Raw genomic sequence first — 55,815 nt, 5'->3', positions numbered from 1 at the left:
TGCTACGGAGGTGGGACGGCCAGGTCAGCCGAAGACCAGGAGGCTCAGCTTGGAGAGGCCGTAGTCGAGGCCGGCCACGAAGCCCATCACGACCACCACGAACACGACGACGACGGTCGTGTACTGGGTGAGCTCGCTGCGGGTGGGCCAGACGACCTTGCGCAGTTCGGCGATGATCTGGCGGTAGAACAGGCCGATTCGGGCGAACGGGCCCATCTTGCCGCGCTTGCCGGACTTCTTGTCACCGGCGCGGGCGGCGCGCTTGCGCTCGCGGCGCGAGAGCGACTTCTCCTCGCCCTCGGCGGGCGTGGTGTCGGCAGCGCCGTCGGCCCCCTCGGGGTTGCCGCTCTCAGGCGTTGCGGTGGAGCCCGTGGTCTCCGTCACTCGTCCTCACCTGAATCCGGGTCCGGCCGAGCGGCTCGCGCCCGATGGGGCACGAACGGCCGGCTACAAGCGGTGCTGATTCGGCGCCCTCTCCGCATCAAGCCCGCTCGCTCTGTGGAGCGAACGGGCTGAAAACGGATCAAGCAGCAGGGCAAGAGGGACTTGAACCCCCAACCGCCGGTTTTGGAGACCGGTGCTCTACCAATTGAGCTATTGCCCTACGGGGTCTCGCGACTCCGTAGCGACCAACCTACCGCATCTCCCCCGACTGTCTGCACAGCTGGTGAAGCTCCGGTTCTTTTTCGGCGGGCCGTCGAGCAGTGAGCATACGTGGTCGAGGGGTGTTTGGTCGAACCTCTTCTTCCGGGAGCACCGGTTGTCCGGCATATGTCCGGCATGCCCGCATGATCACCGGCGGATCGACGGGCGCCGCCATGTGGACGGTCCGGTACGGATGGTGAAACCGCGATGCCCGGTCCGTCCCGGTTCTGCGACGATGCAGGCATGAGCGCTTCCACCCCGCAGCCCGACCGTTCCATCCGCCCCGCCGACCGCCGGGTCTCCGCCCGGGTCGGCGCGATCGCCGAGTCCGCGACCCTCGCCGTGGACGCCAAGGCCAAGGCCCTCAAGGCGGCCGGCCGTCCGGTGATCGGCTTCGGAGCCGGCGAGCCCGACTTCCCCACCCCGGACTACATCGTCGAGGCGGCCGTCGAGGCCTGCCGCGACCCGAAGAACCACCGCTACACCCCGGCGGGTGGCCTGCCCGAGCTGAAGTCCGCGATCGCCGCCAAGACGCTGCGCGACTCCGGCTACGAGGTGGACGCCTCCCAGGTGCTGGTCACCAACGGCGGCAAGCAGGCGATCTACGAGGCGTTCGCCGCGATCCTGGACCCGGGCGACGAGGTCATCGTCCCGGCCCCGTACTGGACCACCTACCCGGAGTCGGTCCAGCTCGCTGGCGGCGTCCCGGTGGAGGTCGTGACCGACGAGACCACCGGTTACAAGGTCTCGGTCGAGCAGCTGGAGGCCGCCCGCACCGAGAACACCAAGGTGGTGCTCTTCGTCTCGCCGTCCAACCCGACCGGCGCGGTGTACACCGAGGCCGAGGCCGAGGCGATCGGCCGCTGGGCGCTGGAGCACGGCCTCTGGGTGCTCACCGACGAGATCTACGAGCACCTGGTGTACGGCGACGCCTCCTTCACCTCGCTGCCGGCCCTGCTGCCCGAGCTGGCCGACAAGTGCGTCGTGGTCAACGGCGTCGCCAAGACCTACGCGATGACCGGCTGGCGGGTGGGCTGGGTGATCGGCCCCAAGGACGTCATCAAGGCCGCGACCAACCTGCAGTCGCACGCCACCTCGAACGTCTCCAACGTCGCCCAGCGCGCCGCGATCGCCGCCGTCAGCGGCGACCTGGCCGCGGTGCACGAGATGCGCACCGCCTTCGACCGCCGCCGCAAGACCATCGTGCGGATGCTCAACGAGATCGAGGGCGTGTACTGCCCCGAGCCGGAGGGCGCGTTCTACGTGTACCCGTCCGTCAAGGGCCTGCTGGGCAAGGAGATCCGCGGCCGGCGCCCGGAGAGCTCCGGCGAGCTGGCGTCGCTGATCCTGGACGAGGCCGAGGTCGCGGCCGTCCCGGGCGAGGCCTTCGGCACCCCCGGCTACCTGCGGTTCTCCTACGCGCTCGGCGACGCCGACCTGGCCGAGGGCATCGGCCGGCTGCAGAAGCTGCTCGGCGAGGCCCGCGACTGACACCCGTCGGCGCCCGCTGACACCCGCTGACACCCGCGCTTCACGTCGGGTACCGCCCTCTTTCACCCCTTCGGGGGACGGAAGGAGGGCGGTTCCCGTTTGGGGGTCCGATGCGGCAGTATCGGCGAATGGAACGCCTGTTGAATCCGCGAGACGTCAGGGACCTCCCGAAGGCCCACCTGCACCTGCACTTCACCGGCTCGATGCGGCCCGCCACCCTGCTGGAGCTGGCCGACAAGCACGGCGTCCGACTGCCGGAGGCGCTCAGCTCCGGCGAGCCGCCGCGACTGCGGGCCACCGACGAACGCGGCTGGTTCCGCTTCCAGCGCCTGTACGACACCGCCCGCTCGGTGCTGCGGGACGAGGAGGACATCCGCCGGCTGGTCCTGGAGACCGCCCAGGACGAGCGGCGGGACGGCTCCCGCTGGCTGGAGATCCAGGTCGACCCGACCTCGTACGCGCCCCGGCTGGGCGGGCTGATCCCCGCGCTGGAGCTGATCCTGGACGCCGTGGAGCACGCCGCCACGGCCACCGGGGTGGGCATCCGGGTGCTGGTCGCGGCGAACCGGATGAAGTCCCCGATGGACGCCCGGACGCTGGCCCGGCTCGCCGTCCGGTACGCCGACCAGGGCGTGGTCGGCTTCGGCCTCTCCAACGACGAGCGGCGCGGCCTCGCCCGGGACTTCGACCGGGCCTTCGAGATCGCCCGCAAGGGCGGGCTGCTGGCCGCCCCGCACGGCGGCGAGCTGGCCGGGCCCGAATCCGTCCGGGACTGCCTGGACGACCTGGGCGCCGGCCGGATCGGCCACGGCGTCCGCGCCGCCGAGGACCCCCGGCTGATGGAACGGCTGGCGGACCGCCAGATCACCTGCGAGGTCTGCCCGTCCTCGAACGTCTCGCTCGGCGTCTACGAGCGACCCGAGGACGTCCCGCTGCGGCGGCTGTTCGACGCCGGCGTGCCGCTGGCCCTGGGCGCGGACGACCCGCTGCTGTTCGGCAGCCGGCTGGCCGCCCAGTACGACCTGGCCCGCGACGTCCTCGGCTTCGGCGACGCCGAACTCGCCGAGCTGGCGCGGCAGTCCGTCCGCGGCTCGCGCGCGCCGGAGGCCGTCCGCAAGGAGCTGCTGGCGGACATCGACACCTGGCTGGTCAGCGGCACCTGAGGCGTGCCCTGTGGACCGGGCCTAGAGCTTGACGCCGATCATCACCGGCTCGTTCACCAGCTCGACCCCGAAGGCCTCGCGGACGCCGTCCCGGATCTCCCGGGCCAGCGCCAGCAGGTCCTCGGCGGTGGCCGCGCCGCGGTTGGTGAGCGCCAGGGTGTGCTTGGTGGAGAGCGTCGCCGGGCCGCTGCCGTAGCCCTTGCCGAAGCCGGCCCGGTCGATCAGCCAGGCGGCCGAGGTCTTGGTGCAGCCCTCCGGCGCCGGGTAGGCGGGGGCGTTCTCGGTGCCCGGGCGGGTCCGGAAGGACTCGTACTGGGCGGCGGTGAGCACCGGGTTGGTGAAGAAGGAGCCGGCCGACCAGGTGTCGTGGTCCGCCGGGTCCAGCACCATGCCCTTGCCGGAGCGCAGCCCCAGCACCGCGTCGTGCGCCCGCTCCAGCGGCACCCGCGCGCCCTGCTCGACGCCGAAGTGCCTGGCCACCTCGGCGTACTTGACCGGAGTGGAGAGCCCCGCGTGGTCGGCCAGGGCGAACCGCACCCGCAGCACCACGTAGCGGTCCGGCTCGGCCTTGAAACGGCTGTGCCGGTAGGAGAACGCGCACTCGGCGTTGGGGAGCGTGACCACCTCGCCGGCCGTGCGGTCGTAGGCGACCACCTCGGTGATCGACTGGGCGACCTCCTGGCCGTACGCGCCGACGTTCTGCACCGGGGTGGCACCGGCCGAGCCGGGGATGCCGGCCAGGAACTCGACGCCCGCCAGGCCGTGCTCGCGCACCGCGCGGGCGACCGCCTCCGACCAGACCTCGCCGGCCGCCAGCTCCAGCACGGTGCCGTCCAGGGCGAAGCCGGTGGTCGCGATCCGCAGCACGGTGCCGGGGAAGCCGGCGTCGCCGATCACCAGGTTGGAGCCGCCGCCGAGGACCAGCAGCGGCTCGCCGGCCTCGTCGGCCGCGCGGACGGCGGCGATCACCTCGTCGTCGGTGTGGGCGGTCACCAGGCGGCGGGCCGGGCCGCCGAGCCGGAGCGTGGTCAGCGGGGCGAGGGGGGCGTCGTTTTCTACCAGCACGCCCACCAGCGTACGGGTGCGGGGACGGCCGCCCGGCCGCCCCCGCACCCGGATCGGCCGGTCAGGCCTTCGAGGCCTCGGCGTGGACGGGCGCCGCGTCCTCGGCCCGCTCGGCACCGGCCTGCTCCGGCTCCACGGCCGCCGGCTCGTCGGCGACGACCGCGGGCTTCACCCGGCGCGGGAGGAAGAACGCGCAGACCGCCGCGACCGCCACCACCCCGGCGCCGACGTACAGCGCGGGCACCAGCCCGTCGATGAAGGACTGCTCCGACGTGTACCCGCCCTGCGCCGAGAACACCGCCGAGAGGACGGCCACGCCGAGCGCGCCGCCGACCTCGCGCAGCGCGTTGTTGGCGCCGGAGGCGATGCCCTGCTCCTCCGGCCGGACGCTGTCCATCACCAGGGCGGCGGTCGGGGCGAAGTACAGCGACATGCCGATGCCGCAGATCACCACGGCGGGGATCTCGGCGGCGTAGTCGTAGCCGGTGCTGCCGCCGGTGATCGCCGCGTACATCGCCAGGCCGGCGCCCTGCAGCAGCAGCCCGGTGACCACGATGGGGCGGCCGCCGAAGCGGTCGGCCAGGATGCCCGCGATCGGGGCGACGATCAGCGGCATGCCCGTCCACGGGAGCATCCGGATGCCGGCCTCCTGCGGGCTGTAGCCGCCCACGCTCTGCAGGTGCTGGCTGATCAGGAAGATCGAGCCGAACATCCCGAGGAACATCAGCAGGCCGGAGGCGTTGACGGCGGAGAAGGCCCGGCTGCGGAACAGCCGCATCGGGAGCATCGGGTGCTCGGCCCAGCGCTGCTCGTACAGCACGAAGGCGGTGAGCAGCGCGACGCCGCCGATCAGGGAGCCGAGCACCAGCGGGCTGGTCCAGCCGTTCGGGTTGCCGCGGATCAGGCCGAGGACGACGCCGAACAGGCCAAGGCTGACCAGGATCGTGCCGACCACGTCCAGCGCCGGGTTGGCGCCCCGGCTCTCGCGGAGCTTGAGGGCGGCGAGCGGGATCAGGACGAGGCCGACCGGGACGTTCACCCAGAAGATCCACTGCCAGGAGAAGTGCTCGGTGAGCGTCCCGCCGACCAGCGGTCCGGTGGCGACGGCCAGGCCGTTGACGCCCGCCCAGATGCCGAAGGCCAGACCCCGCCTGGCCGCCGGCACCGCGGCGGTGAGCAGGGTGAGGGTGAGCGGCATGGAGACCGCGGCGCCGGCGCCCTGGACGGCGCGGGCGGCGATCAGCGCGCCGATGCCCGGCGAGAGGGCGGCGGCGGCGGAGCCGACGGTGAAGAGCGTGAGCCCGACCAGGAAGATCCGGCGGCGGCCGAACCGGTCGCCGAGCGCGGCGCCGAACATCAGCAGGACGGCGAAGGACAGGGTGTAGGCGCTGACCGTCCACTCCAGGTCGGACAGCCCGCCGCCGAGGTCCTCGCGGATGGACGGCAGCGCGGTGGTGACGACCAGGTTGTCCAGGCTGGCCATGAAGCCCGCGACGCTGGTGATCACCAGGGTCCAGACACCGAGCCGTCCCAGGCCCTGTTCTTCCGTTCTCTCCGTCATGACTTCCCCCCAGGGGTCTTAGATAGTTATTGATCACTAACTTTCGAGGCCCGAAAAAAGGCCGCACGGACTCCACCGTGCGGCCCGCTACTCCCCGCCCTCGCCGTGCTCTCCGTGCTCTCCGAAGCCCAGGCCGCTCCAGATCCGGTGGTCCCGGGGGTACCCCAGTGCCACCAGCGTGTTGATCAGCATCCCGTACGCGAAGAACTCCGCGGCGCCCTGCACGTCACCGCCGATCCGGCCCCTGACCCGCTCGAACAGCTCCTCCCAGAGCCTCCGGGCGGTCTCCCCGATCTCGTCCTCGCCGGTCGTCCGGGCCGCGAACACCGAGACGTAGAGCTGCATCTGCATCATGAGCTGCTCGCTGTCCGCGACCAGGCCCAGGTACGCCTCGGACATCGCTTCGGCGGCCGCCGGCCCGGTCAGCCCGACCGAGGCCTCGTCGAAGACCTTCCAGGTCTCCTCGATGCAGCGCTCGGCGGCGGCCGTGAAGATCGCCTGCTTGCCGGGGAACAGCCGGAACAGGTACGGCTGCGAGACACCCACCCGGCGGGCGATCGCCTCGGTGGACGTCCCCCGGTAGCCGCTCCTGGCGAATTCGATCACCGCGGCACGAACGACGCTCTCGCGCCGCTCCTCGGCGCTCATCCGCATGCTCGTCCTCGCCATAGGAGTCAAGTTAGTGGCCAATCACTATCTTCGCAAGGCCGACGGGCACGGCGGGAATCCCGTCGGACGGGCCCCGCCGCGGCCGGACACACCTGGGGCCGAGGTGCCTTCAGGCGAGCCGGACGACCGCCCTGGACATCCCGAGCACCTTCTGCCCGCCGGTGGTGGCCAGCAGGTCGACCTGCACCTTGCGGTCGTCCAGCAGCTTGGCGACCTTGGCCGACACCTCGACCACCGCACCGACGCCGTCGTTCGGCACCGGGACGGGGCGGGTGAATCGGACGCCGTACTCGACCACCGCGGCCGGGTCGCCGACCCAGTCGGTGACCACCCGAATGGCCGCGGCCATGGTGAACATTCCGTGCGCGATGACGTCCGGCAGGCCGACCTCCACGGCGAACTTTTCGTTCCAGTGGATCGGGTTGAAGTCGCCGGAGGCGCCCGCGTACCGCACCAGGGTGTCGCGGGTCACCGGGAAGGACTGCGCCGGCAGCTGGGTGCCGACCTCGACCTCGTCGTAGCTGATCGCCATCGTGTTCACTTCCCCGTCTCGTCGGCGGCCCGGGCCACCAGCGTCATGACCGACGTCACCACGTGCTCGCCGATCGCGTCCGACACCTCGCCACGCACGGTGAGCACGTCATTGCCCGCCAGCGACTTGATGTTGTCGATGGTGACCGCGACCGTCAGCCGGTCACCGGCCAGCACCGGGCGGGAGTAGGAGAACTTCTGGTCCCCGTGCACCACGCGGCTGTAGTCCAGGCCCAGCTCCGGGTCCTCGACCACCTGGGAGGCCGCCTGGTAGGTGATCACGAACGGGAAGGTCGTCGGGGCGATCACATCGGGGTGGCCCAGCGCCTTCGCCACCGCCGGATCGGTGAACGCCGGATTGGTGTCCCCGATCGCGATCGCGAACTCGCGGATCTTCTCCCGGCCGACCTCGTACGGCTCGGTGGGCGGGTAGGTCCGCCCGATGAAGGAGGGGTCGAGTGCCATGGGGCAACTCCTCGGAAGCACGGTGGATCCGGCGGCCGTTGCCGCCGGCGGGGCGCGCATGGGTGCATACGCGAAAAACTCCGGGCCGCACCCCCTGAGGGATGCGGCCCGGAGCTCAAGACCTGTGTCACACAGGCCCGATGCCCTGCGAGAGGGTCAGCGGGTCTCGCGGTGCGCGGTGTGCGAGTTGCAGCGGGGGCAGTGCTTCTTCATCTCAAGACGGTCCGGGTCGTTACGCCGGTTCTTCTTGGTGATGTAGTTCCGCTCCTTGCACTCCACGCAGGCCAGCGTGATCTTCGGGCGGACGTCGGTGGCAGCCACGGGAGTGCCTTCCTGGGACAACGAATAAGAACACAACAAGAGTAGCCGACCGGGAGTGCGATCTCCCGACCGACTACGCGGGGTAGCGGTGACCGGACTTGAACCGGTGACACAGCGATTATGAGCCGCTTGCTCTACCAACTGAGCTACACCGCCACAGTGATCCGCAGCACAACCGAAGCCGACTGCTTTTCACCAGAGCCCCCATGCGGAATCGAACCGCAGACCTTCTCCTTACCATGGAGACGCTCTACCGACTGAGCTATAGGGGCGAACGAGGAAGAGATTACACGTTCCGCGCCCAGAGGTGAAATCCGTATCCCGACGCGAAGACCGCAGGTCGGCGAGGTGAACGGACGGACGATCCAAGGCCCCGCGTTCGATCGGCCCACCAGCCGCACGGCCCGACCCGATACGACTATTGCCCGCCTCCGAGCGCCCCGCCCCCACGCGCCATAGGCTCGACCCTCATTGACGGGGACGGCCCGGGGCGTCAGGACGACCCGGGATCAGGACGGTCCGGCCGACCGGACGGGCCAGCGCGGGAAGGAGCCTGCGATGGACAGCGCAGCCGCCGACGGACCGCACTCCGGCTCCGGCCCGACAGCCAACCCGCTCGGGCACGGACCGGTCCTCCTGCTCACCGGCGCCCGGCTGGCCGACGGGCGGGTGGTGGACGTCCGGATCAGCGGCGACCGGATCCAGGCCGTCGGCACCGTCGGCAGCCTCGGCCCGCTGCCCGCCCTGCCCGGCGCGCCCACCATCACCACCGGCGCCAGGATCGACCTCAAGGGCTACCTGCTGCTGCCGGCCCCCGCGGAGGCGCACGCCCACTACGACACCGCCTTCTCCGCCGCCCTGTCCGCCCCGCCGCCGGAGAGCCCCTCCGACCTCACCCGGCGGGTCACCGAGGCCGCGCTCGCCTCGCTCGGCTACGGCGCCACCGCCCAGCGCACCCACGTCCGGATCGGCGACGTGCACGGGCTGCGCCGGCTGGAGGCGGTGCTCACCGCCCGGCAGGCGCTGCGCGGCCTGGCCGAACTCCAGGCGGTGGCGATGCCCCGGCTGCTCACCGGCCGGGCCGGCGCCGACGGCCGGGCACAACTGCGCGAGGCGCTCAAGCTGGGCGCCACCGCGGCCGGCGGCTGCCCGGAGCTGGACCCGGATCCGGCCGGGTACGTCCAGGTGCTGCTGGAGGCCGCCCGGGAGGCGGACTGCTCGGTGGACCTGCACACCACGGCCGGCGATCCGGCCCAACTCTCCCGGCTGGTCGGCGCGTTGGCCCCGCTGCGGCCGCGGGTGACGCTCGGGCCGTGCGGGGCGCTGGCCCGGGGCGCGTCCACGGTGCTGGCGACCGGCGGGGTGCGGGTGGTCTGCCTGCCGCAGAACGGCGGCTGCACCGGGCTGGAAGGCCGGTCGCCGGGGCTGCGGCCGGGCCTGCTGCGGGAGTTGACGGAGGCCCGGGTGCCGTTGGCGGCCGGCAGCGGCGCCCTGCGGGACCAGTCCAACCCGGTCGGCCGGGCGGATCCGCTGGAGTCGGCATACCTGCTGGCAGCCGGCGGGGAGCTGGGCCTGGAGGCGGCGTACGACGCGGTGGCGAACCAGGCCCGGGCGGTGCTCGGGCTGCCGCCGGTCCGGGTGGACGCCGGGTTCCCGGCGGAGCTGCTGGCGGTGCGCGGGGACAGCCTGGCGGGGGCGCTCGCGGGCGGCCACAGCCGGCTGGTGGTGCACAGCGGCCGGGTGGTCAGCCGGACGAGCGCGGTGCGGGAGTTCGCGGACACCGTGGCGCTGGCGCTGCCCCGGCAGTCCGGGAGCGCCGGCGGGGGCTGAACAGCCTCCCCCTCCCAGAAAGTTCAAGGGGCGCGCGACGGATGTCGCGCGCCCCTCCCCCACCTGCTGGCCGCCGTTCGACGGCGGCTGGAGCGGTCCCGGGCCTCCCCCACATTGGAGCCGGTCCCGCTCGGTCAGCACTGACGCTACGCCCACGGACCACCGCTCCGGGCCTGCCTTGACGCTCCCCTGTCGGCCTCCGGCCCGCTCTTGACGGGTCGTTGACGCGGCGGCTGCCGGGGCGGCGTTCAGGGCTCGTACCGGTACCCGATCCCCGGTTCGGTGATCAGGTGCCGCGGGCGGCCCGGGTCGCGCTCCAACTTGCGCCGCAGCCCGGCCAGGTAGACCCGCAGGTAGTTGCCGCGCGCCTCCTGGGCCGGTCCCCACACCTCGCGCAGGATCTGCCGCCCGGGCACCAGCCGGCCCGGGTTGGCCACCAGCAGGGCGAGGATCCGCCACTCGGTCGGGGTGAGCCGCACCGGGCCCCGCGGGCCGGTCACCGTGGTGGCCGTCAGGTCGACGGTGTGGTCGCCTATCACCGGCCGCCCCAGCGGGGCACCGCCCAGCGGCCGGCGCAGCACGGCGCGCAGCCGGGCCAGCAGTTCCTCCATCAGGAACGGCTTGGTGAGGTAGTCGTCGGCGCCCGCGTCGAGGGCGCCCACCTTGTCGGCGGCACCGGACCGGCCGGAGAGCACGATGATCGGCATCGCGCTGCGGGTGCGCAGGCCGCGCAGCACGTCCATGCCGTCCAGGTCCGGCAGGCCGAGGTCGAGCAGCACGGCGTCCGGGGCGGAGTGCGCGGCGCGGTCCAGCGCCTCGCCGCCGCTGGCGGCCGTCCGCACGGCGTACTGCCGGGCGCTGAGGTTGATCCGCAGCGTGCGCAGCAGGGCCGGTTCGTCGTCGACGATCAGGATCTCGCTCATGCGGCCACCTCGCTCCGCTCGGCGGTCACTTCGCGGGACACGCGCCTTTCGGCGGTTCGTTCAGTTCGTCCACTCATGCACGGGCTCCTCCCGAGTGGCGGCGGGCAGGGTGAGCAGCATGGTGGTGCCGCCCCCGGGGGTGTCCTCGACCTCCAGGCTGCCGCCCATGGCCTCGGCCAGACCGCGGGAGAGCGCGAGGCCGAGGCCGACACCGGTGGTGTTGTCGGTGTCGCCGAGGCGCTGGAAGGGCAGGAAGACCCGGTCGCGCTCCTCGGGGGCGATGCCGGGGCCGCGGTCGATCACCCGGATCTCGACCTGGTCGGCGTGGTGGCTGGCGGTGACCAGGACGGGCGCGCCGGGTGCGTTGTAGCGCAGCGCGTTGGTGATCACGTTGGCGAGCACCCGCTCCAGCAGCGGCGGGTCGGCGAGCACCGGCGGCGCGGTGTCCAGGTCGAGCGGCTGGATCGGGGCGTACGGGTCGGGGAGGCTGTCGAGCGCCCGGGGCAGGATCTCGTCGAGGTGGGTCTCGGCGAGGTGCAGGGTGAGCGCGCCGGCCTGGAGGCGGCTCATGTCGAGCAGGTTGTCGACCAGGCGGGTGAGCTTGACCAGCGACTCGTCGGCGGTGGCGAGCAGTTCGGCCTGGTCCTCGGGCGAGAACTCGACGTCGGGGCTGCGCAGCGAGCCGACCGAGGCGAGCGCGGCGGCGAGCGGGGTGCGCAGGTCGTGGCTGACGGCGGCGAGCAGGGCGGTGCGCATCCGGTCGGCGGCCTTGATCGGCTCGACCTCGGCGGCGACCACGGCGAGCCGGTCGCGTTCCAGCGCGACGGCGACGTGCGCGGCGAAGGCGGTGAGGACGCGCTGGTCGGCGGCCGGCAGCCGGCGGCCGGTGAGGACCAGGACGGCGTCCGCGCCGACCGGCACCTCGGTGGTCTCGCTCTGCCCGTCAGGGTCGTCCTGGTGCTCGGCCTCGGAGTGGGCGAGCACCTCGTCGTCGATCCGGGAGAGCAGGGCGACGGCCTGCATGCCGAAGGCCGTCCGGGACTTCTCCATCAGGGCGGACAGGGCGTCGGCGCCGCGCAGCACGCTGCCGGCCAGGGTGGAGAGGGTCTCGGCCTCGGCGGTGGCCCGGGCGGCGCGACTGGTGAGCCGGCTGGCGTGGTCGACGATGGTGGCGACGGCGAGCGCGACGGTGGCGAAGACGACCAGGGCGACGATGTTGTTGGTCTCGCCGATGGTCAGGGCGTGTATCGGCGGGATGAAGTAGTAGTTGAGCAGCAGCGAGGCGGTGACCGAGGCCAGCAGGGCGGAGGTGGCGCCGCCGAGCAGGGCGACGATGACCACGCCGAGCTGGAAGATCAGCGCGTCGGTGGTGAGGTTGATGCTCTCGTGCGCCTGGGACAGGACGGCGGTCAGCAGCCAGGGCACCACGAGGCCGGCCGCGTAGCCGGCGATGGTGCGGCGCTTGGAGTGGCGGCGGCCGAGCGAGGGCAGCCGGCCGCGGCCGGTGAACTCGTGGGTGACCATGTGGACGTCGATGTCCTCGGAGTCGTCCACGGTGGTCTCGCCGATGCCGGGGCCGGTGAGGAAGCGGTTGATCCGGCCGCGGCGGCTGGTGCCGAGCACCAGCTGGGTGGCGTCGTGGGCGCGGGCGAAGGTGAGCAGCGCGGTGGGGATGTCGTCGCCGACCACCACGTGGTAGCTGCCGCCGAGGGTCTCGACCAGCTGGCGCTGCTGGGCGAGCGCGCCGGAGGAGGCGCCGGCCAGGCCGTCGCTGCGGGTGACGTGGACGGCCAGCAGGTCGCCGCCGGCGGTGCGGTCGGCGATCCGGGCGGCGCGGCGGATCAGGGTCTCGCCCTCGGGGCCGCCGGTGAGGGCGACCACGACGCGTTCGCGGGTCTCCCAGACGCGGTCGATGTTGTGGCTGGCCCGGTAGTCGCGCAGGCCCTCGTCGACCCGCCCGGCCACCCAGAGCAGGGCGAGTTCGCGCAGGGCGGTGAGGTTGCCGACCCGGAAGTAGTTGGAGAGCGCGGCGTCCACCTTCTCCGCCCTGTAGACGTTGCCGTGGGCCATCCGGCGGCGCAGCGCCTGCGGGGCCATGTCGACGAGTTCGATCTGGTCGGCCCGGCGGACCACCTCGTCCGGGACGGTCTCGCGCTGCGGGATGCCGGTGATCTTCTGGACGACGTCGTTCAGCGATTCCAGGTGCTGGATGTTGACGGTGGTGATGACGTCGATCCCGGCGGCCAGCAGTTCCTCGACGTCCTGCCAGCGCTTGGCGTGGCGGCCGCCGGGGATGTTGGTGTGCGCCAGTTCGTCGACCAGCACGACGGACGGACGGCGGGTGAGCACCGCGTCGAGGTCCATCTCGTCGAACTCGGCGTCGCGGTAGGAGCGTTGGACACGCGGCAGGACCTCCAGGCCGTCCAGCATGCCCTCGGTGTGGCGGCGGCCGTGGCACTCGATGTACCCGACCGCGACGTCGGCCCCGCGCTCCTGTCTGCGCCGGGCCTCGTCCAGCATCCGGTAGGTCTTGCCGACCCCCGGGGCGGAACCGAGGTACACCCTCAGCCGGCCCTTGCGGACGCCGGTGCCGGGGGTGAGGTCGCGGGCCATGGGCACTGCTCTTTCGTTCCTGCGAGGGCTGCCGCCAGGGCGTCCTCGGGCCGGGGTCGGGACGTACGGCGGCCGACCCGGGCGCGGGGGTGGTGCCCCGGCCCGGGTCGGCCTGTTTCACGGATCCAGCCGTTGACCTGTCACTTCTGCTCCGCCGGTCATTCCTGTTCCGCCGGTCACTTCTGTTCCGCGAGTGCCCGGTTCAGCAGGAGGACGTTGACGCCCTCCTGCCCGAGGAAGCCGAGCGAGCGGCCTTCGGTGTACTTCTCGACCAGCTTGTGCACCGCGTCCGCCGACAGGTTCCGGGTCTTGGCGACCCGGTTCACCTGCTCCTCGGCGTAGGCGACCGAGATGTACGGGTCGAGGCCGGAGCCGGAGGCGGTCAGCGCGTCGGCCGGGACGCTCTCCGGGGCGACGCCGTCGAACTCGGCGGCGGCGGCGCGGCGGTCGTTGACGGCCTTCAGCAGGTCGTCACTGTTCGGGCCGAGGTTGGAGGCGCCGGACGAGGACGAGTCGTAGCCGGTCCCGGCCGCGGAGGGGCGGGGCTGGAACCACTTCGGGTCCGGCTGCGCCTCCTCCTTCGGGTCGTCGGGGTTCTTCTTCGGGAGGTTGAAGTTCTGGCCGATCAGGCTGGAACCGACCTCCTTGCCGTCGGACTTCACGAGCGAGCCGTTGGCCTTCTCGGTGAAGGCGACCTGGCTGATCCCGGTGACCAGCAGCGGGTAGGCGATCCCGAGGATCGCGGTGAGCACCAGCAGCGCCCGCAGTGCGGTGAAGTGGGTGCGGACGGTCGTCGGCAGGGGCTTGGACATCGGATTCTCCTCTCTCAGCTCAGGCCGGGGATGAACTGGACGATCAGGTCGATCAGCTTGATGCCGACGAACGGCACCACCAGACCGCCGAAGCCGTAGACCCCGATGTTGCGGCGCAGCAGGGAGCTGGCGTCGGACGGGCGGTAGCGCACGCCGCGCAGGGCGAGCGGGATCAGGCCGATGATGACGAGGGCGTTGAAGATGATCGCCGAGGTGATCGCGGACTGCGGGCTGTGCAGGCCCATGATGTTGAGGTGGCTCAGGCCCGGGTAGACCCCGGCGAACATCGCGGGGATGATCGCGAAGTACTTGGCCACGTCGTTGGCGATCGAGAAGGTGGTCAGCGCGCCACGGGTGATCAGCAGCTGCTTGCCGATCTCGACGATCTCGATCAGCTTGGTCGGGTTGGAGTCCAGGTCGACCATGTTGCCGGCCTCCTTGGCCGCCATGGTCCCGGTGTTCATGGCCACGCCGACGTCGGCCTGGGCGAGCGCGGGGGCGTCGTTGGTGCCGTCGCCGGTCATCGCGACCAGCTTGCCGCCCTCCTGCTCCTTCTTGATCAGCGCCATCTTGTCCTCGGGGGTGGCCTCGGCGAGGAAGTCGTCCACGCCCGCCTCCTCCGCGATCGCCTTGGCGGTCAGCGGGTTGTCGCCCGTGATCATGATGGTCTTGATGCCCATCCGGCGGAGCTCGTCGAAGCGCTCCCGCATGCCCTCCTTGACCACGTCCTTGAGGTGGATCACCCCGAGGACGCGGGCCGGCTTGGCGCCGACCTTGGTGGCCACCACCAGCGGGGTGCCGCCGGCCGCGGAGATCCCGTCGACCAGGGCGGAGACCTCGTTGCCGACCGAACCGCCGTTCTCGGTCACCCAGTTGGTGACCGCGCCGGCCGCGCCCTTGCGGACCTGGTGGACCGCCTCGGCCTCGTCCAGGTCGACGCCGGACATCCGGGTCTGGGCGGTGAACGGGACCCAGGTGGCGTGCGTCAGCTCGCCCTGGGCGCGGGCCCGCAGGCCGTACTCGGTCTTGGCGAGGACCACGATCGAGCGGCCCTCCGGGGTCTCGTCCGCGAGGGAGGACAGCTGCGCGGCGCTGGCCAGTTCCTCGGTGGACACGCCCGGGGCGGGCAGGAACTCGGCGGCCTGGCGGTTGCCCAGGGTGATGGTGCCGGTCTTGTCCAGCAGCAGGGTGTTGACGTCGCCGGCCGCCTCGACGGCCCGGCCGGACATCGCCAGCACGTTGCGCTGCACCAGCCGGTCCATGCCGGCGATGCCGATCGCGGAGAGCAGCGCGCCGATGGTGGTCGGGATGAGCGCCACGATCAGGGCGACCAGGACGATCATCGACTGCGGCGCGCCCGCGTAGGTGGCCATCGGCTGCAGGGTCACCACGGCGACCAGGAAGACGATGGTCAGCGAGGCGAGCAGGATGTTCAGCGCGATCTCGTTCGGCGTCTTCTGCCGGGCGGCGCCCTCGACCAGGGCGATCATCCGGTCGATGAACGACTTGCCGGGCTCCGAGGCGATCTTCACCACGATCCGGTCGGACAGCACCTTGGTGCCGCCGGTCACCGCCGAGCGGTCACCACCGGACTCGCGGATGACCGGCGCGGACTCGCCGGTGATCGCCGACTCGTCGACGCTCGCGACGCCCTCGACGACGTCACCGTCGCCGGGGATGATCTGCCCGGCCTCGACCACCACGTGGTCGCCGAGCCGCAGCGCGGTGCCCGGCACCTCCTCCTCGGCCTGCGTGGCGGGCCAGTCGGTGAGCCGGCGGGCGACGCTCTCGGTCTTGGTCTTGCGCAGGGTGTCGGCCTGGGCCTTGCCGCGGCCCTCGGCGACGGCCTCGGCCAGGTTGGCGAAGATCGTGGTGAGCCAGAGCCAGACGGTGATGGCCCAGGCGAACACGGACGGGCTGGCGATCGCGGAGACGGTGGTGACCACCGAGCCGACCTCGACCACGAACATGACCGGGTTCTTGACCATCACCCGGGGGTCGAGCTTCTTCACCGCGTCCGGCAGGGACGCGACGATCAGCTTCGGGTCGAGCAGGCCGCTGGCCACTCTGTGCTGCGCGGCGGGCTCAGCCTTGTCGGCCGGTGCGGGGTTGAGCGTAGGGGTGGACATCAGGAGAGACCTTCCGCGATCGGCCCGAGAGCCAGGGCCGGGAAGTAGGTGAGGCCGACGACGATCAGGATGACGCCCGACAGCAGGCCCACGAACAGCGGCTTGTGGGTGGGCAGGGTGCCCGGGGTGGCCGGGACCGGCTGCTGCTGGGCGAGCGAACCGGACAGCGCCAGGACGAAGACGATCGGCAGGAGGCGGCCGAAGATCATCGCCAGGCCGAGCGCCGTGTCGTACCAGTCGGTGTTGACGGTGATGCCGCCGAAGGCCGAGCCGTTGTTGTTGGCGGCCGAGGTGAAGGCGTACAGCACCTCGGAGAAGCCGTGGGCGCCCGAGTTGAGCATCCCGGCCCGCTCCCCCGGCAGGGCCATCGCCAGGCCCGTGCCGACCAGCACCAGGGTCGGCGTGGTGAGGATGTACAGCGAGGCGAACTTCATCTCCCGGCCGCCGAGCTTCTTGCCCAGGTACTCGGGGGTGCGGCCGACCATCAGACCGGCGACGAACACCGCGACGATCGCCAGCACGAGCATGCCGTACAGGCCGGAGCCCACACCGCCGGGCGCGATCTCGCCCAGCATCATGTTGAAGACCGTCAGCCCGCCGCCGAACGGCGTGTACGAGTCGTGGAAGGAGTTCACCGCGCCGGTCGAGGTCAGCGTGGTCGAGGCGGCGAACAGGCCGGAGGCGGCGATGCCGAAGCGCTGCTCCTTGCCCTCCATCGCGGAGCCCGCGGCCTGGAGGGCGGTGCCCTGGTGCTGCGACTCGGCGAAGGTGAGCAGGGCGACCGAGGCGACCCAGAACAGGCCCATCACGGCGAGGATCGCGTAGCCCTGGCGGTTGTCCCCCACCATCCGACCGAAGGCCCGCGGCAGCGCGAACGGGATCAGCAGGATCAGGAAGATCTCGACCAGGTTGGAGAAGCCGGTCGGGTTCTCGAACGGGTGCGCGGAGTTGGCGTTGAAGAAGCCGCCGCCGTTGGTGCCGAGCAGCTTGATGACCTCCTGGGAGGCCACCGGGCCGCCCGGGATCTTCTGCACCTCGCCGCTGAGCGTGGCCACCTCGTGGAAGCCGTGGAAGTTCTGGATCACGCCGGAGGCGGCCAGGACCAGGGCGAAGACGATCGAGATCGGCAGCAGCAGGCGCAGGTTGATCCGGGTGAGGTCCACCCAGAAGTTGCCGACCCGGTCGGTCCGGTTGCGGGTGAAGCCCCGGATCAGCGCGCCGACGACGGCGATGCCGACGGCCGCGGAGACGAAGTTCTGCACCGCCAGGCCTGCCATCTGCGCCAGGTGGCCCATCGCGGACTCACCGGCGTAGGACTGCCAGTTGGTGTTGGCGACGAACGAGATCGCGGTGTTCCAGGCCTGGTGGCCCTCCATCTGCGGAACGCCCAGGTTCAGCAGCAGGTAGCCCTGGAGGCGGATCAGGCCGTAGAGGAAGAGGACGGAGACGGCCGAGAAGGCCAGCACCGAGCGGAGGTACACCGGCCAGCGCTGATCGGCGTCGCCGTCGACGCCGATCACCTTGTAGATGCCGCGCTCGACTCTGAGGTGCTTGGTGGTGGTGAGGAGCTTGGCGATGTAGTCGCCAAGGGGGCGGTAGCACAGGGCCAGTGCCCCGACCAGGGCCAGGGCCTGCAGCCAGCCCGCGAGAGTGGATCCCATGTCAGAACTTCTCCGGGAAGATCAGCGCCACGACGAGATAGCCGACGAGCGCGACGGCCACGATCAGACCTGCGATGTTCTCCGCGCTCACAGCTTCTCCACCCCCCGCGCGATCAGGGCGATGACGGCGAACACGGCGACCGTGACACCGACGTAGATGAGATCGGACATGGGCTCCACCAGAGCGGTTCGGGAGACTGCCGCGGGCGGGCCGGGGGCTTCGCGCGGCGCCGGCGGACGACCGGCAGATGCAGCAAAGCAGCCGTCAGAGGCGCGTTATGGCTCCCTGACGCCCTCCATACGGGTGACTGCGGGACGTTGACGCGACCTTGACGCCCGCTTCACCGGGCCGTGACCGTCGTCATCAGGCCGTGATCGGCCCGGCGCCGGAACGCCGGAAGCCCCGGGATTCCGGGGCTTCCGTACGGGTGGGGGTGCGGGTTGGTACGGGCTTCGTGCGGGCGGGGCCGACGGAGGCCCGGGGGGCCGGCTACTGCTCCGGTCAGACCTTCTCCGGCGCCGGGAGCCGCTCGTACCCGCTCCCCGGGGCCGGCTCGCCCCGGCGCACCGCGCCGGGCGCCCGGCGCGACGGACCGCCCGCGCGCCCGGAGGAGGTCAGCTGCCACGGCACGCTGATCACCATCACGCCCGCCGTGAACAGCAGCCGGCTCTTCAGCCACAGCGCCGACTGGTTGTGCAGCAGGTGCTCCCACCAGTGGCCGACCACGTACTCCGGGATGAACACGGCGACCGCCTCCCGGGGGCTGTCCCGGCGGTGCTCCCGCACGTACGCCAGCACCGGCTTGGTGATCTCCCGGTACGGCGAGTCCAGCACCTTCAGCGGCACCCGGACGCCGGCCTCCGTCCACTGCCGCTCCAACTCGCCGGTCGCCTCCGGCTCCACCGCCACGGTCAGCGCCTCCAGCGAGTCCGGCCGGAACGCCTCCGCGTAGCCGAGCGCCCGCAGCGTCGGCTTGTGCAGCTTGGACACCAGCACGATCCCGTGCACCCGGGCGGGCCGCGCCGACTCGGCCTCCGGGTCGTCCACCGCCAGCTCGGCGGCGACGCCGTCGTAGTGCCGGCGGATGCCGCGCATCATCAGCCACAGCACCAGCGCGGCGACCACGGCCAGCCAGGCGCCCTGGGTGAACTTGGTGAGCAGCACGATCACCAGCACCAGCGCGGTGACGACCGCGCCGAAGGCGTTGATCACCCGGGAGCGCAGCGCCGAGCGGCGCACCGCCGGGTCGGTCTCGGTGGCCAGCGCCCGGTTCCAGTGCCGGACCATGCCGATCTGGGACAGCGTGAAGGAGGTGAAGACGCCCAGGATGTACAGGTGGATCAGGCTGGTGACGTTCGCGTCGTACAGCCAGAGCAGCCCGCCGGCCACCACCGCGAGCGCGATGATGCCGTTGGAGAAGGCCAGCCGGTCCCCGCGGGTGTGCATCTGCCGGGGCAGGTAGCGGTGCTCGGCCAGGATCGAGGCCAGCAGCGGGAAGCCGTTGAAGGCGGTGTTGGCGGCCAGGATCAGCACCAACGCGGTGACCGCCTGGATCGCGTAGAACAGCACGCTGTGGTCGCCGCCGAAGATCGCCGCCGCGAGCTGGGCGATCACGGTCTGCTGGGGCGTGCTCGCGCAGTCGCCGGGGAAGCCGGACAGCCGGCAGGCGCCGCCCTCGGTGATGTGCACCTTGGCGATCAGCGCGAGGGCGGTGATGCCGGCGAACATCACCACGGCCGTGGTGCCCATCACGGCCATGGTGCGCGCGGCGTTCCTCGCCTTCGGCGCCCGGAAGGCCGGGACTCCGTTGGAGATCGCCTCCACCCCGGTCAGCGCCGTACAGCCGGAGGCGAACGCCCGCAGGCCCAGCATCAGCAGGCCGAGGCCGGCCACCGTGTCCTTGCCGTCCTCCGGGAGGATCCCGTACGAGGCGCTGGACGCCACCGGCGCGTCGCCGAGCGCGACCCGGACCAGCCCGGTGACCACCATCAGCAGGATGCCGCCGATGAACAGGTACGTCGGCGCGGCGAAGGCCTTGCCGGACTCCCGGACGCCGCGCAGGTTCACCGCCATCAGCAGCAGCACGAAGCCCAGCGCCAGCCAGACCCGGTGACCGGCCAGCGAGGGCAGCGCCGAGATGATGTTGTCCACCCCGGAGGCCACCGACACCGCGACCGTCATCACGTAGTCGACCAGCAGCGAGGCGGCCACCACCAGACCGGAGTTGGCGCCGAGGTTGCGGGACACCACCTCGTACGAGCCGCCGCCGCTCGGGTAGGCGTGCACCACCTGGCGGTAGGACATCACCACGACCGCCATCAGCGCGACCACGCCGGCCGCGACCCACGGGGTCAGGTAGAGGAAGGCGGCGCCACCGACGGTGAGCACCAGCAGGATCTCCTGGGTCGCGTAGGCGACCGAGGAGAGCGGGTCGGAGGCGAAGATCGGCAGCGCCAGCCGCTTGGGCAGCAGCGTCTCGCCGAGCTCCTCGCTGCGCATGGCCCGGCCGATGACGAGGCGCTTGAGCGCCTGGGGCACGTTGAACACGTTGGCGAGCGTAAGTTCGGTCGGACACGACGGAATCCGTTGCGGCGCCGGCCCGGCACGTCCCGCCCTCATGGACTTCCCGCAGGTCAGGGCCACTGCGGGCGGGCACGTGCCGGGCGTATCGAGGGCGTCAGGGCCGCCCCGTTAAGACCGCGTCAAGATACCGGGTTGTTATCGGGCGTCCAGGCTGTGGACGCCCAGCACCTCAGCGGTGGCGGCCCGGGTCACATCCGCATCCGCAGCCGGCAGACCACCGCGTCGGTGTGCCGGCGCAGCGCGCGGTCGATCACGGCGCCGCGCCGGTTCTGCAGCGCCCGCTGCCACCAGCGGGCCGGCTCCACCTCCGGGATCAGCACCGTCAGCCGGTCGTAGGCGTGCTCCTCGCCGAGCCGGTTCACGAACGCGGCGATCGGCTGGCCCAGCCGGCGGCGGTCCTCCGGGATCTCCACCAGCGGCACGCCCGGCTGCCACAGCTCCCAGTCCCGCCGCAGCGCCTCCGCCTCGGCCTGCTCGTGCACCACCGTCACCGCCAGCACCTCGTCCCCGAGCGACAGCGCCGCCGACAGGCCGTCCCGGGTGAGCCGGGTGATGGCCGTCACCGGCACGACCACCAGGCTGCGCTGGCGGGTCACCGCGCCCGGCACCCGGCCCAGCTCCAGCCGCTCCCCGATCAGTCCGTAGCTGCGGTGCACCGCCTCGAACAGCACCACCAGCAGCGGCAGCGCCACCACGATGCCCCAGGCGCCCTCGGTGAACTTGGTGCCGGTCACCACCACCGTCGCGACCCCGGTGAGCAGCGCGCCGAACCCGTTCAGCACGGCCTTCCGCACCCAGCCGGCCGGCCGGTGCACGGACCAGTGCCGGACCATGCCGACCTGACAGATCGTGAACCCGACGAACACGCCGATCGAGAACAGCGGCACCAGGCTGTTCACGTCCCCGCCCGAGCCGACCAGCAGCGCCGCCGACACCAGGGCGAGGAACAGCACCCCGTGCCGGTGCACCTGGCGGTCGGCCCGCAGCGCGAACACGTGCGGCAGGTGGTTGTCCCGGGCGAGCAGGTGCAGCAGCACCGGCAGCCCGCCGAAGGAGGTGTTCGCGGCCAGCCCGAGCAGCACCACGGTGGCGAACTGGACGACGTAGAAGGCGGCGCCGTGGCCGAGCGAGGCGTCGGCGAGCTGGGCCAGCACCGTGACGCCCTCCACCGGCTGGAGGTGGAAACGGCCGATCAGCACGGCCAGCCCGATCAGCATCACGCCGAGCAGGGCGCCGAGCACCACCTCGGTGTGCTGCGCCCGCTTCACCCGCGGGGTCCGGAACGACGGGACGGCGTTCGCCACCGCCTCCACCCCGGTCAGCGCCGAGCACCCGGCCGCGAACGCCTTGAGCAGCAGCAGCGCGCCGACGGTCGTGGCGTTCTCGGCCAGCGTCGAGGCGTGGCCCGCGGCGGCCGCGGTGCTCGCCGGGCCGTCCCGGAACAGGCCGACCACGATGATCGCCAGGATCGACACCACGAAGACGGCCGTCGGCGCCATGAACCAGCGCGCCGACTCGGCGATCCCGCGCAGGTTCACCGCCGTCACCAGGGCCAGCACGCCCAGGCACAGCCAGACCCGGTCGTCGTACAGGCTCGGCACCGCCGAGGTCAGCGCCGCCACCCCCGCGGTCACCGAGACCGCCACGTTCAGGATGTAGTCGATCACCAGCGAGGCGGCCGCGGTCAGCGCCGTCCGTCGGCCCAGGTGCTCCTTCGCCACCGCGTACGAGCCGCCGCCGTCCGGGAACGCCGCGATCACCTGCCGGTACGACGCCACCAGCACGCCCAGCAGCACCGCGATCGCCACCGTCACCGGCAGTGTGAAGCCCAGCCCGTACGCCCCGGCCGCGGCCAGCACCAGCACGATCGACTCCGGCCCGTACGCGACCGAGGCCATGGCGTCCAACGACAGCGCCGCCAGACCGCCCAGCGCACTCAGCCGGTGCCGCTCGTCGCCCGCGCCGGTGTCCGGCGGTTCGGGTTCGGCCGTGACGGCCTGGGTGGTGATGGCGCTGGGCATCGGACGGAACCTCCGCGATCGGTTGTTCCTCCGATCCTGCGGGCCGCACCCCCGCCCTCCCCCCGACCCCTACGCGTTCCTGACGCCGTCCCAGGAACCATTGACGGGCCCTTGACGCACCGCGGGAGAGCTCATGGCGGGGGGGTGGCGGGGATGGGTGGGCCGCTGTCCCGGCGGGCGCCGGTTGGGAAGACGACCAGCTCTTGCGAAGAACCCCCGGCGCGCCCTACGCACACCCGGGACACCACCACAATCACGCTGAACGGCCCCACCCACCCCCGCACCCACTCTGCTGCCTGCTGACCGTAATTGCAAGCAATGCGCAATAAGTGTCCTCGCCGCCGGCACGGCAGCGCCGCGGCGCCCACGCGACGATCACGCGGCGGGAAAACGACAACGGCCCCCGATCCGCGTCTCCGCAGATCGGGGGCCGTTCTCTGTCCTGTGGCTGGTGCAGGGTTCGAACCTGCGTAGCTTACGCGGCAGATTTACAGGCCGCTGACCAGGGGCGCTCTGACCTGGGAACTCTCGCTCGTGGGCCCTACCTGGTCCGCCCCTGGTCCGGATCATGGTCCGAACGGCCCTCACTTGGACCACCTTGAGAGCGCAGCGAAGGCCGGGGGCGGGCAGCGATTTCGCTGCCCGCCCCCGGCCTTTCGTGTTTCACGCCACACCCCGACGCGCCCCCATCGAGCACCGCCAGTGCTCGCACCCCGCGCCTCGATGACGACCGCGTGAGCGATCCACCCCCTCGCGGCCGCGCTCCGCACCGGCAACTTGCGGCGCAGGAGACCGGCGCCCTCGAAGCCGGACGCGTCGATGAGGGCACATCCCCCCCAACAGGCCCCGGCCCGCCCGGCGGGCAGAACAGGCGACACGCCGAAGGGCGTCTGGGCCCCGGACGGATTCGTCCGGGGCCCAGTCGCGCACGTACTCTGGAAGAAGTGCGAAACCCCTTCGCCGACTGGCGCGTGAGCGCGTGTCAGCGATCCCGGCCGCAAGGTGCGGGCGGATTCACGGCGCCCGCTCAGGCGGACGTCGCGATCCCGACCGCAGGGCGCGGCCGGGATGGTTCGAAGGGGTGGAGCATGACCGCGTCTCATCAGCAGCAGCCGGCCGACGAGGATCCGGGCGGCGCAGAGCCGAAGAACGCGGGGAGGCTCCACAGGGATGGGGTGCGCCGACTGCTTGCCATCTGGCGAGGGGTGAAGATGGCGTACGACATCTGGCAGCTGTTCCAGGACTTCTGGAGCTAACTGCTTAGCACGATGGCCCAGCCGCTCCAACGGCCAGGCCATCGCCAGTGCGACTGTAGAGCCACACCGTAGGTACAGAGGGTCCGTCTCGGAACCCCTGGTGTTAGCGCACCAGGCGAGGCGGGCCCTCTTCCATGCATTCGATGATGCTCACGCACCTCAATGCACTAAGTCTCTAATGACGATACCAGGATGTCTTCTTCATGGTAGGCATTGTCTTGTCACAGCGGGTGGCTCCCGGAAGCGCATCGCCTGTCCCAACTAGTCCGACTGACCAGTCTTGATGCTGCTGGAGCGAGTCAACGGCTAGTCGTCGCGTATGTCGAACCACAGGCATACGCAGAGCTTCGCCAGCTGTCTCGGTAGTTGCAGGTCAGGCGAGGGCATCTGAGACGAGTTGCATCGAGTCCACGACCACCACAGCGCCGGCGGTGGCCAGCTTGGCGTCCTTCCCCGGCTTGTTGGCGTAGCCGATCGTCGGGACTCCGGCGGCCTTCCCGGCCTCGACATCACGGGCCGCGTCGCCGATGAAAATGCAGTGCTCCGGTCTGGTGCCTGCGCCTTCCATCGCTTCGAGCAGGAGGCGCGGGTTCGGCTTCATGGACGAGGGGTCGCCCGGGGCGCGCCCGAAGACGCCGGTCACATAGTCGCTGAGGCCGTGCTCGGCGAGGTAGGCCTCGATGGCCGCGCCCGCGTTGTTGCTGACCACGGAGACCAGCCGACCGGAGCGGACGGCAGCACGCAGGAGAGATTCTCCGCCCGGGGTCGGGCGGGCGACTCGGATGGCTTCAGTCTCCAACGCGACCAGCGCCGCATCCGTGCTCGCCGTGAGATCGGGCCGGGCGTCCGCGACCAGCCGGAACAGGGCGAGCGGATCGTTCTCCTCGGCCGCCCCGGCCGGGGCCTGCTCGCCACCGGCGAGCAGGCCCTCGCGGAGTCGGCGCGCAACCTCCGAGGCGGGGAGGCCGGCGAAGACCGAGCAGACCGGGCCATCGAAATCGAGAAGCACGTGCTTCACCGGCCGCAGCACGTCGGCGAGTTGCTGAGGCGTGGCGGTCATGGCTGCCGCTCGTAGGCGATCGTGCTCCACACGCTGTCGAACCACATCTGGGCCTGCTGGACGTACTGCGATCCGAGCGAGGCGTCGTCCGGCCCGGCGGCATGGTGGAACAGGGTGGTGTCCTTGCCGGTGACGTCGTAGAAGGTGTGGGCGGTGTCGTCGATCGCCACGGTGCGCTCGCGGAGCGGATAGAAGCCGAAGAACGCCTCCGACCGGTTCAGGATGTACAGCTTGAACAGGCTGGATGCCCGATGGACCTTGACCTCGACGCTCGCATTCTGGACGAGGCCCAGCTCTGCCAGCATCTCCACCGAGTGAGCGATGCCGCCGGCGTTCGTCAGGGCGATGTTGCGGGCGCGCTGCCGGAGGGCTGTCTCATCCTGGAGCCCGTCGACCAGGACCGGCACGGCCATCGGCGCTGTGGTGTCCGGCAGCAGCAGGCGGACCGTGATGGACTCCGGCGCCAGCCGGCCGGAGCGGACCTTGTCGAGCGGTTCCTGCAGCGCGTTGTGCAGCGTCTCGCTGGAGAAGCCCGCGAAGTCGAGGGTCACCTGCTGCTGCTCGAAGGCCGCTTCCAGGTGCGGCCGCAGCCCGACTGGCCGAGAGGTCCTCTCGCGGACGAATGAGCCGCTCCCCTGGCGGGTCACGATCAGCCCCTCGGTGCGGAGCAGGTCGAGCGCCTTGTCCACCGTGCCGCGCGCCACGCCGAAGTGCTTCGCCAGCTCAGGGCCGGAGGGCAGCTTGTCGCCGGTCTCGAAGCCTGGCTTCTTCGTGAGGATCGAGGCCCGCAGAGAGCTGCCGACCTGCTGATACGGGGGGCGGGAGTCGTCCGGGTCTAGGGCCATCTCCCCATGCTAGGGCAGGTGCCCAAGAGGGGCGAGAAACCCAACTCTCTTGACCTGCCTAAGCAGGTTGTCTATGTTGTGAGTGTCGCACCAAGTGAGACAGAGGCGACACAGAGGGGCCTTCTTTGGGCTGCTCTGAGCTGCACAAACGCACCCGTGAATGGACGGCGCCCGCCGTACCCGGGGTGAAGGGGCCCGGGATAGATCGGGCCGAGGCAACCGGCGCCTTGGCAGTCCGGATGGCTAGAGACCGAAAGGTCAACGCCGTCCATGCCTGGGAGCACATCCCGAAAGGACGGCCCGTCGGGTCCTGCTCTGCCGGATCCGACCTGTGAACGAGTGACTTTGGCCCGGCCCTTCCGCTCGCGGTTGGGCCGTGGCCATGGCTACTCGTACGCCACGAGTAGCTGGGCCCACATGAGTTGGGCTGGCGCGCGTTCCTTGGCCGGAGCGCGCCAGCCCCAGGCCCGCCCTCTACCAGAGACGAGGCAGACCCATGAAGTCGATTGTTGCAGGGCAGATGGCCCTGACGCCGGACGAGTTCGCCGAGTTGGCGCTCGGCGTGGACTCGGATTTCACCCGGCTGTTCACCGGGGTGCCCGGTGAGAGCGAGACCGAGCGGAACGCCCGGATGGACGCCGCAGACGACGTCCTGGCGGACCTGCGCCGGGAAGACCCGGAGCTGGCCGCCTACGCCGAACGACTGCTGAGCATGGCGCCGGTGCCGCTGCGACGCCCGGCGGTCATCCGCCGCACGGCGAGCGTCGAGCGGGTGGCCGCGTGATGGCGAGGCTCGCGCTCACGGCGCGTTCACCGCGCGCCGGGTGGTGGTCGCTGTGAAGGCGCCGATCAGCCAGGACCAGATCAGCTCGGCCGAGAAGGCGTTGGCCGTGGGGACGTGGACGATCACGCTCGGCGCGGTCCTCTACAGCATGCTCACGGTGACCCCGCTCATGTCCCGACACACCCCGCAGGACTGGCGGTGGACGGCCCCGATCCTGCCGCTGGTCGTGGACGCGGCGGTGGTGATCGTGGTCCGCATGGACAGCACGCTCGCCCGACTCAACGGCGACGGCGGCCGGTGGCCAGCCGTGCTGCGCTGGATGACCGGCGTCATGACGGTGCTGCTCAACGTGGGTCAGTCCGCCCTGGACCAGGACAAGGTCGGAGTGGCGGTCCACTCGGTGGCCCCGCTGCTGCTGATCGTCACGGCGGAGACTTCGCTCGCCTACCGGCGCACGATTGCCGCCGCGCTGATGGACCGTGAGGCCCGTGAGCGCGATGAGCGGGCCGAGCGCGACCGCATCGCCGAGGAGAAGCGCCGCCAGGCCCGCGAGGACCGGGTGGCGGAGTACGAGCGGGCCAACCAGCGCGAGCGTGAGCGCCGTGAGCACGAGCAGCAGATGGTCCGCGAGCAGCGTGAGCACGACGACCGCATGGCCCGCGAGGAACGCGAGGACAAGGCCCGCCGGGAGGACTCCGAGCGGCGTGAGCGTGAGCGCCGTGAGCGCGAGGCGAGTGAGCGTGAGCGCGGTGAGCGCGAGCGTGAGCAGGACGCCGCGCAGGGGGCCGAACGGCTGCGGCAGGAACTCCTGGCCGCGCCCGCGGTGACCGAGCGCCTGCCCGAGAACGAAGCCCGGCTGACCGTCCAGACCGCCGTGACGCTCGGCATCCCGCAGCGCCGGGCGGTCGAGCTGACCGGCTGGTCGGCCGGATGGATCGCCGCCCGCTACCAGGAACTGCGCTCCGCCCGCCCGGAGCTTCCCGCCCTGCATGCCGTGCCCGCCGGCGCCGCCTGACCCCACCCCCTTGGCCTGCTCCGCTGACCTTCAGCAAGGAGACCCCTGTCATGTCCGTGACCGAAATCCAGGTGGTCAGCTTCGGCTACCTGCATGGCGCCCCGCCCGAGGCGACCCTCGTGCTCGACCTGCGCCGGCACTTCCGCGACCCGCACGTCGACCCCGCCCTGCGCCACCAGACCGCTCACGACATGCCCGTCCGCCAGGCCGTCATGGCCACCCCGGGCATCCGCGAGCTGATCGTCAGCGCCGCGCTGCTGGCCGACGCCTACGACGCCGGGCCGACCACAGCGCCGCTGACCATCGCAGTCGGCTGCGCGGGTGGACGGCACCGCGCCCCCACGGTCGCCATGACCCTCGCCCAGCGCCTCGCCAAGACCGGCGCCCCCGTCCGCCTCACCCACCGCGACCTCGACAAGCCCGTCATCAACCGCTGAAGGAGCCCGTGATGCCGCTCTTCCGCCGTAGCCAGCAGCCGCAGTCCGGCCAGCAGCGCCGAGCCACCGCCGTCCGTGAGGCCGACCGCGCGGGCCACGCCCAGATGGACGCCAAGATCAGGCGCCGCACCGCGATCGAGACCAACCCGCCCGCCCGCGCCTGGTGGCGCTCCTCCTGACCCCAGCCCCCTGTGGTGCACACCCCCGCACCCCTCCCGCACACCTCAGGTATGCGGGGTGCGCACCACCCCTGACCAGGGAGAATCCCATGGGCTACATGCTCTGCCTGATCGTCCTGCTGGTGGACCTCGCGATCATGGTCGTGGGCCTCTGCGAGCTGATCCGCCGGGGCGGGTGGAACCGATGACCATCCCCCCGCCCCCGTCCCAGCCGCCCACCGCCGGCATGACTCCCGACACCGACCCGGTGGTCGCCGAGTGGTGGCGCAAGTCGGGCCCCCGCATCCCCCAGCCGTCCCAGCCCCTACCCAACACGACCGTCTACACCCCGGTCCCGATCGGCACCGGCCCCGCTGCCGAGGCCGCATCGGTGGCGGCCGCCGCAGAGGCCTTCTGGGCCCCGGTCGGCAAGATCCTCGCCGAGCAGGCCACGACGATCGCCTCGCAGGTCGGAGACCAGATCGGCCAGCTCCTCACCGAGACCGAGGCCCAGCGCGCCGCCCGCCAGCAGGTCGAGTACGAGACCCTGCTCGCCGCCCAGCGCGCCCGGATGGACTCGGCACTCGGCAAGGTCGGAGAGACCGCCCAGGAAAAGGCCCGGCGCCACCGCGTCGAGGACATCCTCACTCCCACCGGTCCCAGCCACCGGGACAACCTCGTCGGCTTCGCCGACCTGCTGGCCGAGCGAATCACCGAGACCCCCCAGGACCGGGCCGCCCGCCTGGAGGCCGCACGCGAGCTCGACCGGCAGCGCGCCCGCACCCGGGAGGACGCCGCCCGGGCCGCCGCAGGGGAGACCCCCGCCCAGCGCGACCTGCGCCACCGTCAACAGCGGCTCGCCGAACAGCGCGAGGCCAAGCAACGGGCCCGGCGCGAGCGCCGCCGGGCCGCCCGCGCCAAGGTCGGCTCTTCCGACCGCACCCGCCGGTTCCGCCGCTGGTGCATCCTCACCGGGATCTCGGCCGTCGGCGGCTACTCCACCGGCCTGGTGTCGCTGATCGCCCCGGGCGGGCCCTACGTCGGCCTGCTGCTGGCCGCCGCCGGCTGGGCCCTCGACCTCCACCTGCGCGACCGCGGACGCCTGCGGGTCTCCGAAGTCCGGGGCCCCGGGCCCCTCCTGATCCTGATCGCCCTGCGCGTCCCGGTTGCCTCCGGCATCGCCGTCGCCTCCGGCATCGCCCCCCTCTTCGCCGCCCTCCCCCTCTTCTAGCCCGTCAGGAGACAGACACCATGAGCAGCCTCATCGCCCTCGGCACGGGCGGCGCCGCCACCGTCACCACCATGTACCTGTACGTCGGCGTCCGCGGGAAGGGCAAGATCACCGTGGAGCCCGACCACGTCCCCTACTGGGCGTTCGGCGTGGGTTTGCTGGCGGCCAACGCCGGCACCGCCTTCCAGCAGTTGAGCGGCATCGGCCAGCAGCTCAGCGACGGCTTCCAGGGCAACGCCGCGATCGGAGAGTGGCAGACCGGCGCCACCGCCGCCGTGCTGACCCTCGCCGTCTTCGGCCTCAAGCCGCGGGCGTGGAAGGACGCGCTGTGCGGCGCCGTCGCCCCGTCGCTGTACGCCGCCGCCGGAGGCTTCTGGGCCATCCCCGCCAGCGTCCTCGGCGGCCTCATCCACTCGTTCGTGAGCTGAGAGAGGATGGCGATGGAGAAGATCTTCCCCACCGACAAGCTCCTCCCCACCCTCCTGTGGCCGGTCACCGGCCTGACCACCGGCACGCCCGTCCTGATCCGCAAGCTGACGGCCCCCCAGCGCGAGCGCCGCGCCGAGGCCGCCACCCTCAAGGCCGAACACGACAAGCTCGCCGCCGAGGCTGCGAAGTTCGACGAGGCCGCGTTCGCCAAGAAGCTCGCCGAAGCCGATCCGGCCAAACGCCCCGCGATGCTCCACGCCCGGGAGACCGCGCGGGTCACGGCCGAGCAGTTCGACCTGGAGCAGGCCAAGGCCGACCGCAAGGCCACGCGCAGCCGACTCGGCGACGCCGCCGGCGCGGCCGCCCTGATGCTGGTCGTGGGCGGGCCGTTGGTCTGGTCCCTCGTCGGCCCCTGGATCGAGCCCGGCATCGGCCTGCTGCTCGGCGGCTGGTGGATCGCCGCCCTCATCCACGCCCCCGCCCCCGCCCCCAGCAAGGGCACGAAAGCCGGGGCCACGGAGGACCAGGGCGAGGAGGACGACCAAGCCGACGAGGAAGAGGACGACCAGGAAGAGGAGTACCGCCTCCGGACACCCGCCGCCCCGGCCACGCCCCGAGAGCTGTCCGCCGCCGAGCTGACCACCTCCGTCGAGCACATGGTCGCCCTGCGCGCCCAGACCGATGAGGGACGCGGCCACGTCCACCTCGCCGAGGCCCTCGAAACCTTCCAGCGCCACGGCCTCTACCCCGACGCCGACGCCCGCGCTTTCGGCGCCCTCGTCCGCGCCGCCGGCCTCCCGGTCGAACCCGGGATCCGGGTGCCCGGCAGGACCCCCTCCACTGGCTTCACCGCCACCTCCCTCGCCACCCACCTCCGCCGCTCACCCGCCCTCCCCCCACAGGCCGCCGCCCAGGCCGCCGTCGACCACACCCCCCAGGCCGCCTGAGACCGCCCCACCCGCACCACCCGCACCACCCCTGAGCCCCCCGTCCGACACCCCGCCGACGGGGACTCAAGGGTGGTGCGGCCACCCCCTCCCACCCCTCTCCCCCGACCGCACCCAAGCCCCCGCCGATCCCGACTACACCCGCCCGCTGACCTGCGACGACTACACGACTACAACCCCGACTACGCGCCGACTACAGGCCCAACTACACCCCTTCGGAAGGGGAAAACGATCAGCCAGTCCCTCGACGGCCCCCGCCCCGACGCCAGCCACTACGAACTCGCCCAGGTCTACGTCACGTACGGCTCCCTGCCGCCCGCCGACCACGCCCACCTGCTCGCACTGCTCGCCATCACCGACGCCCTGCGGACCCTCACCGACCAACCGACGCCCGACCCGCAGCCCACCCACCCCTGAACGGAGACACCATGGCCCGCCTGCGCCTGCGATACGCCACCTGGCCGCACCCCGAGATCCAACTGATCGACACCCCCGACCCGGCCTGCCCCGACTGCGAAGGCGAAGGCGGCTGGACCCGCGACTACGGCCACCCCGAGACCGGCGAGTACGACGGCACCGACACCCACTACTGCGCGTGCTGGGATCCCGCCCGCGTCCGCCGCCTGCTGCCCGTCCCGCGCTGGATCGCCCGCCGCTGGCTCGGCTGGACCGAACCCGTCTACTCCGCTGAGCCGCCGTTCTAGCCGCCTGCCCGACCGGCCGTGCCACCCGGACCACCGCCACAGCCGGAGGCGAGGTCCGGGTGGTGCGGGGGCCGGACAGACCGGACCCGCTCCTGTGAAGGGAAAACGCCGTGACCAACCCCCACCAGCCCTACTTCGACGCCGTCCTCGCCGCGCTCGGCGCCAACGCCGACCCGTCCGAGTCGTTCGCCGAGTTCTGCGCCGACAACGGAGAGGTGATGCTCACCGAGATCTGCATCCGACTCGACACCGACCGCGCCCAGGCGGCCGGCTACCCGCACGGCCTGACGCTGCTGTGGGACCAGGTCTCCGGTTGGATCTGGGCCCGCGGCACCAGCGACGACCGCCTCTCCAACCCCGAGCTGCTGGCCTTCGGCCTGGTCGTCACGCCCGACGGCATCGCCACCGCCGCCGACCTGCTGCTGTCCGGCCGCGCCGACGCCCTGCCGATCCAGTGCGAGACCACGGCGCCTAGCGACAACCCGCTCACCGACGCGCTGGCCAAGGCGGTGGCCGAGGGCAACCTCGACCACACCACCGCGGCCCAGCTCGCCCAGTACGCCTGACCGGCCTGCCCGATCGGCCGGCGGACCCGTGGTCCACCGACACCCCCGCTCCCGTCCCCGTCGCCCCCGGGACCGAGTGGGGCGGCGCCCCGGCCGGCGGCCCCGAAGAGCCGCCGTTCTAGCCGGACCACGTCCCCGAGCAGCACGAAGCCCCGCAGCAGCAGCCCGATCTTGGCAGAGAGGCGGCTGCTGCGGGGCCAATCCGATCCCCTTCGCAGAGACCAGGACTCCAGCATGCCCGGAAACACCACCGCCCCGCAGCCCCGCTGCGAAGCCGCCCACCTCGACGACGAAAGCCCCTGCCAGGGCCCGCGCGACGCCGTGACCGTCCTCGACCGCCACGGCGACGCCGCCAAGGCCTGCGTCCACCACGGCACCCGCCTGTACGCCAGCCTCATCGACCCGCGCGTCCACCCCGGCAGCGTCCCCGACGCCGCCCTCGACGTCTACTACCGCGCCCAGACCACCTCCCCCTTCGCCTGGCTCGACCACCACCAGCTCCCCGGCGAGGACGAGTCGTGAGCCGGACCCCGCCCCTCGGTGACCAGCGCGGACTGTGGCAGGCCGTCATGGCCGCCGCCGCAGGCCGCTGCCAGTGCCGCGGCACCTGCGGCAGGAACCACGACAAGGACGGCGGACGCTGCCCCGCCGCCCACGGCGCCGGCCCCGCGTACCTGCTCGCTGCCCCCGCCGAACCGGCCAGCCTGCTCCTGCCCCCGCACAAGGCCGCCGCCCTGCCCAAGCAGGCGCTGGCCGCCTGGTGCCCGGCCTGCCACGACGCCACCCGCCGCACCGCCGCCAAGGCCCGCCAGGCTGCCACCCCGGCCGCCGAGCCGGATGGCCTGTTCGACCTCTGACCTCCCCTTCCATCGGGCGGTCCGCGCCCGATGGTCTCCCCGGGATCGGACCGCTCCGCACGAAAGGAGCCCCCGTTGAGCACCCAGCACGCGGCCGTTATCCCGTTCCGGCCCGAGCCCGCCGAGGTCAAGGCCGCCGAGCAGGCCGTCATCGGCGCTGCCTTGCTCGACCCCGCCCAGGTGCCGGCGCTGGCCGCCCAGCTCGGCGACCCGAGCGCCTTCTACCACCCGGCACACGAAACGATCTGGCGCGCCATCGTCCGCATGGCCGACGGCGAGCGGCCGGTCGACCCGGTGCTGCTGGCCGGTGTCCTGCGCGCCCAGGGCGACCTGGTCCGCATCGGCGGGCCCGGCTACCTGCACACCTGCATCGAGGCGACCCCAACCGCCGCGAACGGCGACTACTACGCCGAGATCGTGCGCGTGGCCGCCGAACGTCGCCGGATCAACACCGCCACCAGCCGCCTCGCCCACATGGCCGGCGACGACCAGGCCGACTTGGAGGCCGTCCGCACCGCCGCCCTCGCCGCCCTGGCGGACCTCGCCTCCGGCGAGACCTGGCTCGACCCCGTCCCGCTCGGCTCCCACGGCGCCCTGCCGACGTTCCCCGTCCGGGCCCTGCCCGGGTGGCTGGGCGCGTACGTGGAGGCGGTGGCGGAGTTCACCCAGACCCCGGTCGACATGGCCGCCACCATGTCCCTGGCCGCGCTGTCGACCGCCGCCGGCGGCCGGGTGAACGTGGAGATCCGGCCCGGCTGGCGCGAGCAGTCCAACCTCTACCTCGTGTGCGCGATGCCCCCGGCCAGCCGCAAGTCCGACGTGTTCGCGTTCATGACCGGCCCGGTCTACCGGGTCGAGGACGAGCTCCGCGCCGAGGCCCGCGGCCGAATCATCGAGGCCGAGACCGCCAAGGAGACCGCGCTGGCCGAGGTCGAGGCGCTCATGGCCAAGGCCCGCAAGAACCCCGACCTCGACCGCGCCCATCTGGTGGCCGAGATCTCCGGCGCCCGGATGCTGGCCGACGAGATCGTCGTGCCGCCGAGCCCGCGGCTGACCCTGTCCGGGGACATCACCCCCGAGACCGTCACCCACCAGCTCGCGGTCCACCGCTGTCTGGCCGCGCTCTCCCCCGAGGGCGACCTCTTCGACAGCATCGTCGGCCGCTACAGCAGCAAGCCCAACCTCGGCGTCTTCCTCCAGGCTCACAAGGGCGAGCGGCTCCAGGCCGACCGGATCACCCGCGAGCAGCCCACCGTCGACAAGCCCGCGCTCACCATCGGCGTCACCCCGCAGCCCGCCGTCCTCCAGGAACTCGGCGCCGCCCCCGGTACCCGGGACCGCGGCCTGCTCGCCCGCTTCCTGTACTCCCTCCCGCCGTCCAACCTCGGCTACCGCAAGATCCGCACCACCCCCATCCCCGCGCCGGTCGCCACCACCTACGACGTCCGCCTGTCCACGCTCCTGCGCACCCTCACCGCGCTGGACGAACCGGTCGTCGCGAAGATGACCGAGGCCGCCGACCTCGCCGTCGAGAAGCTGCAGGAGAGGTTCGAGGTCCAGCTCCGCCCGGACGAGCCGCTCGCCCACATCAAGGACTGGGCGGGCAAGCTCGTCGGCCACATCGCCCGCATCGCGGTCCTCCTCCACCTCGCCGACCACGTCGGCGGCGACTGGCGCGCGCCCGTCGAGGCGGCCACCGTCGACCGCGCCGCCGAGATCGCCGAGTACTACACCGCCCACACCCTCGCCGTCTTCGACCTCATCGCCGCCGACCCCGCCACCGAGGACGCCCACGCCCTCCTCCAGTGGCTCCAGCGGCCGAAGAAGGACGGCACCCACCGCACCCACATCAAGGCCCACGACGCCGTCGCGTCGTCCCGGCGGTTCAAGAAGGTCGCTGACGTCGAACCCGCCCTCGCCCTCCTCGAACAGCACGGCTGGCTCCGCACCGACCAGCCCCCGGCGAGCAACCAGCGTGGACGACCGCAGGCCATCACCTACCGTGTCCACCCTGCGCTGAGCGCCCCCACCGACACGGACCCGATCACGTAACCGTCAGGAACGTCAGGACAAAGCCCTGACCTGGCGATACGCCGCCGGACATGCCGTCAGCGCACGTCAGGGTTGTCAGGGATAGCCGAACTCTCCTGACAGCCCTGACAACCCCTGACGCCCGGCCAGGAGCCGTATCGGCAGGTCAGCGGGTTCCCCTGACATGCCTGACGTCTTCCGCCCTTCGCCGCCGCCCGCGAGAGGGCTCGCAACACTCCGCAGCCACCCTCCGCACCCACAGCAGGAGACTTCGCCATGCCCAAGCGCGAACTGCTCAAGCTCCCCGTAGTGCTCGCCGAACTCGGCATGTCCCGTGCCGCCTTCTACCGGATGCGCGCCCGGGGCCAGGCGCCGCGCCTCATCAAACTCCCCAACGGTCAGGTCCGGGTCGACCGAGCCGACCTGGACGCGTGGCTCGCCGCCTGCGAGGTGGCCGCCTGATGCCCACCTCCTACAAGGTCACGTTCTGGGAGCACCGCCACCGGCCCGACCGGCGCAGGCCGTGGATGGTGCGGTGGACGGTGAACGGGACCCTGGAGTTCTCCGAGTCCTACCTCACGAAGACCCAGGCGGACGGCCGGAAGGCCGAGCTGCTCGTCGCGGCGGCCTCCCACGAGCCGTTCGATACGGAGACGGGCCTCCCACTCGCGGAGCTTCGCAAGCGCCAGGAGGAGCAAAGCTCCGTTACCTGGTACCAGCACGGACGGAACTACGTCGAGGCCCGCTGGGACGGCGCCCCGGCCAAGACACGGACGACCTGGGCTGACGCCCTGGCCAGCGTCACGTTCGAGCTGGTCAAGAGCAAGACCAGCATGCCGGACAAGCTGCTGGTGCGGCGCGCGTTGTACGGCTGGGCCTTCAACGTGAACCGCTGGACCGATGAGCCGCCGGCCGACGTCGCCAAGGCCTTGGCATGGGTGGCGCGGAACTCGGTGGACGTGTCCGAGCTGGCGGACCCGAAGATGGTCCGCCGCCTGCTTGCCGCCCTCTCGGTGAAGCTGGACGGCACCAAGGCCGCCGCCTCGACCACGCTCCGGAAACGCCGGATCCTGAACCACGTCCTGGGCCGTGCCGTCGAGGACGGCCTCCTGACCGTCAATCCGCTGCCGTCGGTGCAGTGGCAGCCCCCTCGGGCCGAGGATGGGGTCGATCCCGAGTACGTCATGAGCCCGGAGCAGGCCGCCGCGATGCTGGAGGCCGTCGGCCGGCAGGGGCGGCGCGGGCCACGGCTGGTCACCTTCTTCGGGTGCATGTACTACGCGGGCATGCGTCCGGGCGAGGTGGTCCACCTGCGCAAGGACCGGTGCGTTCTCCCGGCGGAGGGCTGGGGGAAGCTCAACCTCAACGGGAACAGCCCCCGTGTCGGGTCGTCCTGGACCGATAGCGGCGCGTCCCACGATCCCCGCGGCTTGAAGCACCGGGCGGAGTCGGCCACCCGGCCGGTACCGATCCCGCCCGAGCTGGTGAAGCTGCTGCGGGAGCACATCGAGCTGTACGGCACGGCTCCCGACGGCCGGCTCTTCCGGACCTTCCGGAACGGCATGGTGCAGGAGAGCGGGTACGGCGTCGTCTGGGCCGCTGCACGGGCCGAGGTCTTCAGTGAGGAGGAGCGGGCCACCCCCCTCGCCAAGCGTCCGTACGACGCCCGGCACGCCGGGATCTCGCTCTGGCTGGCCTCCGGCGTTGCGGTGGCCGAGTGTGCCCGACGTGCGGGGCACAGCATCGCGGTTCTGCTTCGCGTCTACGCCAAGTGCATCCACGGCGATGAGGACCACGCGAACCGGCTCATCACCGAGAGGCTCCAGCGGCGGGCCTCACACCCATCGACGACCGAGGGCTCTTGATCCTGGTCCGCGCCTGGTCCGGAACTGCTGGTCAGGACTGGGATTCGGGCGAAACAGGGTGAGACAAACCGCGCAAAACGGCCATCCGGTGTGGCCTGCGTTCGAGTAAAAAGAAACGGCCCCTGATCCACGTTTCCGCAGATCAGGGGCCGTTCTCTATCCGGTGGCTGGTGTAGGGTTCGAACCTACGTAGGCTATGCCGGCAGATTTACAGTCTGCTCCCTTTGGCCGCTCGGGCAACCAGCCAGGATCTTGTCCCCCGGGGCGTCCGCCCCGTTCGACGTCGTAAACAATACCTGATGCCAGGGGGTGCTCCGCCACTCGATAGGTCACGTGATGATCAAGGGCCACGGCGTGGCTGTCGGGGGCGGGGGCGGGGTACCGCTGGATAGGCTGGGGAGGCGGACGCCCGGTGGGGCAGGCCGTGCCAGTGAAGCCAGAACATCAAGGAGACCAACACCCATGGCCGACTCCAGTTTCGACATCGTCTCGAAGGTCGAGTGGCAGGAGGTCGACAACGCGATCAACCAGACCTCCCGTGAGATCGCCACCCGTTTCGACTTCAAGGGCGTCGGCGGCGAGATCAGCCGCTCCGGCGAGAAGATCGAGATGAAGGCCAACGGCGAGGAGCGCGTGAAGGCCATCCTGGACGTCCTACAGGGCAAGTTCATCAAGCGCGGACTGTCGCTCAAGGCCCTGGACGCCGGCGAGCCGCAGCTGTCCGGCAAGGAGTACAAGATCTTCGCGGACATCAAGGAGGGCATCTCCACGGAGGATGCCAAGAAGGTCGCGAAGATCATCCGCGACGAGGGCCCGAAGGGCGTCAAGGCGCAGGTCCAGGGCGACGAGCTGCGGGTCAGCTCGAAGAGCCGCGACGACCTGCAGACCGTACAGGCACTGCTCAAGGGCAAGGACCTGGACTTCGCGATCCAGTACGTGAACTACCGCTGACCCCCGGAGGGTTGTGCGGCAGGGCCCCGATTCCAGAAGTGACTGAGCGTCGTACGCTCGCGATGGCCCGGCTGCCGCAGACCGCTGTCTGCGGCAGGCGGGCCTTCACCGGCCCAGAATCCGAAATCGCCCTTCGCCGACCGGGTCGATCCGCACACTACCCATCTGCCAGTAGAGCTCCGGTCACCTGCAGTCCACTGCGAAACTGCGGCTATCTCCGACTTGCGCCCCACCGGCTGCCTTCCGGCAGGCCGCCTACCGCCTGCTGGAGAAGCGCCTGGAGGTCAGCCTCGTCAATGCCGCCCGCGAACGGGGGCTCTTCATCGAGGTCGCCCAGCATCTGGACGGACGGATCGTCCAGGATGCGGCCCATAAAGTCGATCTTCTCAGCCAGGCGAACGGCGACCTTCTCATCTGCGGTGCCCTCTGAAGCCAGGACAGTGACGCGCGTCACCGCCTGGGGCGGCAGGCCGAGACGGTGAATGCGGTCGAGGCTCTGGAGGAAGCGGCCAGCCTGGAAGTCCCGGTCGATGTAGACCGCGTCGTGGCATACCTGGTGCAGGCTGATCCCCTCACCTAGCGTGGCCGGATTCGAGATCAGGACCGCGCAGTCGCGGTCTTGCCGGAAACGGCGCAGCTGCTCCTCCCTGTCAGGGGTACCGCCGTGGATAACCGCAGGGTGGTAGCCCTCGAAGAGGGCTGCCAGTGTCGTGATGCTCCGCACGAAGCTGGCCCAGACCAGTGTCTTGCGCCCCTCGGCTGCATTGGCCTTCACGATGGACAGCGCTTCCAGGTACTTGGGAGGCGTCTCGTAGCTGGACAGCTTCTGCAATAGCGCGTGCAGCGGGTCCCCTTCGGGCACAGAGAGTGGCGGAACCCGGAGGGCCAACGGTTCGAACCGGCTGGACCCCTCCACCAGGAGGGCGGGGCTCGTCGCCGCCATCAGCAGCCGGAGCACCGCCCGGCCGAGGGAATGGAAGCTCGCCCGCTCCGCCAGCGCACGAACCGTGAACCTGCCGACCATGGCATCGTAGATCTCGCGGTGCAACGGGGGCATCGGCAGGAACCGCATGCGGACGTCCATCGGCGGAAGCCCGAGCTCGTACTTGGTCGTCCGCGTGTAGAGCGGCCTGAGGACGCGACTCGCCTCAGAGAGGTCGCCGCCGTTGACGGCCTGGGCCACCACCCGGCGGCCATGGCCGGGCCAGACAAACGATAGGAGGCTCTCCAGGTCTTTCGCGCCATTGGGGGCCGGGGTTCCGGTCATGATGAGCCGACGACGGCTCAGCGGGCCCAGGGCTAGGCAGACCGCCCCGTACACGCCCGCGCTGCCGAGCTTCATGCGGTGGGCCTCGTCCAGGACCAACAGGGCCGGGGCGGAGGAGAGCCATTCCGCCAGTGCGAACTGCGACCGGCCGAGACGCTCGTAGTTGACCAGCAGGATGTCGGCCGAGTCCGGCATCCTGCTGCCCAGGATTCGGACGTCCGGCGGCTCCCGGAAGCAGGCGCGGCTCTCAACCTGCCACGCCTCATACGCGGACTTAGGACAGACCACCAGCATCCTGAGAACATCGCCGCGCTCGCGCAGGGCGGCGAAAGCGGCGAGCGCGACACGGGTCTTGCCGGCCCCGGGAACGCTGAAGTTCGCCCCGTGGCGGAGCGACAGCAGCCTTGCCGCATCGCGCCGCTGAAACGGCGTCAGGTCGCCCGCCCAGCCTTCGCCCAGCATCCGGTCCAGGTCGTCCGGATCAACCTCGCCGTCCTCGATGCCCCCCGCCAAGAACCGCTCAGCGGCATCGGCGGTGTCCAGCATCTCGACGACCAGGTCCTGGAAGGCCGGCTCCCAGACCACTCCCTCTGGGTCGCTCCAGCCGCTCAGCGCCTCGATGCCGGCCACGAAGTCGTCAACGGGAACCTCCGCAGTGTGCAACTCGGCCATCCGTCCAGCCGGGAACCGGGTCAGCAGCCGGGCGAGTTCGGCACCGTGCTCCGGAGTCGTACGCAGCAGCGCCTTCGTCCGACTGACGTCGAACCCAAGAGTGAGACTGGTCGAGGGGTAGTCCAGCACTAGTGTCCCTTGTCGAGCAATCCGATCAGCCAGGACGTCTCGTCTCCGGGCTCGGAAACCGTGCGCTTGACCTCGATCGCGAGCTTACCGAGACTCCGCCGGAGCTTGGCCACCGCGTCGTCGAACGCATCCTCGTCGAGGCTGCGCGACGCCCGGGACATCACCAGGTCGGTCACGCATTGATCAATCGCCTGGCTGGCATCAGCCAGACGAGTGGGGGCTGCCTGCTTGCGCTTCCGGACTCGGGCATCCTTGCCGGCGAACTCCAGCGACGACTCGAACGCGTCCTTGTATGCCCTCAGTGTGTCCGCCGCCCGCACTGCTTCCTGGCTACCGGTGGGGAGATGGGCAGAACTGACGGCTTTGGCCTGTAGCACTGCGTCCGTCATCACCCGGGCAGCGGCCACGGCATCCGACGGGCCCTTCACCGTCCGGCTGAGGCCCGGGATCCGTACCGCTCCGGCCGACGACGGTACCGGCTGGAGGCCGCTGGGCAGGGCGTTGGCCAGGTAGCGGCCCTGGAAGTCGGCCTCGATGAGCCGCAGGTCGGTCTTGGAAAAGCCCAACATGGCCGCCGCCAAGCGGAGCTCCAGCATGAGGTCGGCCTTCTCGGGGCTGTTGGCCTCCTCCTTGGCCACCTTCCGGTGCAGCTCCCGCAGCTTCTCTGCATGGTCCTCGAAGGCGATCAGCGGCAGCGCCCGCCCGTCGGCCTCACTCCTCCTGACCATGCTGCGGATCAGGTTGTAGACCCACTGGTCCCGGCGGCAGGCCTCCTGTGTGGTGCGGAAGGTCGTCGCGATGCTGGCCAGCGCGACGCCCTGGGAGACCAGCTCGTCGATAGCCAGGAGCCGGTTGATGTAGGAGTACTCGCGCCGGTGATCCTTACGTAGCTGAAGGGCCAGCTCGACCGAGGCGATGTCGCCCCAACTGCACGACGCGGGGAGGACGCCTACACGCATGACCTGGGTGGGCCCGTACCGCTGGAGCAACGCCGCCCTCCGGGTGTTGCCGTTGACCAGGACCCCGTCACGGGTAATGAGGCCGGCGTCGTTCTGCCCGTACTGCACAAGGCTGTCCGCGAGCTTGTCGAACTCGGGGTCGGGGCGTGAGGGGTCTGCCGGCACAGCCTTCAGCAGGAAGTCGAGGTACGCCTGGCTCTCGGCGCTCCACGGATCTGCTTCAAGAAGCAGGTCCCGGTCGGCATCGTGGCTCCGCTGTGCCCGGATCCGATGAGTAGCCGGGTTGTAGTAGAGGTCGCCCACCGACATCTCGATGACATCGAAGGAGGAGAGGTTCCCCCTCCAGTCGATCGTCACCGTCTCCCGGAGGCCCCCGGCCTCGGAAAGCTCCCTGAGTCGGAACTCCACCGACGCGCGGTTCTCCTCTGCCCTGGGCGGCCGGCCGTAGTCCCTGGTCATTCCTTCTCCCCCTCGCGAGGCATACGAATCGTTGTGGTGTTCAGAGCTCGAGTGCCGCGCGGACCTCCGCGCGAGAGCTGTCAGGGAGGGCCCGGTAAGAGCTCCAGACCTGTTCGACGGAACGGAAGTCGCGTTCGTCAGCAGCGATCCAGTCGGCCAGGACCTCGCGGTCCTCCGCCTGAAGGCGCTCTATGGCCCTGAGGACATCGCCGAGGTCCGCCACCAACTGACGGCCGCCCAGTCGACAGCGCTGACATTCAGTCACCAGCTCAACCACCTCGGTTCCATCCGGGCGGCGCACTCGTCGGCGGGCGATGTCCAGTTGAGCCGTGTCATAGGTGCCCTCGTACACCGCACCCGGCGTCATGCCGCAGGACCGGCACATGTTCCCGTCCCCGGAGATCGTCTCCCGGCGTTTGCCGGCACCGATCGCGATCGTCCCCTTCGGGCGGGTCGCCTTGCCCGGTTCCCACACCGGAATCCCCTGCTCGACGAAGCGCTGCTCAGACGGATCAAGATCGCCCGCCTCCCTGTTCGTATGGATGACCCACCCGAAGTCCCGGAGGTCACGCATCCGCCGGTCGATCTGGGAGACACCGGGAAAGGCCTGGCGGAGCTCCTCCTTGGTGAAGACCCGCCCCTCACCTACCACCGTGACCAGCCAGAGAGCGGCGCGCTTCATGGTTCCGAGGGCAGGGTCGCCCCATGCCGGCAGATCAGACACTCGCATCACCCGTTCCATTCGCCGCGCACAGGCGGCACAGCCGTGGCCAAGCCCGGCATCCAAGCGTAATGCCGAACAAGCCTTCTGTATATCACAGCCATCCCCTCAAGGCAATACCTTAAGTGGCGCGCAAATGACAAGCTGTCCGATCTGTCGCGAATTCCCGCTATGGCACACCCCGCGACACTCTTTACAGGGATGTAAAGAACCTTCGGCCGAAATCCACTACCGGAGGCAGGCGGGAATCCCCTATGGTCGACCCGTGCCGCATCAGGCGGCCATGCAAAGCCGCATGAAAGGGTTTGCCCGGGAATGCCCCCTACGAGAAATATCGACATGCCGACAGAAATCCCCTCACCCTCCAAGCCTGAGAACAGTCAGACCTCTTGCATGCATAGCCAGAGGTTCACCGCCGCACTGGCCGTAATCCGCAAGGCGTTCGACCGAATCCCCATGGCGGCCGTGGCTCGGCGCATCGGCGTCTCCGAGGCGTCAGTGTCGCACTGGCTCCACGGGCGCCGAACCCCCAAGAAGCAGCACCTGATCCGCCTGTACGAGGAGGCCGTGCGGCGCCAGCCCCTGCCGTTCCAGCTGCAGCACCTCCTGCAGCTGCACATGGAGGCACGCTGCGCCCCCTCTTCATGCCGCAGCACACCCCTCGCCCGGCAAGGGGACCGGCACAACAGCTCTGCCGAGCAGCGGCGCATCGAAGGGGACCGGCGCAACGGCTCCGCCGCCCTCGCCGACGCCGCCCTGCGGACCGCAGCCACGACGAGCGGAACGGCATCGACCGCCGGAGCATCCACCGGCATTCCAGGCGAGTTACGGTTCGGTCTGGAGATCTGGGCAATCTCTGCATCCTTGGCGGAAATCATGGCAAACGCCAGAATCCTGCTCTCGTTCGGGCATGAAGATGCCGCCCGAATAATTCTGTCAACAGCCGCCAGGCGGCACGCCGACATGGTCGACATGGTGATTTCGGCACTGCGATTTGACAATTCTGGAAGGAGTTGAGGAGATTAGGATTTGGCCGACTCGGCAATCCGATAAATTCCAGGCGCCGACAGGGGCGGCCGCAAACCGCACCTGCCATAACCACCAGAAGCGCAAACCGTCCGGAACGGCATTGCGCCTTCCACTGGCCGGAAACCGGTCGGCAAGGGTTTCGGTAGAGCGAATCCGAGGCCACCTCCAAAGTCGCGCCTCCTGCTGATCCGCGAACCGCACCATGTCCTGATGTCCTGCTTCCGAAGAAGGCCGACCAGCCCCTGGCCTGGGAAATCGGACCGGCAGGCTGCCCCAGGGACTCCCGGAACGACAACCGATCGACTGCTGTGCAACGACACCAAGGAGCTCGTATGCAGCACAAGCGCCGGCACCAGCGCAAGCACAGGCCAAACGGCCGGAAGGTCCAGCGCCATCAGCAGAATACGGTCTGCAAATGCGGATGTAATATCAGCGCTCCGATTGCCCCCGCCGACCGACCACAGCGCCGTGCGCCGGAGAACGCTCCGGCATCACATCCGGCTCCCGCAACCTCCGTCCGCCAGCTCGCGGCGGAGCTCGCAAAAGCCCTGGCCGTAACGGTTCGTACACTCGGTAGCGATCGATCTTTCTGGCAGGTCGTACGTCTCGTCCTGGAGGCAATCAGCCTCCTCCAGTGACCGGCGTTGGCCGACACCGCGCCTCCGGTCAATGAAAAAAACCGCTGTCGGCCGACGGCGGACGGGCCGAGCGGTCGTTGCGCTGTCGGCACTGAGCAAGACCCGAACGAGCCGCTACCTGGGCCCCTCAGCGCGGCAATACAGCCAGCCATACCCCGCCACCCGGGGACACTGGCGGGGTATGGCGACCAAGAGGTATGGGGGCCACGAGTGAGGCATGAGGCCGGGGGTTGGACCGCGGTCGGGCAAGCGGGCCTGGGCGGCACGGCGAACCCAGTGTGGAGCTATGGAAGCCAGATCGGTGGTGGCTGGGAGCACAACCGGGGCCGCCACTCTGGTTTCGAGATTCCGCATTGGCCGGAGACAGCGGCCGCCGGCCTTGCGCCTGAGATGATCAAGGAGGCGTCGCCTGCGGGCAGTCGACGCCAAGCAGGTCTTGGCAACTGTGGACCGACAGCTCCGCCCTGGTGGCCGACAGGGCGGCGAACAGCGCTTACCAGCGAAACCCAGTGACAAGGGTTTTCCCAGGTCAGCGCCGTGATCGCGCCAAACTCGCAGGTCAGCGCGGTGCTGGTGCAGTACGTGAACTACCGCTGACCCCTGGAGGGTTGTGCGGCAGGGCCCCGCTCCCGGGAGCTTGAGCTCCGGGGGGCGGGGCCTTTCGCGTGGGTGGGGTCAGCCGGCGGCAGGGTGGGGGTGGGCGGCCGTGGCGAGGGCTTGGGCCTGGGCGCGCAGGGTGGCGAGCTGGTCCAGCAGGGTGGCCGGGCCGGAGGCCTTGGACAGGGTCGGGGCGGTCACCGCCGGGGCGGTCGAGAGCTGGGCGATCAGGCCCTGCAGGGTGGCGACGAGCTGTTGGACGGCCGCGGGGTCGGGGGTGGTGGACGTGGCCTCCGAGAGCAGGCCGGCGATCTGGTTGATGACGTCGCCGAGAGTCCCGAGGGCCGCGCTCGGGTCCGGGGTCGCGGGCAGGGCCGGGACGGCGGGCAGGGCCGGGGCGGCGGGCACCGGAACGGTCGGCAGGGCCAGGTCCGGGGGCAGGAGCGGGGCGGCAACCACCAGGTCGGCGGGCGCCGGGATGGCGGCGGGGTTCGGGGCGGAGGCGAGGGTGGTGCGCGGGGCCTCGGCTTGGCGGTCGGCGGCGGTGGCGAACGCCGTGGTGACCACGGTCAGCGCGAGGGCCGCGATCAGCGCGGCGACCATCCGGGTGGCACGCATGGGTGCTGCTCCCTCTCAAGTGCGAGTCAGGCGGGATCGCCTGCTTCACACGGTGGGGCAGCACTCCTGACGCAGCCACCGCAGCTACGCCGAACGACGCGCGACGGCCGGCCGACGATGAGCCATCCGGCGATGGGCCGCCCGACGGCGAGTCATCCGACGGCACCTCAGTCGGCGGCACCTCAGTCGGCGGCGGGTCAGTCGGCGGCTGCCCAGCCGCTGGTGCCGCGGTGGGCGGACAGGCCGACGGACTCGAACTCGTCCACCCGGCCGGCCTCGGTGCGGGCGCCGATCCGCCGCAGGGCGCGGGAGATCGGGGAGCCCTCGGGCGGGAAGGGTTCGAACTCTCCCTTGGTGAGCGGTCCGAGGACGATCCGGCCGTCCTCCCAGACGGCGGCGCGCTGGGTGCCGCTGCCGCCGAAGTACTCGGCCTCGACGCAGGCGATCGGGCCGGCCTTGGACCAGGCGGCCAGCCGGAGTTCGAAGCCGCCCGGGTGCCAGCCGAAGCCGGCCCCCTCGGCGGGCTTCGTCGAGCCGTCGTCGGTCTGGAGGGCGGAGAGCACCGCGGGGGTGACCGGTATCAGGGCCAGACCCTGCGCCAGTGGCACCACCCGGGCCGTCGAGGTTTCCGCCGCGGCCACCGCCAACAGCTCGAATGTTCCTATCAGGGCCTGGAGTTCATAGGACATGCCGGTCATCGTGTCCCACCGCACCGACAGTCGGCGCGGAGTTTATGATTCCGTGCCCGGCTGGAGTCCGTAGAGCAGGGTGAAGACCGTCACGTCCACCGCGTCCTCGGCCGTGCTGGGCGCTTCCTCGTTCAGCTCGTCGATGACTGCGGCGAGTTGGGTCCGCAGCCGGATCAGCCGGTCCGGGCTGAGCCGCAGCGTCGAGTGCACGAACAGTCCGGGCGGCCCGACCGATCCGTCCCGGGGCGAGCTGAAGTCCAGCCGCCCGCCGAGGACCTGGGCGCGGAAGTCGCCGCGGACCCGGTCCATGGCGGCCAGGATGGCGTCGTACGCCTCGGAGCGGCCCGGGGAGTCCGCGGTGAACATCTCCGGGGCGAGCCGGATCGACTCCTGGGCGGCGGCGTAGCGGCTCTCGACGATCCCGGAGACCAGCCGGGTGCCGGCCACGATGACCAGCCCGGCCTTCTCCAACTGCTTGATGTGGCGGTAGAGCTTGGTCTGCGGTTCGCCGAGCGCGGCGGCGATCTCCTTGGCGGTGAGCGGGCGCTCCTCGCCGGACTTCAGGGCGCCGAGGATGGCCAGCCGCAGCGGGTCGGCCAGCGCCTTGAGCACGGCGACGTCGGCCACCTGGCGTTCCTTGACCCAGGTGGTGGGTTGCTCGCCGCCGTCGGCGGGTTCCAGATCGTGCTCGGCCACGGGCACCACCTTGGCAGATCGGCCGCGCCGCACGCAATCACGCTCTGGTGAGCGCTCACCCTTGCGCAACCAATCATGCTTCCGACATCATTCACCACAACGTGAATGATGTCGGAAGCGCGAACAGCGGGGTGGGCCATGGCGGGGAACAGAACGGCGGCTGACGAGTCGAGGATGGCAGCGGGGGCAGGAGAGACGGCGGCGAAGGCCGCGGCGGCCACGCCGCCCGTCCCGCTGCGACGGAACTTCCGCTTCCAGGCGCTCTGGGCCGGCCAGGCCGCCGCGACGCTCGGCATGCGGGTCGGCGACACCGCCTTCCCACTGCTGGTCCTCGCACTCACCGGTTCCTCCACCGCCGCCGGGGCCTTCGGGGCCGTACAGATGGTCACGACCCTGCTGCTGGGCGTCCACGGCGGCGTGGTCGCCGACCGCCTCGACCGCCGCCGGGTGCTGATCGCCTCCGACGCCGCCCGGCTGCTCGTCACGGCGACCGTCCCGGTGGCCATGGCCTTCGACCGGCTGACCCTGGCCCACCTGCTGCTCGTCGCCGCCGCCGTAGGGGCGACCATCGCGTACAGCGGCCCGATCCGGCTGCTGGCACTGCGCTCGGTGGTGGCGCCGGAGCAGCTGCCGCAGGCACTCGCCCAGGACGAGGCCCGGATGACCGGGGCCTCGCTGGCCGGTCCGCCGCTGGCCGGCTTCCTGTACGGGCTCGGCAGCGCGGTGCCGTTCCTCGGCACCGCGCTCGCCTCCCTGCTCGCGCTGGTGGCCGCGCTCGTGGTGCGCTTCCCCGGCCGCCCCGCCGACGCACAGCCGAGCGGCGAAACCGCCACACAGCCGAACCGCGAACCGGGCGGCACGGAACCGGCCCCCGAGTCCGGCGGCGCCCTGGCCGGGTTCCGCCTGCTCGCCGCCGCCCCCCTGCTGCGCTCCGCCCTGGCCGTCCTGCTGGTGGTCAACTTCGCCGGGACGGCCCTGATGCTGCCGGTGATGGTGCTGCTGCGGGACGGGGGCACGAGCAGCGCCGGGATCGGCCTGGCGCTGGCCGGCGAGGCGGTGGGGGCGCTGGCCGGAGCGGTCCTGGTGTCCCGGCTGCACCGGTTGGCCGGGCCGGGCGTCCTGCTGCTGGTGGTGGCCTGGACCGCCGTGCCGGTGACGCTGGCGCCGCTGCTGCCGGGCGGGGTGGCCACCGTGTTCGCCGCGCTGTTCGTGGTGGGGATCGGCGTTCCGGCCCTGCGGGTGATGCTGGACCTGCTGGTGTTCCAGCAGGTGCCGGACGAGCTCCGCGGCCGGGTGATCGCGGCGACCATGACGCTGCTGACCGCGGGCATGCCGGCCGGGACGCTCGGCAGCGGCCTGCTGCTGGACCACCTCTCCCCCGCCGTCGCGCTGGCCGCGATCAGCGTCCTGCTCGCGGCCGCCCTGCTGCCCGCGACCGCGAGCCGTACGCTGCGCCGCGCCGCCTGGCCGGCGCCGCAGGATCCGGCGGCCCGCCCCTGACAGTCGCTCACCCGCGCGGGTGCACGCCGCATGCGGCGGCCTCGGCAACCGGGTGAACTGGCCGGGTACGGCCCGCCCCGGGGCCCCTCCCGGGCGGCGTCCGCGCCCGCGGCGCCTCGCGCCCGGACGTCGCGCAGCCGGCCGGGGCCGTACCGGAGGAGGACAGATGGGTTCCACGGACGCGCCCTCGCCCGGCCGGGGCGGCCCCGGCGAGGCCGCCGCCCCCGACGGTCCCAGCAGGACCGGTGACCCGAGCAGCCCCGGTGACCAGGGCGACCCCGGCGGCCGGGGAGGCCCCGGTGACCGGAGGAGCCCCGGCGGCCCGAGGAGCCCCGACGGCCCGACCACCCGCGAGCGGACCGGCGCGGTGGCCGCCCGGGTGGTCACCGCACCCCGGATGTCCTGGCTGACGCTCGCCCTGATGACCACGAGTTCGGTGGCCAGCCTGCGCTCCGCCCCGACCATGGCCGTCTACGGCCTGGCCTGCGTCTTCCTCTACCTCGTCCCGGCGCTGGTGTTCCTGCTGCCGACCGCGCTGGTCTCCGCCGAGCTGGCGTCCGGCTGGGAGGGCGGCGTCTACCGCTGGGTCTCGGAGGGCCTGTCAAAGCCGCTGGGCTTCCTCGCCGTCTGGTGCCAGTTCGCGATGACGATCTTCTACTACCCGTCGCTGCTGGCGTACGTGGCATCGACGATCGCGTACGTGGTGAACCCGAAGCTGGCCAGCAACGGCCCGTACACCGCCGTGGTGATCATGGTGCTGTACTGGACCGGCGTCTGGGTCTCCTCGCGCGGGACGAAGGCCGTGGCCGGCCTGTCCTCGATGGGCCTGGTGATCGGCACGCTGATCCCCGGCACACTGCTGGTGGTGCTCGGCTTCGTCTTCCTCGGCCAGGGCAACGGCTCCGCCGCGCCGATGGACTCCGCGCACCTGCTGCCGCAGTGGACCGGCCTGGCCAGCCTGGTGCTGATCGTCAACAACTTCCTCAGCTACTCCGGCATGGAGATGAACGCGGTGCACGTCTCCTCGCTGCGCAATCCGGCGCGGGAGTTCCCGCGCTCGATGTTCACCGCGTCGGCGATGGTGCTGCTGATCTTCATCCTGCCGGCGCTGGCGATCAGTTGGGTGGTGCCGTCCAGCGAGCTGAGCCTGACGGCCGGCGTGATGCAGGCCTTCGACGCCTTCTTCCAGTACTTCGACATCGGCTGGCTCACCCCGGTGATCGCGGTGGCGCTGATCGCGGCCTCGCTCGGCGGCATGCTGACCTGGCTGGCCGGGCCGTCCAAGGGCCTGTTGATGATCTCCCGGCAGGAGGGCTACCTGCCGCCGTTCCTGCAGAGGCTGAACCGGGAGGGCGTCCAGCAGAACCTGCTGGTCGCCCAGGGCGTGGTCACCACGGCGATCGCCCTGCTGTACGCGCTGATCCCGAACGTCTCCAGCGCGTACTGGATCTTCTCGGTGATCACCACGCAGGTGTACCTGATCGTCTACCTGCTGATGTTCACCGCCGCGATCCGGCTGCGGCGCACCCGGCCGGACCACCCGCGCGGCTACCGGGCCCCGGCGCTGGTGCCGATCTGCGTGGTCGGGCTGCTCGCCTCGGCGTGCGCGATGGCGATCGGCTTCGTACCGTCGTCCCAGTTCGGCAGCGGCAGCGTCTGGACGTACATCGGGATCGTCGGCGGCGGCCTGTTGGTCCTCGGCCTGCTGGTCCCGTACCTGTTCCTACGGCTGCGCAAGCCCGGCTGGCGCTCCCCGGAGGCGGCGGCGGAGCTGGCCGCGCAGGAGTCGGCCGAGCTGCGCGGCGCCGCGGGCGGTGCGGCATGACCACCAGCCTGATGGCCTCCCGGCACCGCTGGATCTATCTCGGGGCGATCGGGCTGCTGGTCGCGATGCTGATCACCGGCCTGCTCTCGTTCACCCAACTGCACGCCACCGACCAGGCCGACCGCAAGGCCGGGCAGCTCGCCCGGGCGCTGGGTTCGGCCGGCTATCCGGTGCCCGCGCGGGACCAGATCGTGCACACCCTGGGCGAGGACGGCGGCGCCGTCTGCGCGAACCCGTCGAACGCCCTGACCCAGGCGCAGTGGACGTCCGGCATGTCCAACGGCGCCGACGGGCCGGGCCAACGGCCGGTGCTGTCCGACCGCGACGCGGTGCGGGCCGAGGCGATCGTGCTCTCGGTGTACTGCCCGGGCAGGCTCGCCGAGATCCAGGACAAGATCGACGACCTCAACTTGCAGGACACCGTCCGCAAGTAGCCCGCCCGGCCTTCGAGGAGGACCCGACCGTGCCTCGACCCTTCACCACCGAGGACTACACCGCCCGGACGGCCCGGGCCGCCGCCGAAGCGACCGCCGCCGGACTGTCCGGCCTGGTCGTCGCCCCCGGCCCCGACCTGGTCTACCTGTGCGGCTACCAGCCCACCGCGATCACCGAGCGGCTCACCGCCCTGGTGATCACCGCCGGACGCGCACCCGCGCTGATCGTCCCCAGGTTGGAGCGCCCGGACGCCGAGAGGGCGGCCGGCGCCCCGGCCCTGCGGCTGCTCGACTGGACCGACGGCGAGGACCCGTACGCCACCGTCCGCCCGCTGCTCGACCCGGCCGGGCGGTACGGCATCTCCGACAACGCCTGGGCGATGCACCTGCTCGGCCTCCAGGCCGCGCTGCCCGGCACCGGCTTCACCTCGCTCACCGAGACCCTGCCGATGCTGCGCGCGGTCAAGGGCACCGAGGAGCTGGAGCGGCTGGCCGCGGCCGGCGGCGCCGCGGACGCCGCCTACCGGGGCATCCTGGAGGTCGAGTTCGCCGGCCGCCGGGAGACCGACGTCGCCGCCGACCTCGGCGCACTGCTCATCAAGTACGGGCACAGCCAGGTCGACTTCACCGTGGTCGGCTCCGGCCCGAACGGCGCCGACCCGCACCACGAGGCCGGCGACCGGGTGATCCGGCCCGGCGACACCGTGGTGCTGGACTTCGGCGGGCTCAAGGACGGCTACGGCTCCGACACCACCCGCACCGTGCACGTCGGCACCGAGGTGCCGGCGGAGGTCCAGAAGGTGCACGACGTGGTCCGGCTCGCCCAGCAGACCGCGTTCGAGGCGGTCCGACCCGGGGTCAGCTGCCAGGAGATCGACCGGATCGCCCGCCGGGTGATCACCGAGGCCGGCTTCGGCGAGTACTTCATCCACCGCACCGGGCACGGCATCGGCATCACCACGCACGAACCGCCGTACCTGGTCGAGGGCGAGGAGCGGCCGCTGGTGTCCGGCATGTGCTTCTCCATCGAGCCCGGCGTCTACCTGCCCGGCCGCTTCGGGGTGCGGATCGAGGACATCGTCACCGTCACCCCCACCGGCGGCCGCCGGCTCAACAACACCCCGCACGAGCTGGGCTTCGTCTCATGACGGGGCCGTCACCCCGCTGCTCCGCCGCCAGAACGGCGGTCCGACTGTGCGACTTTCTTACGAGGCGGTCATGGTTCACCCAGAGTCCTCCAAGTTTGCGTTGGTAGTTTCGGTGAGCATGACGAAGCTGCTCAGCCCGGCCCCGCCCACCCCGGCGCGGGCCGGGCGACTGCGACCCGTGACCGCCCGCCCCCGCCGTACCGGTCTGTCGAGACTCCGGCTGCTGGCCTGGCCGGTCTACCTGACCGCGCTCGTCTGGTACCTGCGCACCCAGGGCATGGCCTTCGCCAACGACGTGGTGTTCCTGTGGCTGATCGGCGCCCTGCTGACGGCGGCCGTGCACAGCGGGCACGGCCGACGCGGCTTCCTGCTGGTGCTGCGCGACTGGGTGCCGGTGATGGCCGCGGTCTGGACGTACTCGCTGCTGCGCGGCTACGGCGCGCACACCCCGTGGGCCCCGCACTGGCTGCCGCAACTGCGCGCCGACGAGGTGCTCGGCTTCGGCGAGACCTGGACCGTCCGGCTCCAGCACGCGCTGTGGACGCCCGGCTCGCCGCACTGGTACGACTACGCGGCGACCGTCGTCTACCTCTCGCACTTCTTCCTGGTGTTCGTCCTGCTCGCGGTGCTCTGGCGGCGCCGGCACGAGCGGTTCCGGCAACTGCTCGCCTGCTACCTGCTGCTCACCTTCGCCGGCTTCGCCACGTACCTGCTCTACCCGGCCGACCCGCCGTGGCTGGTCGCCCAGGAGGGCCACCTGCCGGGGCTCACCCGGGTCGTATGGGACGTGATCTCCACGAGCGGGCTGCCGCAGGCCAACTCGCTGGTCGAGAACGGCAGCCAGTTCGCCAACGACGTCGCCGCGATGCCCTCGCTGCACTCCGCCTACCCGGCGATGCTGCTGTTCTTCTTCTGGCCGACGGCCCGCCCCTGGCTGCGGGCGCTGCTGGTCGCCTATCCGCTCGCGATGGCGTTCACCCTGGTGTACGGCGCCGAGCACTTCATCGTGGACATCTTCGCGGGCTGGGCGTACGCGGCGCTGGTGGTGTTCGGCCTCCGCTGGCTGCGGAACCGGCGTACCCGGCTCATCAGGGAACGGGCAGACTTGGCCGGGTGCCGAACCAGCCCCTCCCTCCCGTGAAGCCCACCGCCGAACAGCTCCAGGCGGCCAAGGACACCACCATCCCGGACGTCACCGGGCCCGGACTGCGGGTGCTGTTCTGCGGCATCAACCCGGGCCTGTGGTCCGGCGCCACCAGGCACCACTTCGCCCGCCCCGGCAACCGCTTCTGGCCCGCCCTGCACCGCTCCGGCTTCACCACGCGCCAGTTCCGCCCGGACGAGCAGGGCGAACTGCCCGCGCTCGGCCTGGGCATCACCAACGTCGCCCCGCGCACCACCGCCAAGGCCGACGAGCTGACCGCCGAGGAACTGCGCGAGGGCGGCGCCGCGCTCACCGAACGCGTGCTGCGGCTGCGCCCGCGCGTCCTGGCCGTGCTCGGCATCGGTGCCTACCGGACGGCCTTCGGGCAGCGGCGGGCCGCGATCGGCCGCCAGCCGGAGGGCATCGGCGACACCGAGGTGTGGGTGCTGCCCAACCCGAGCGGGCTCAACGCGCACTACACGCTGGACGGGCTGGCCGCCGAGTTCCGCCGGCTCCGGGACGCGCTGGACGGCTGACGGCTGAGGCTGGGGGCCGCCGGATCCGGTGGCGCGACCCGGTCACTCCGGCAGCACGGCCAGCTCCAGGGCGGCCAGCCGCTCCGGGTCGGCGACCACCTCGTAGCCGGCCACCAGGCCGTCCGCCACCGCCACCCGCAGCACCAGCCGCAACCGCCCGCCCGGGGCGATCACGATCCCCGGCACCCCGTCCACCAGTGCCACCGCGCCGAACCGGGCCCGCCGGCCGAACACCGTCGTCTCCCGGGCCACCGTCTCCGCGCCCCGGGCCACCGGGGAACGCCCGGCCGGCAGCGCGGCCGGATCGGCCCGGCGCACCACGTCCGGCGCCAGCACCGCCAGCAGCGCGGCCAGGTCCCCGCCCCGGGCGGCGGACAGGAACGCCTCCACCACCCGCCGGTGCCCGGCCAGCCGCTCCGGCGGCAGCGCGGCCGCCCCGCGCACCCGCTGCCGGGCCCGGCTGGCCAGCTTCTTGGCGGCCACCGGGGTCCGGCCGACGATCGGCGCGATCTGCTCGAACGGCACCGCGAAACCGTCGTGCAGCACGAAGGCGACCCGCTCGGCCGGCCCCAGCCGGTCCAGCACCACCAGCAGCGCCCGACCCACCGAGTCGACCAGCAGCGCCTCCCGCTCCGGATCCGCGCCCTCGGCCCCCGCCCCGGCCGCCGGGTCCGGCAGACCGGCCGGCAACGCGTCACCGGTCGGCTCCTCGCGGCGCACCGCGCGGGCCCGCAGCACGTCCAGGCAGATCCGCGACACCACCGTGGTCAGCCAGCCCGGCAGGTTGTCCACCTCGTCCGGGCCGGCCCGGTCCAGCCGCAGCCACGCCTCCTGGACGGCCTCCTCCGCCTCGCCCGTCGACCCGAGCATCCGCTGGGCGACCGCCCGCAGCCTCCCCCGCTCGGCCTCGAACCGCGCCGCCCGCACCTCGTCCCGGTCCATCGGTCACCTTTCCTCGGCCCCGCCCGTCACACCGATGACGATCCACCCACCACCGAAGTGACGGGAGAACGCTGTGACCACCACCACCCTGCTGCACCTGGACTCCAGCATCAGCCTCGGCGACTCGGTCAGCCGCGCGCTGACCGCCCGGTTCGCCGCCGCCTGGCGCGCCCGGCACGGCTCCGCCGGCCGGTACGTCTACCGGGACCTCGCCGCCGAGCCGGTCGCCGCGATCGGCGCCGGGTACGCCATGCTCGGCCGCCGCGTCGAACGCAAGGGGACCATCCCGGCCTCCGACATCGCCGCCCTCGCCGAAGGCCCGGACGAGGAACACGAGTGGTCCCTCACCCACCCGCTGGTCGACCGGCTGCTCGCCGCCGACACCGTGCTGCTCGGCGTGCCGATGTACAACCTCACCGTCCCGGCCGTGTTCAAGGCCTGGATCGACCGGATCAGCTTCCCCGGCGTCTACACCGACCCGGCCACCGGCGAGAGCCTGCTGCGCCGCACCCGGGTCGTCGTCGCGGCCGCCCGCGGCGGCGGCTACGGCCCCGGCACCCCGCGTGAGGCCTTCGACTTCCAGACCCCGTACCTGCGGGCCTACTTCGCCAGGCTCGGCGTCCCGGCCGAGCACCTGCACATCGTCCCGGCCGAACTCACCCGCGCCGACGACATCCCCGCCCTGGCCGGGCTGCAGCCGATCGCCGCGAAGTCCCTGGCCGACGCCGAGGCCGCCCTGGACGCGCTCGCCACTGCCTGATCTGCCTGATCCACCCGGTCTACAGCGGGGTGACGGCCTTCAGCACCACCAGCAGGGCCACGGCGGCGTTGAGCGCGCACAGCGCCGACGCCGCCGTACCGGCCGCGGCGACCATCGCGGCCAGGCCCGCCCGGGTCTTCGCCGGGGGCCAGTTGCGGGACGTCGGCACCGGGCCGAGCAGTGCGGCGACCCGGCGCGGCACCGGGCCGGGCGCGGGCGCCGGGGCGGCGAAGGCCGCGAAGCCGGGCGCCGGCGCCGCGTGCGACACCAGGGCCGCCCGGGCCACCGCCCGCGCGGTGATCCGGCGGTCCCCCACCTCCTGCGCCGACTCCTCGTCCGCCCAGCGCTCCGCGCTGAACGCCACCGCGTACTGCAGCGGCCGCAGGAACGGGTTGACGCAGGCGGCCAGTTGGGTGGTCAGCAGGTACCGGTGGTGGCGGTGGCGCAGGTGTGCCCGCTCGTGCGCGAGCAGCGCCTCCCGCTCGTCCTCGGGCAGCCCGGCCAGCATCCCGGTGGAGACCACCACCCGCCCCGGCGAACCGGGCAGCGCGTACGCGTACGGGCTGCGGTCCGGCAGCACCGCGAGGTCGCCGGCCGACTCCGGCCCCGCCGGCAACCCGGTCAGCGCCCGCCGGGCCCGCGAGCGCACCCGCAGATGCCGGCCGACCGTCCGGGCACAGGCCGCGGCCACCAGGACCAGCAGCCACATCGCGGCCGTCCCGAACGTCTCGTGGTACGGCAGCGCGGCCCGCACCTCCGGATCGGACCAGCTGTCCGGCAGCGGGTTGCCGGGGATCTGCGCGGTGCCCACCACGCCGATCAGGCCGAGGCAGAGCACACTGCACACCGCCATCACCGCGCTGATCACGGTCATCAGCCGGGCCGCACCGCGCGGGTGCAGGTGCTGCTCGGTGAGACGCGCGATCGGCACCGCGGTCAGCGGCAGGATGAGCGGGAGGAAGACGAAGAAGCCCACGGGTCAGCTCTCACGGTCGGCCGCTGCCGGATCGACGGACGCGGCGTCCAGCAGCGCCCGCAGCAGGTCCTCGTCGTGCGGGAGCAGCGCGCTCACGAAGCTGGCCAGGACGGCGTCCCGGTCCGCTTCTCCGTCGAGCATCCGGCGCATCCGCAGGGCCGCCAGCCCGGCCGCGTCGGAGGAGGCCTGCCACAGGTAGGAGCGGCCCGAACGGGACCGCGAGACGGCGCTCTTGGCGTGCAGCCGGGACAGGATGGTCATCACGGTGGTGTACGCCAGGTCGCCCTCCAGGCGTTCCTGGACCCACCCCGCGGTGGCCGGGCCGGGCGCCCGTTGGAGCACCGCGAGTACCTGTGCCTCCAACTCGCCCTGGCCGCGCCTTCGGACGGGCGCTTCCGCGGCCGCCGAGGCGTGCCTCTCGTCTGCCATGACGGCCCACTCCCTCCGGATGCCGCG

General features: G+C 71.7%; 54 protein-coding genes and 4 tRNA genes. 28 read left to right on the top strand and 30 right to left on the bottom strand.

What is annotated here, in order from left to right:
* Window positions 1–24: 24 nt before the first annotated feature.
* Together secE and AB0P03_RS16100 are read right to left on the bottom strand one after the other, a co-directional pair.
* Window positions 25–384 (bottom strand): preprotein translocase subunit SecE, encoded by a 360-nt coding sequence (secE, locus tag AB0P03_RS16105; RefSeq protein ID WP_350877047.1) that lies wholly within the window; start codon window positions 382–384, stop codon window positions 25–27.
* Window positions 385–531: 147 nt separating this feature from the next.
* Window positions 532–604: transfer RNA gene (locus AB0P03_RS16100), tRNA-Trp, on the bottom strand.
* 284 nt (window positions 605–888) lie between these two features.
* On the opposite strand from AB0P03_RS16100, the gene AB0P03_RS16095 reads away from it, so the two are divergent.
* Together AB0P03_RS16095 and AB0P03_RS16090 are read left to right on the top strand one after the other, a co-directional pair.
* Window positions 889–2,136, top strand: a complete 1,248-nt coding sequence (locus tag AB0P03_RS16095) for a pyridoxal phosphate-dependent aminotransferase (RefSeq protein ID WP_363580053.1) — start codon at window positions 889–891, stop codon at window positions 2,134–2,136.
* A gap of 128 nt (window positions 2,137–2,264) precedes the next feature.
* The gene (locus tag AB0P03_RS16090) at window positions 2,265–3,299 is read left to right on the top strand and encodes an adenosine deaminase (RefSeq protein ID WP_350877043.1); all 1,035 of its coding nucleotides are present in this window, start codon (window positions 2,265–2,267) and stop codon (window positions 3,297–3,299) included.
* A gap of 21 nt (window positions 3,300–3,320) precedes the next feature.
* On the opposite strand, the gene AB0P03_RS16085 is transcribed toward AB0P03_RS16090, so the two are convergent.
* From AB0P03_RS16085 to AB0P03_RS16050, 8 genes are all read right to left on the bottom strand, one after another.
* A complete protein-coding gene (locus AB0P03_RS16085) occupies window positions 3,321–4,364 on the bottom strand; it encodes a UDP-N-acetylmuramate dehydrogenase (RefSeq protein WP_363629367.1) in 1,044 nt (347 codons plus the stop codon).
* 61 nt (window positions 4,365–4,425) lie between these two features.
* Window positions 4,426–5,925, bottom strand: coding sequence for an MFS transporter (locus AB0P03_RS16080; protein WP_363629365.1), 1,500 nt, complete (start codon window positions 5,923–5,925; stop codon window positions 4,426–4,428).
* Window positions 5,926–6,012: 87 nt separating this feature from the next.
* Complete coding sequence (locus tag AB0P03_RS16075; RefSeq protein WP_363580047.1) at window positions 6,013–6,594, bottom strand: TetR/AcrR family transcriptional regulator; 582 nt, start codon at window positions 6,592–6,594, stop codon at window positions 6,013–6,015.
* Between the two features lie 109 nt (window positions 6,595–6,703).
* Entirely contained in the window at window positions 6,704–7,126 is a 423-nt protein-coding gene (locus tag AB0P03_RS16070; protein ID WP_063351327.1) for a MaoC family dehydratase, read from the bottom strand.
* A gap of 5 nt (window positions 7,127–7,131) precedes the next feature.
* Complete coding sequence (locus tag AB0P03_RS16065; RefSeq protein WP_363369376.1) at window positions 7,132–7,590, bottom strand: MaoC family dehydratase N-terminal domain-containing protein; 459 nt, start codon at window positions 7,588–7,590, stop codon at window positions 7,132–7,134.
* Between the two features lie 156 nt (window positions 7,591–7,746).
* Window positions 7,747–7,911 (bottom strand): 50S ribosomal protein L33, encoded by a 165-nt coding sequence (rpmG, locus tag AB0P03_RS16060; protein ID WP_006604855.1) that lies wholly within the window; start codon window positions 7,909–7,911, stop codon window positions 7,747–7,749.
* An 83-nt stretch (window positions 7,912–7,994) separates the two neighbouring features.
* Window positions 7,995–8,067, bottom strand: a tRNA-Met gene (locus AB0P03_RS16055).
* A 43-nt stretch (window positions 8,068–8,110) separates the two neighbouring features.
* A tRNA-Thr gene (locus tag AB0P03_RS16050) sits at window positions 8,111–8,183 on the bottom strand.
* Window positions 8,184–8,469: 286 nt separating this feature from the next.
* On the opposite strand from AB0P03_RS16050, the gene AB0P03_RS16045 reads away from it, so the two are divergent.
* A complete protein-coding gene (locus AB0P03_RS16045) occupies window positions 8,470–9,741 on the top strand; it encodes a hydrolase (RefSeq protein WP_363629363.1) in 1,272 nt (423 codons plus the stop codon).
* Window positions 9,742–9,989: 248 nt separating this feature from the next.
* Here the strand turns inward: AB0P03_RS16045 and AB0P03_RS16040 are convergent, their stop codons facing one another.
* The 8 genes from AB0P03_RS16040 to AB0P03_RS16005 all read right to left on the bottom strand — a co-directional run bounded on the left by AB0P03_RS16040 (window position 9,990) and on the right by AB0P03_RS16005 (window position 22,484).
* Window positions 9,990–10,664 (bottom strand): response regulator, encoded by a 675-nt coding sequence (locus AB0P03_RS16040; protein ID WP_363580044.1) that lies wholly within the window; start codon window positions 10,662–10,664, stop codon window positions 9,990–9,992.
* 60 nt (window positions 10,665–10,724) lie between these two features.
* Window positions 10,725–13,277: a sensor histidine kinase KdpD gene (locus AB0P03_RS16035; RefSeq protein WP_363629361.1), complete on the bottom strand. Its 2,553-nt coding sequence runs from the start codon at window positions 13,275–13,277 to the stop codon at window positions 10,725–10,727.
* Between the two features lie 176 nt (window positions 13,278–13,453).
* Entirely contained in the window at window positions 13,454–14,089 is a 636-nt protein-coding gene (gene kdpC / locus AB0P03_RS16030; protein ID WP_363580040.1) for a potassium-transporting ATPase subunit KdpC, read from the bottom strand.
* Window positions 14,090–14,103: 14 nt separating this feature from the next.
* On the bottom strand, window positions 14,104–16,218 hold the full coding sequence (gene kdpB / locus AB0P03_RS16025; RefSeq protein WP_363580038.1) for a potassium-transporting ATPase subunit KdpB: 2,115 nt from the start codon (window positions 16,216–16,218) through the stop codon (window positions 14,104–14,106).
* Window positions 16,218–17,879: a potassium-transporting ATPase subunit KdpA gene (gene kdpA / locus AB0P03_RS16020; RefSeq protein WP_363629360.1), complete on the bottom strand. Its 1,662-nt coding sequence runs from the start codon at window positions 17,877–17,879 to the stop codon at window positions 16,218–16,220. The genes kdpB and kdpA overlap by 1 nt, the downstream gene beginning before the upstream one ends.
* A gap of 1 nt (window position 17,880) precedes the next feature.
* Entirely contained in the window at window positions 17,881–17,970 is a 90-nt protein-coding gene (gene kdpF, locus AB0P03_RS16015) for a K(+)-transporting ATPase subunit F (protein ID WP_037971201.1), read from the bottom strand.
* 411 nt (window positions 17,971–18,381) lie between these two features.
* On the bottom strand, window positions 18,382–20,379 hold the full coding sequence (locus AB0P03_RS16010; protein WP_363580293.1) for an APC family permease: 1,998 nt from the start codon (window positions 20,377–20,379) through the stop codon (window positions 18,382–18,384).
* A gap of 272 nt (window positions 20,380–20,651) precedes the next feature.
* Window positions 20,652–22,484, bottom strand: coding sequence for an APC family permease (locus tag AB0P03_RS16005; RefSeq protein WP_363580034.1), 1,833 nt, complete (start codon window positions 22,482–22,484; stop codon window positions 20,652–20,654).
* A gap of 1,088 nt (window positions 22,485–23,572) precedes the next feature.
* On the opposite strand from AB0P03_RS16005, the gene AB0P03_RS16000 reads away from it, so the two are divergent.
* Window positions 23,573–23,740: a hypothetical protein gene (locus AB0P03_RS16000; RefSeq protein ID WP_363629358.1), complete on the top strand. Its 168-nt coding sequence runs from the start codon at window positions 23,573–23,575 to the stop codon at window positions 23,738–23,740.
* A 373-nt stretch (window positions 23,741–24,113) separates the two neighbouring features.
* Here the strand turns inward: AB0P03_RS16000 and AB0P03_RS15995 are convergent, their stop codons facing one another.
* Complete coding sequence (locus AB0P03_RS15995) at window positions 24,114–24,800, bottom strand: HAD-IA family hydrolase (protein ID WP_363629357.1); 687 nt, start codon at window positions 24,798–24,800, stop codon at window positions 24,114–24,116.
* The gene (locus AB0P03_RS15990; RefSeq protein WP_363629356.1) at window positions 24,797–25,645 is read right to left on the bottom strand and encodes a GntR family transcriptional regulator; all 849 of its coding nucleotides are present in this window, start codon (window positions 25,643–25,645) and stop codon (window positions 24,797–24,799) included. The genes AB0P03_RS15995 and AB0P03_RS15990 overlap by 4 nt, the downstream gene beginning before the upstream one ends.
* Window positions 25,646–26,141: 496 nt before the next feature.
* On the opposite strand from AB0P03_RS15990, the gene AB0P03_RS15985 reads away from it, so the two are divergent.
* The 15 genes from AB0P03_RS15985 (at window position 26,142) to AB0P03_RS15915 (ending at window position 36,669) form a co-directional block, all read left to right on the top strand.
* Window positions 26,142–26,429 carry a hypothetical protein gene (locus AB0P03_RS15985; RefSeq protein ID WP_363629354.1) on the top strand — a complete coding sequence of 96 codons (288 nt, stop codon included), beginning with the start codon at window positions 26,142–26,144 and terminating at the stop codon, window positions 26,427–26,429.
* A 106-nt stretch (window positions 26,430–26,535) separates the two neighbouring features.
* Window positions 26,536–27,444: a DUF2637 domain-containing protein gene (locus AB0P03_RS15980; RefSeq protein WP_363629352.1), complete on the top strand. Its 909-nt coding sequence runs from the start codon at window positions 26,536–26,538 to the stop codon at window positions 27,442–27,444.
* A 50-nt stretch (window positions 27,445–27,494) separates the two neighbouring features.
* Entirely contained in the window at window positions 27,495–27,881 is a 387-nt protein-coding gene (locus tag AB0P03_RS15975; protein WP_363629350.1) for an RNase adapter RapZ, read from the top strand.
* Between the two features lie 11 nt (window positions 27,882–27,892).
* On the top strand, window positions 27,893–28,060 hold the full coding sequence (locus AB0P03_RS15970) for a hypothetical protein (RefSeq protein ID WP_363629349.1): 168 nt from the start codon (window positions 27,893–27,895) through the stop codon (window positions 28,058–28,060).
* A 184-nt stretch (window positions 28,061–28,244) separates the two neighbouring features.
* On the top strand, window positions 28,245–29,270 hold the full coding sequence (locus AB0P03_RS15965; protein WP_363629347.1) for a hypothetical protein: 1,026 nt from the start codon (window positions 28,245–28,247) through the stop codon (window positions 29,268–29,270).
* Window positions 29,271–29,290: 20 nt separating this feature from the next.
* Window positions 29,291–29,698 carry a hypothetical protein gene (locus AB0P03_RS15960; protein WP_363629345.1) on the top strand — a complete coding sequence of 136 codons (408 nt, stop codon included), beginning with the start codon at window positions 29,291–29,293 and terminating at the stop codon, window positions 29,696–29,698.
* Window positions 29,699–29,710: 12 nt separating this feature from the next.
* On the top strand, window positions 29,711–30,646 hold the full coding sequence (locus AB0P03_RS15955) for a hypothetical protein (RefSeq protein ID WP_363629343.1): 936 nt from the start codon (window positions 29,711–29,713) through the stop codon (window positions 30,644–30,646).
* A gap of 72 nt (window positions 30,647–30,718) precedes the next feature.
* Window positions 30,719–31,063, top strand: coding sequence for a hypothetical protein (locus AB0P03_RS15950; protein WP_363629342.1), 345 nt, complete (start codon window positions 30,719–30,721; stop codon window positions 31,061–31,063).
* Window positions 31,064–31,074: 11 nt separating this feature from the next.
* Window positions 31,075–31,350 carry a hypothetical protein gene (locus AB0P03_RS15945; protein WP_363629340.1) on the top strand — a complete coding sequence of 92 codons (276 nt, stop codon included), beginning with the start codon at window positions 31,075–31,077 and terminating at the stop codon, window positions 31,348–31,350.
* A gap of 110 nt (window positions 31,351–31,460) precedes the next feature.
* A complete protein-coding gene (locus AB0P03_RS15940) occupies window positions 31,461–31,916 on the top strand; it encodes a hypothetical protein (RefSeq protein ID WP_363629338.1) in 456 nt (151 codons plus the stop codon).
* A gap of 234 nt (window positions 31,917–32,150) precedes the next feature.
* Window positions 32,151–32,438 (top strand): hypothetical protein, encoded by a 288-nt coding sequence (locus AB0P03_RS15935; protein ID WP_363629336.1) that lies wholly within the window; start codon window positions 32,151–32,153, stop codon window positions 32,436–32,438.
* Entirely contained in the window at window positions 32,435–32,773 is a 339-nt protein-coding gene (locus tag AB0P03_RS15930; protein ID WP_363629334.1) for a hypothetical protein, read from the top strand. The genes AB0P03_RS15935 and AB0P03_RS15930 overlap by 4 nt, the downstream gene beginning before the upstream one ends.
* A 75-nt stretch (window positions 32,774–32,848) precedes the next feature.
* Window positions 32,849–34,825 carry a DUF3987 domain-containing protein gene (locus tag AB0P03_RS15925; protein WP_363629332.1) on the top strand — a complete coding sequence of 659 codons (1,977 nt, stop codon included), beginning with the start codon at window positions 32,849–32,851 and terminating at the stop codon, window positions 34,823–34,825.
* Between the two features lie 255 nt (window positions 34,826–35,080).
* Window positions 35,081–35,266, top strand: a complete 186-nt coding sequence (locus tag AB0P03_RS15920) for a helix-turn-helix domain-containing protein (protein ID WP_280675284.1) — start codon at window positions 35,081–35,083, stop codon at window positions 35,264–35,266.
* Window positions 35,266–36,669, top strand: a complete 1,404-nt coding sequence (locus AB0P03_RS15915) for a site-specific integrase (RefSeq protein WP_363629330.1) — start codon at window positions 35,266–35,268, stop codon at window positions 36,667–36,669. The genes AB0P03_RS15920 and AB0P03_RS15915 overlap by 1 nt, the downstream gene beginning before the upstream one ends.
* 164 nt (window positions 36,670–36,833) lie before the next feature.
* On the opposite strand, the gene AB0P03_RS15910 is transcribed toward AB0P03_RS15915, so the two are convergent.
* Window positions 36,834–36,915: transfer RNA gene (locus AB0P03_RS15910), tRNA-Tyr, on the bottom strand.
* Between the two features lie 216 nt (window positions 36,916–37,131).
* On the opposite strand from AB0P03_RS15910, the gene AB0P03_RS15905 reads away from it, so the two are divergent.
* Window positions 37,132–37,620, top strand: coding sequence for a YajQ family cyclic di-GMP-binding protein (locus AB0P03_RS15905; protein WP_063348915.1), 489 nt, complete (start codon window positions 37,132–37,134; stop codon window positions 37,618–37,620).
* Between the two features lie 211 nt (window positions 37,621–37,831).
* On the opposite strand, the gene AB0P03_RS15900 is transcribed toward AB0P03_RS15905, so the two are convergent.
* From AB0P03_RS15900 to AB0P03_RS15890, 3 genes are read right to left on the bottom strand one after another with little or no spacing between them, the layout of a single operon-like run.
* On the bottom strand, window positions 37,832–39,688 hold the full coding sequence (locus AB0P03_RS15900) for a DEAD/DEAH box helicase (RefSeq protein WP_363629328.1): 1,857 nt from the start codon (window positions 39,686–39,688) through the stop codon (window positions 37,832–37,834).
* A complete protein-coding gene (locus tag AB0P03_RS15895; protein WP_363629326.1) occupies window positions 39,688–41,106 on the bottom strand; it encodes a transcriptional regulator in 1,419 nt (472 codons plus the stop codon). Before AB0P03_RS15895 ends, AB0P03_RS15900 begins: the two co-directional genes overlap by 1 nt.
* Window positions 41,107–41,146: 40 nt before the next feature.
* Window positions 41,147–41,788, bottom strand: coding sequence for a hypothetical protein (locus tag AB0P03_RS15890; RefSeq protein ID WP_363629324.1), 642 nt, complete (start codon window positions 41,786–41,788; stop codon window positions 41,147–41,149).
* A 432-nt stretch (window positions 41,789–42,220) separates the two neighbouring features.
* Here AB0P03_RS15890 and AB0P03_RS15885 point away from each other — a divergent pair, with 432 nt between their 5' ends.
* Window positions 42,221–42,844, top strand: a complete 624-nt coding sequence (locus AB0P03_RS15885) for a helix-turn-helix transcriptional regulator (protein ID WP_363629323.1) — start codon at window positions 42,221–42,223, stop codon at window positions 42,842–42,844.
* 1,325 nt (window positions 42,845–44,169) lie between these two features.
* Here AB0P03_RS15885 and AB0P03_RS15880 read toward each other — a convergent pair.
* The 3 genes from AB0P03_RS15880 to AB0P03_RS15870 form a co-directional block, all read right to left on the bottom strand.
* The gene (locus AB0P03_RS15880; protein WP_363629321.1) at window positions 44,170–44,709 is read right to left on the bottom strand and encodes a hypothetical protein; all 540 of its coding nucleotides are present in this window, start codon (window positions 44,707–44,709) and stop codon (window positions 44,170–44,172) included.
* Window positions 44,710–44,906: 197 nt separating this feature from the next.
* Window positions 44,907–45,398 (bottom strand): hypothetical protein, encoded by a 492-nt coding sequence (locus AB0P03_RS15875; RefSeq protein WP_363579988.1) that lies wholly within the window; start codon window positions 45,396–45,398, stop codon window positions 44,907–44,909.
* A gap of 42 nt (window positions 45,399–45,440) precedes the next feature.
* Window positions 45,441–46,094: a helix-turn-helix domain-containing protein gene (locus tag AB0P03_RS15870; protein ID WP_363579986.1), complete on the bottom strand. Its 654-nt coding sequence runs from the start codon at window positions 46,092–46,094 to the stop codon at window positions 45,441–45,443.
* A gap of 174 nt (window positions 46,095–46,268) precedes the next feature.
* On the opposite strand from AB0P03_RS15870, the gene AB0P03_RS15865 reads away from it, so the two are divergent.
* The 6 genes from AB0P03_RS15865 to mug all read left to right on the top strand — a co-directional run bounded on the left by AB0P03_RS15865 (window position 46,269) and on the right by mug (window position 52,681).
* Entirely contained in the window at window positions 46,269–47,594 is a 1,326-nt protein-coding gene (locus AB0P03_RS15865) for an MFS transporter (protein WP_363629319.1), read from the top strand.
* A 397-nt stretch (window positions 47,595–47,991) separates the two neighbouring features.
* Window positions 47,992–49,419, top strand: a complete 1,428-nt coding sequence (locus tag AB0P03_RS15860; RefSeq protein WP_363629393.1) for an APC family permease — start codon at window positions 47,992–47,994, stop codon at window positions 49,417–49,419.
* Window positions 49,416–49,853, top strand: a complete 438-nt coding sequence (locus AB0P03_RS15855) for a hypothetical protein (protein ID WP_363579982.1) — start codon at window positions 49,416–49,418, stop codon at window positions 49,851–49,853. Before AB0P03_RS15860 ends, AB0P03_RS15855 begins: the two co-directional genes overlap by 4 nt.
* Window positions 49,854–49,882: 29 nt before the next feature.
* Entirely contained in the window at window positions 49,883–51,001 is a 1,119-nt protein-coding gene (locus AB0P03_RS15850; protein WP_363629318.1) for an aminopeptidase P family protein, read from the top strand.
* A gap of 118 nt (window positions 51,002–51,119) precedes the next feature.
* A complete protein-coding gene (locus AB0P03_RS15845) occupies window positions 51,120–52,142 on the top strand; it encodes a phosphatase PAP2 family protein (RefSeq protein WP_363617892.1) in 1,023 nt (340 codons plus the stop codon).
* Complete coding sequence (gene mug, locus AB0P03_RS15840; RefSeq protein ID WP_363629316.1) at window positions 52,139–52,681, top strand: G/U mismatch-specific DNA glycosylase; 543 nt, start codon at window positions 52,139–52,141, stop codon at window positions 52,679–52,681. Before AB0P03_RS15845 ends, mug begins: the two co-directional genes overlap by 4 nt.
* 42 nt (window positions 52,682–52,723) lie before the next feature.
* Here mug and AB0P03_RS15835 read toward each other — a convergent pair whose 3' ends face one another.
* Window positions 52,724–53,623, bottom strand: coding sequence for a sigma-70 family RNA polymerase sigma factor (locus tag AB0P03_RS15835; RefSeq protein ID WP_363629315.1), 900 nt, complete (start codon window positions 53,621–53,623; stop codon window positions 52,724–52,726).
* A gap of 73 nt (window positions 53,624–53,696) precedes the next feature.
* On the opposite strand from AB0P03_RS15835, the gene AB0P03_RS15830 reads away from it, so the two are divergent.
* Window positions 53,697–54,383: an NAD(P)H-dependent oxidoreductase gene (locus AB0P03_RS15830; protein ID WP_363629314.1), complete on the top strand. Its 687-nt coding sequence runs from the start codon at window positions 53,697–53,699 to the stop codon at window positions 54,381–54,383.
* A 19-nt stretch (window positions 54,384–54,402) separates the two neighbouring features.
* Here AB0P03_RS15830 and AB0P03_RS15825 read toward each other — a convergent pair whose 3' ends face one another.
* Window positions 54,403–55,359 carry a M48 family metalloprotease gene (locus AB0P03_RS15825; protein ID WP_350876994.1) on the bottom strand — a complete coding sequence of 319 codons (957 nt, stop codon included), beginning with the start codon at window positions 55,357–55,359 and terminating at the stop codon, window positions 54,403–54,405.
* A gap of 3 nt (window positions 55,360–55,362) precedes the next feature.
* A complete protein-coding gene (locus AB0P03_RS15820) occupies window positions 55,363–55,788 on the bottom strand; it encodes a BlaI/MecI/CopY family transcriptional regulator (protein ID WP_363579972.1) in 426 nt (141 codons plus the stop codon).
* Between the last annotated feature and the right edge of the window lie 27 nt (window positions 55,789–55,815).

The organism is Kitasatospora sp. NPDC088779 (assembly GCF_040685395.1).
In the GTDB taxonomy this organism is placed as follows: Bacteria; Actinomycetota; Actinomycetes; order Streptomycetales; family Streptomycetaceae; genus Kitasatospora.
The sequence above is the reverse complement of the archived record's forward strand: the minus strand, read 5'-3'. Positions and strand labels throughout refer to the sequence as shown.

Bases quoted from the DNA above. Each gene is read 5' to 3' on its own strand.
- AB0P03_RS16095 (WP_363580053.1), top strand. From the start codon at position 889: ATGAGCGCTTCCACCCCGCAGCCCGACCGTTCCATCCGCCCCGCCGAC.
- AB0P03_RS16090 (WP_350877043.1), top strand. From the start codon at position 2,265: ATGGAACGCCTGTTGAATCCGCGAGACGTCAGGGACCTCCCGAAGGCC.
- AB0P03_RS16080 (WP_363629365.1), bottom strand. From the start codon at position 5,925: ATGACGGAGAGAACGGAAGAACAGGGCCTGGGACGGCTCGGTGTCTGG.
- AB0P03_RS16075 (WP_363580047.1), bottom strand. From the start codon at position 6,594: ATGGCGAGGACGAGCATGCGGATGAGCGCCGAGGAGCGGCGCGAGAGC.
- AB0P03_RS16070 (WP_063351327.1), bottom strand. From the start codon at position 7,126: ATGGCGATCAGCTACGACGAGGTCGAGGTCGGCACCCAGCTGCCGGCG.
- AB0P03_RS16065 (WP_363369376.1), bottom strand. From the start codon at position 7,590: ATGGCACTCGACCCCTCCTTCATCGGGCGGACCTACCCGCCCACCGAG.
- AB0P03_RS16045 (WP_363629363.1), top strand. From the start codon at position 8,470: ATGGACAGCGCAGCCGCCGACGGACCGCACTCCGGCTCCGGCCCGACA.
- AB0P03_RS16040 (WP_363580044.1), bottom strand. From the start codon at position 10,664: ATGAGCGAGATCCTGATCGTCGACGACGAACCGGCCCTGCTGCGCACG.
- AB0P03_RS16035 (WP_363629361.1), bottom strand. From the start codon at position 13,277: ATGGCCCGCGACCTCACCCCCGGCACCGGCGTCCGCAAGGGCCGGCTG.
- kdpC (WP_363580040.1), bottom strand. From the start codon at position 14,089: ATGTCCAAGCCCCTGCCGACGACCGTCCGCACCCACTTCACCGCACTG.
- kdpB (WP_363580038.1), bottom strand. From the start codon at position 16,218: ATGTCCACCCCTACGCTCAACCCCGCACCGGCCGACAAGGCTGAGCCC.
- kdpA (WP_363629360.1), bottom strand. From the start codon at position 17,879: ATGGGATCCACTCTCGCGGGCTGGCTGCAGGCCCTGGCCCTGGTCGGG.
- AB0P03_RS16010 (WP_363580293.1), bottom strand. From the start codon at position 20,379: ATGCGCAGCGAGGAGCTCGGCGAGACGCTGCTGCCCAAGCGGCTGGCG.
- AB0P03_RS16005 (WP_363580034.1), bottom strand. From the start codon at position 22,484: ATGCCCAGCGCCATCACCACCCAGGCCGTCACGGCCGAACCCGAACCG.
- AB0P03_RS16000 (WP_363629358.1), top strand. From the start codon at position 23,573: ATGACCGCGTCTCATCAGCAGCAGCCGGCCGACGAGGATCCGGGCGGC.
- AB0P03_RS15995 (WP_363629357.1), bottom strand. From the start codon at position 24,800: ATGACCGCCACGCCTCAGCAACTCGCCGACGTGCTGCGGCCGGTGAAG.
- AB0P03_RS15990 (WP_363629356.1), bottom strand. From the start codon at position 25,645: ATGGCCCTAGACCCGGACGACTCCCGCCCCCCGTATCAGCAGGTCGGC.
- AB0P03_RS15985 (WP_363629354.1), top strand. From the start codon at position 26,142: ATGAAGTCGATTGTTGCAGGGCAGATGGCCCTGACGCCGGACGAGTTC.
- AB0P03_RS15975 (WP_363629350.1), top strand. From the start codon at position 27,495: ATGTCCGTGACCGAAATCCAGGTGGTCAGCTTCGGCTACCTGCATGGC.
- AB0P03_RS15970 (WP_363629349.1), top strand. From the start codon at position 27,893: ATGCCGCTCTTCCGCCGTAGCCAGCAGCCGCAGTCCGGCCAGCAGCGC.
- AB0P03_RS15965 (WP_363629347.1), top strand. From the start codon at position 28,245: ATGACCATCCCCCCGCCCCCGTCCCAGCCGCCCACCGCCGGCATGACT.
- AB0P03_RS15960 (WP_363629345.1), top strand. From the start codon at position 29,291: ATGAGCAGCCTCATCGCCCTCGGCACGGGCGGCGCCGCCACCGTCACC.
- AB0P03_RS15955 (WP_363629343.1), top strand. From the start codon at position 29,711: ATGGAGAAGATCTTCCCCACCGACAAGCTCCTCCCCACCCTCCTGTGG.
- AB0P03_RS15945 (WP_363629340.1), top strand. From the start codon at position 31,075: ATGGCCCGCCTGCGCCTGCGATACGCCACCTGGCCGCACCCCGAGATC.
- AB0P03_RS15935 (WP_363629336.1), top strand. From the start codon at position 32,151: ATGCCCGGAAACACCACCGCCCCGCAGCCCCGCTGCGAAGCCGCCCAC.
- AB0P03_RS15920 (WP_280675284.1), top strand. From the start codon at position 35,081: ATGCCCAAGCGCGAACTGCTCAAGCTCCCCGTAGTGCTCGCCGAACTC.
- AB0P03_RS15915 (WP_363629330.1), top strand. From the start codon at position 35,266: ATGCCCACCTCCTACAAGGTCACGTTCTGGGAGCACCGCCACCGGCCC.
- AB0P03_RS15905 (WP_063348915.1), top strand. From the start codon at position 37,132: ATGGCCGACTCCAGTTTCGACATCGTCTCGAAGGTCGAGTGGCAGGAG.
- AB0P03_RS15895 (WP_363629326.1), bottom strand. From the start codon at position 41,106: ATGACCAGGGACTACGGCCGGCCGCCCAGGGCAGAGGAGAACCGCGCG.
- AB0P03_RS15890 (WP_363629324.1), bottom strand. From the start codon at position 41,788: ATGAAGCGCGCCGCTCTCTGGCTGGTCACGGTGGTAGGTGAGGGGCGG.
- AB0P03_RS15885 (WP_363629323.1), top strand. From the start codon at position 42,221: ATGCATAGCCAGAGGTTCACCGCCGCACTGGCCGTAATCCGCAAGGCG.
- AB0P03_RS15880 (WP_363629321.1), bottom strand. From the start codon at position 44,709: ATGCGTGCCACCCGGATGGTCGCCGCGCTGATCGCGGCCCTCGCGCTG.
- AB0P03_RS15875 (WP_363579988.1), bottom strand. From the start codon at position 45,398: ATGTCCTATGAACTCCAGGCCCTGATAGGAACATTCGAGCTGTTGGCG.
- AB0P03_RS15865 (WP_363629319.1), top strand. From the start codon at position 46,269: ATGGCAGCGGGGGCAGGAGAGACGGCGGCGAAGGCCGCGGCGGCCACG.
- AB0P03_RS15860 (WP_363629393.1), top strand. From the start codon at position 47,992: ATGTCCTGGCTGACGCTCGCCCTGATGACCACGAGTTCGGTGGCCAGC.
- AB0P03_RS15855 (WP_363579982.1), top strand. From the start codon at position 49,416: ATGACCACCAGCCTGATGGCCTCCCGGCACCGCTGGATCTATCTCGGG.
- AB0P03_RS15845 (WP_363617892.1), top strand. From the start codon at position 51,120: ATGACGAAGCTGCTCAGCCCGGCCCCGCCCACCCCGGCGCGGGCCGGG.
- AB0P03_RS15835 (WP_363629315.1), bottom strand. From the start codon at position 53,623: ATGGACCGGGACGAGGTGCGGGCGGCGCGGTTCGAGGCCGAGCGGGGG.
- AB0P03_RS15820 (WP_363579972.1), bottom strand. From the start codon at position 55,788: ATGGCAGACGAGAGGCACGCCTCGGCGGCCGCGGAAGCGCCCGTCCGA.